General features: G+C 72.8%; 50 protein-coding genes and 2 tRNA genes (2 of these 52 only partly in view). 18 read left to right on the forward strand and 34 right to left on the reverse strand.

Features of this window, described 5'->3' with window-relative positions; genetic code table 11:
* Positions 1-326 carry the 3' portion of a DUF3830 family protein gene (locus tag ORI94_RS17350; RefSeq protein ID WP_266076287.1) on the forward strand. 169 nt of this gene lie to the left of the window's left edge, so only the last 326 of its 495 coding nucleotides appear in the window; its start codon lies beyond the left edge, outside the window; the stop codon is at positions 324-326.
* Here ORI94_RS17350 and ORI94_RS17355 read toward each other — a convergent pair.
* Together ORI94_RS17355 and ORI94_RS17360 are read right to left on the reverse strand one after the other, a co-directional pair.
* On the reverse strand, positions 307-1,725 hold the full coding sequence (locus ORI94_RS17355; protein ID WP_266076289.1) for an amidase: 1,419 nt from the start codon (positions 1,723-1,725) through the stop codon (positions 307-309). The genes ORI94_RS17350 and ORI94_RS17355 overlap by 20 nt on opposite strands.
* A gap of 44 nt (positions 1,726-1,769) precedes the next feature.
* Positions 1,770-2,753 carry a D-2-hydroxyacid dehydrogenase gene (locus ORI94_RS17360; RefSeq protein WP_266076511.1) on the reverse strand — a complete coding sequence of 328 codons (984 nt, stop codon included), beginning with the start codon at positions 2,751-2,753 and terminating at the stop codon, positions 1,770-1,772.
* 219 nt (positions 2,754-2,972) lie between these two features.
* On the opposite strand from ORI94_RS17360, the gene ORI94_RS17365 reads away from it, so the two are divergent.
* From ORI94_RS17365 to ORI94_RS17375, 3 genes are all read left to right on the forward strand, one after another.
* On the forward strand, positions 2,973-3,938 hold the full coding sequence (locus ORI94_RS17365; RefSeq protein WP_266076291.1) for an aspartate/glutamate racemase family protein: 966 nt from the start codon (positions 2,973-2,975) through the stop codon (positions 3,936-3,938).
* Entirely contained in the window at positions 3,935-4,666 is a 732-nt protein-coding gene (locus tag ORI94_RS17370) for a decarboxylase (protein ID WP_266076293.1), read from the forward strand. Before ORI94_RS17365 ends, ORI94_RS17370 begins: the two co-directional genes overlap by 4 nt.
* 116 nt (positions 4,667-4,782) lie before the next feature.
* Entirely contained in the window at positions 4,783-5,922 is a 1,140-nt protein-coding gene (locus ORI94_RS17375; protein WP_266076295.1) for an LLM class flavin-dependent oxidoreductase, read from the forward strand.
* Here the strand turns inward: ORI94_RS17375 and ORI94_RS17380 are convergent.
* The gene (locus tag ORI94_RS17380) at positions 5,865-7,790 is read right to left on the reverse strand and encodes a putative bifunctional diguanylate cyclase/phosphodiesterase (RefSeq protein ID WP_266076297.1); all 1,926 of its coding nucleotides are present in this window, start codon (positions 7,788-7,790) and stop codon (positions 5,865-5,867) included. The genes ORI94_RS17375 and ORI94_RS17380 overlap by 58 nt on opposite strands.
* A gap of 336 nt (positions 7,791-8,126) precedes the next feature.
* On the opposite strand from ORI94_RS17380, the gene ORI94_RS17385 reads away from it, so the two are divergent.
* A complete protein-coding gene (locus ORI94_RS17385) occupies positions 8,127-9,536 on the forward strand; it encodes a M6 family metalloprotease domain-containing protein (protein ID WP_266076513.1) in 1,410 nt (469 codons plus the stop codon).
* A 37-nt stretch (positions 9,537-9,573) separates the two neighbouring features.
* Here the strand turns inward: ORI94_RS17385 and ORI94_RS17390 are convergent.
* From ORI94_RS17390 to ORI94_RS17420, 7 genes are all read right to left on the reverse strand, one after another.
* Positions 9,574-9,647: transfer RNA gene (locus ORI94_RS17390), tRNA-Lys, on the reverse strand.
* A complete protein-coding gene (locus ORI94_RS17395) occupies positions 9,638-10,264 on the reverse strand; it encodes a bifunctional DNA primase/polymerase (protein WP_266076300.1) in 627 nt (208 codons plus the stop codon). The genes ORI94_RS17390 and ORI94_RS17395 overlap by 10 nt, the downstream gene beginning before the upstream one ends.
* A gap of 161 nt (positions 10,265-10,425) precedes the next feature.
* Positions 10,426-10,791 carry a hypothetical protein gene (locus ORI94_RS17400; RefSeq protein ID WP_266076302.1) on the reverse strand — a complete coding sequence of 122 codons (366 nt, stop codon included), beginning with the start codon at positions 10,789-10,791 and terminating at the stop codon, positions 10,426-10,428.
* 176 nt (positions 10,792-10,967) lie between these two features.
* Positions 10,968-12,317: an AAA domain-containing protein gene (locus ORI94_RS17405; RefSeq protein WP_266076304.1), complete on the reverse strand. Its 1,350-nt coding sequence runs from the start codon at positions 12,315-12,317 to the stop codon at positions 10,968-10,970.
* A complete protein-coding gene (locus ORI94_RS17410) occupies positions 12,314-13,912 on the reverse strand; it encodes a hypothetical protein (protein ID WP_266076306.1) in 1,599 nt (532 codons plus the stop codon). The genes ORI94_RS17405 and ORI94_RS17410 overlap by 4 nt, the downstream gene beginning before the upstream one ends.
* Positions 13,903-15,114 (reverse strand): hypothetical protein, encoded by a 1,212-nt coding sequence (locus ORI94_RS17415; protein ID WP_266076308.1) that lies wholly within the window; start codon positions 15,112-15,114, stop codon positions 13,903-13,905. Before ORI94_RS17415 ends, ORI94_RS17410 begins: the two co-directional genes overlap by 10 nt.
* Entirely contained in the window at positions 15,056-16,048 is a 993-nt protein-coding gene (locus tag ORI94_RS17420) for a phosphatase PAP2 family protein (RefSeq protein WP_266076310.1), read from the reverse strand. Before ORI94_RS17420 ends, ORI94_RS17415 begins: the two co-directional genes overlap by 59 nt.
* A 184-nt stretch (positions 16,049-16,232) precedes the next feature.
* Here ORI94_RS17420 and ORI94_RS17425 point away from each other — a divergent pair, with 184 nt between their 5' ends.
* On the forward strand, positions 16,233-16,829 hold the full coding sequence (locus ORI94_RS17425) for a histidine phosphatase family protein (protein ID WP_266076312.1): 597 nt from the start codon (positions 16,233-16,235) through the stop codon (positions 16,827-16,829).
* A 30-nt stretch (positions 16,830-16,859) separates the two neighbouring features.
* Here ORI94_RS17425 and ORI94_RS17430 read toward each other — a convergent pair whose 3' ends face one another.
* A complete protein-coding gene (locus tag ORI94_RS17430; protein ID WP_266076314.1) occupies positions 16,860-18,302 on the reverse strand; it encodes a hypothetical protein in 1,443 nt (480 codons plus the stop codon).
* A gap of 299 nt (positions 18,303-18,601) precedes the next feature.
* Here ORI94_RS17430 and ORI94_RS17435 point away from each other — a divergent pair, with 299 nt between their 5' ends.
* Positions 18,602-18,982 (forward strand): hypothetical protein, encoded by a 381-nt coding sequence (locus ORI94_RS17435; protein ID WP_266076315.1) that lies wholly within the window; start codon positions 18,602-18,604, stop codon positions 18,980-18,982.
* A gap of 82 nt (positions 18,983-19,064) precedes the next feature.
* A complete protein-coding gene (locus ORI94_RS17440; RefSeq protein WP_266076317.1) occupies positions 19,065-19,934 on the forward strand; it encodes a spermidine synthase in 870 nt (289 codons plus the stop codon).
* A gap of 45 nt (positions 19,935-19,979) precedes the next feature.
* On the opposite strand, the gene ORI94_RS17445 is transcribed toward ORI94_RS17440, so the two are convergent.
* A complete protein-coding gene (locus ORI94_RS17445) occupies positions 19,980-20,606 on the reverse strand; it encodes a hypothetical protein (protein ID WP_266076319.1) in 627 nt (208 codons plus the stop codon).
* A gap of 108 nt (positions 20,607-20,714) precedes the next feature.
* Here ORI94_RS17445 and ORI94_RS17450 point away from each other — a divergent pair, with 108 nt between their 5' ends.
* Both ORI94_RS17450 and ORI94_RS17455 read left to right on the forward strand, forming a co-directional pair.
* On the forward strand, positions 20,715-21,434 hold the full coding sequence (locus ORI94_RS17450) for a response regulator transcription factor (protein ID WP_266076321.1): 720 nt from the start codon (positions 20,715-20,717) through the stop codon (positions 21,432-21,434).
* Positions 21,431-22,840, forward strand: coding sequence for a sensor histidine kinase (locus tag ORI94_RS17455; RefSeq protein ID WP_266076323.1), 1,410 nt, complete (start codon positions 21,431-21,433; stop codon positions 22,838-22,840). Before ORI94_RS17450 ends, ORI94_RS17455 begins: the two co-directional genes overlap by 4 nt.
* Before the next feature lie 135 nt (positions 22,841-22,975).
* On the opposite strand, the gene ORI94_RS17460 is transcribed toward ORI94_RS17455, so the two are convergent.
* From ORI94_RS17460 to ORI94_RS17475, 4 genes are all read right to left on the reverse strand, one after another.
* Entirely contained in the window at positions 22,976-24,415 is a 1,440-nt protein-coding gene (locus ORI94_RS17460) for a GH1 family beta-glucosidase (protein ID WP_266076325.1), read from the reverse strand.
* 182 nt (positions 24,416-24,597) lie between these two features.
* A complete protein-coding gene (locus ORI94_RS17465; protein WP_266076327.1) occupies positions 24,598-25,509 on the reverse strand; it encodes a carbohydrate ABC transporter permease in 912 nt (303 codons plus the stop codon).
* A gap of 12 nt (positions 25,510-25,521) precedes the next feature.
* The gene (locus ORI94_RS17470) at positions 25,522-26,532 is read right to left on the reverse strand and encodes a carbohydrate ABC transporter permease (protein ID WP_266076516.1); all 1,011 of its coding nucleotides are present in this window, start codon (positions 26,530-26,532) and stop codon (positions 25,522-25,524) included.
* A gap of 5 nt (positions 26,533-26,537) precedes the next feature.
* Positions 26,538-27,896: an ABC transporter substrate-binding protein gene (locus ORI94_RS17475; RefSeq protein WP_266076329.1), complete on the reverse strand. Its 1,359-nt coding sequence runs from the start codon at positions 27,894-27,896 to the stop codon at positions 26,538-26,540.
* A 342-nt stretch (positions 27,897-28,238) separates the two neighbouring features.
* On the opposite strand from ORI94_RS17475, the gene ORI94_RS17480 reads away from it, so the two are divergent.
* Entirely contained in the window at positions 28,239-29,294 is a 1,056-nt protein-coding gene (locus tag ORI94_RS17480) for a LacI family DNA-binding transcriptional regulator (RefSeq protein WP_266076331.1), read from the forward strand.
* 121 nt (positions 29,295-29,415) lie between these two features.
* Here the strand turns inward: ORI94_RS17480 and ORI94_RS17485 are convergent, their stop codons facing one another.
* Positions 29,416-30,348, reverse strand: coding sequence for a DMT family transporter (locus ORI94_RS17485; RefSeq protein ID WP_266076333.1), 933 nt, complete (start codon positions 30,346-30,348; stop codon positions 29,416-29,418).
* A 70-nt stretch (positions 30,349-30,418) separates the two neighbouring features.
* Here ORI94_RS17485 and ORI94_RS17490 point away from each other — a divergent pair, with 70 nt between their 5' ends.
* A complete protein-coding gene (locus ORI94_RS17490) occupies positions 30,419-31,033 on the forward strand; it encodes a TetR/AcrR family transcriptional regulator (RefSeq protein WP_266076336.1) in 615 nt (204 codons plus the stop codon).
* An 84-nt stretch (positions 31,034-31,117) separates the two neighbouring features.
* Here the strand turns inward: ORI94_RS17490 and ORI94_RS17495 are convergent.
* From ORI94_RS17495 to ORI94_RS17505, 3 genes are all read right to left on the reverse strand, one after another.
* Positions 31,118-31,190: transfer RNA gene (locus tag ORI94_RS17495), tRNA-His, on the reverse strand.
* Between the two features lie 97 nt (positions 31,191-31,287).
* Positions 31,288-31,890 (reverse strand): oligoribonuclease, encoded by a 603-nt coding sequence (orn, locus tag ORI94_RS17500; protein WP_266076338.1) that lies wholly within the window; start codon positions 31,888-31,890, stop codon positions 31,288-31,290.
* A gap of 168 nt (positions 31,891-32,058) precedes the next feature.
* A complete protein-coding gene (locus ORI94_RS17505) occupies positions 32,059-33,360 on the reverse strand; it encodes a helix-turn-helix domain-containing protein (RefSeq protein WP_266076340.1) in 1,302 nt (433 codons plus the stop codon).
* Between the two features lie 844 nt (positions 33,361-34,204).
* Between ORI94_RS17505 and ORI94_RS17510 the strand changes: the two genes are divergently transcribed.
* A complete protein-coding gene (locus ORI94_RS17510; RefSeq protein ID WP_266076342.1) occupies positions 34,205-34,747 on the forward strand; it encodes a universal stress protein in 543 nt (180 codons plus the stop codon).
* 92 nt (positions 34,748-34,839) lie between these two features.
* Here the strand turns inward: ORI94_RS17510 and glmS are convergent, their stop codons facing one another.
* From glmS to ORI94_RS17575, 13 genes are all read right to left on the reverse strand, one after another.
* Entirely contained in the window at positions 34,840-36,657 is a 1,818-nt protein-coding gene (glmS, locus tag ORI94_RS17515; protein ID WP_266076344.1) for a glutamine--fructose-6-phosphate transaminase (isomerizing), read from the reverse strand.
* 13 nt (positions 36,658-36,670) lie between these two features.
* On the reverse strand, positions 36,671-36,928 hold the full coding sequence (locus tag ORI94_RS17520; protein WP_042171016.1) for a hypothetical protein: 258 nt from the start codon (positions 36,926-36,928) through the stop codon (positions 36,671-36,673).
* A 121-nt stretch (positions 36,929-37,049) separates the two neighbouring features.
* Entirely contained in the window at positions 37,050-37,940 is an 891-nt protein-coding gene (locus ORI94_RS17525) for a DUF4429 domain-containing protein (protein WP_266076349.1), read from the reverse strand.
* A 128-nt stretch (positions 37,941-38,068) separates the two neighbouring features.
* Positions 38,069-39,883: an IucA/IucC family protein gene (locus ORI94_RS17530; RefSeq protein WP_266076351.1), complete on the reverse strand. Its 1,815-nt coding sequence runs from the start codon at positions 39,881-39,883 to the stop codon at positions 38,069-38,071.
* Positions 39,880-40,446 carry a GNAT family N-acetyltransferase gene (locus tag ORI94_RS17535; RefSeq protein ID WP_266076353.1) on the reverse strand — a complete coding sequence of 189 codons (567 nt, stop codon included), beginning with the start codon at positions 40,444-40,446 and terminating at the stop codon, positions 39,880-39,882. Before ORI94_RS17535 ends, ORI94_RS17530 begins: the two co-directional genes overlap by 4 nt.
* Positions 40,443-41,765: a lysine N(6)-hydroxylase/L-ornithine N(5)-oxygenase family protein gene (locus ORI94_RS17540; RefSeq protein WP_416237835.1), complete on the reverse strand. Its 1,323-nt coding sequence runs from the start codon at positions 41,763-41,765 to the stop codon at positions 40,443-40,445. Before ORI94_RS17540 ends, ORI94_RS17535 begins: the two co-directional genes overlap by 4 nt.
* Positions 41,719-43,164, reverse strand: a complete 1,446-nt coding sequence (gene desA, locus ORI94_RS17545; RefSeq protein WP_266076357.1) for a lysine decarboxylase DesA — start codon at positions 43,162-43,164, stop codon at positions 41,719-41,721. The genes ORI94_RS17540 and desA overlap by 47 nt, the downstream gene beginning before the upstream one ends.
* Before the next feature lie 132 nt (positions 43,165-43,296).
* Positions 43,297-43,479, reverse strand: a complete 183-nt coding sequence (locus tag ORI94_RS17550) for a hypothetical protein (protein WP_266076359.1) — start codon at positions 43,477-43,479, stop codon at positions 43,297-43,299.
* Positions 43,480-43,734: 255 nt separating this feature from the next.
* Positions 43,735-44,781, reverse strand: coding sequence for an ABC transporter substrate-binding protein (locus ORI94_RS17555; protein ID WP_266076361.1), 1,047 nt, complete (start codon positions 44,779-44,781; stop codon positions 43,735-43,737).
* Positions 44,782-45,092: 311 nt separating this feature from the next.
* Positions 45,093-46,253: an acyl-CoA dehydrogenase family protein gene (locus tag ORI94_RS17560; protein WP_266076363.1), complete on the reverse strand. Its 1,161-nt coding sequence runs from the start codon at positions 46,251-46,253 to the stop codon at positions 45,093-45,095.
* A 6-nt stretch (positions 46,254-46,259) separates the two neighbouring features.
* Positions 46,260-47,207, reverse strand: a complete 948-nt coding sequence (locus ORI94_RS17565; RefSeq protein WP_266076366.1) for a hydroxymethylglutaryl-CoA lyase — start codon at positions 47,205-47,207, stop codon at positions 46,260-46,262.
* Entirely contained in the window at positions 47,204-49,177 is a 1,974-nt protein-coding gene (locus tag ORI94_RS17570; RefSeq protein WP_266076518.1) for a biotin carboxylase N-terminal domain-containing protein, read from the reverse strand. The genes ORI94_RS17565 and ORI94_RS17570 overlap by 4 nt, the downstream gene beginning before the upstream one ends.
* A 28-nt stretch (positions 49,178-49,205) precedes the next feature.
* Positions 49,206-50,822 carry a carboxyl transferase domain-containing protein gene (locus tag ORI94_RS17575; protein WP_266076368.1) on the reverse strand — a complete coding sequence of 539 codons (1,617 nt, stop codon included), beginning with the start codon at positions 50,820-50,822 and terminating at the stop codon, positions 49,206-49,208.
* A gap of 84 nt (positions 50,823-50,906) precedes the next feature.
* Between ORI94_RS17575 and ORI94_RS17580 the strand changes: the two genes are divergently transcribed.
* From ORI94_RS17580 to tesB, 3 genes are all read left to right on the forward strand, one after another.
* Positions 50,907-51,503 carry a TetR/AcrR family transcriptional regulator gene (locus tag ORI94_RS17580; RefSeq protein WP_266076370.1) on the forward strand — a complete coding sequence of 199 codons (597 nt, stop codon included), beginning with the start codon at positions 50,907-50,909 and terminating at the stop codon, positions 51,501-51,503.
* 187 nt (positions 51,504-51,690) lie between these two features.
* Positions 51,691-52,848: an acyl-CoA dehydrogenase family protein gene (locus tag ORI94_RS17585; protein ID WP_266076372.1), complete on the forward strand. Its 1,158-nt coding sequence runs from the start codon at positions 51,691-51,693 to the stop codon at positions 52,846-52,848.
* Positions 52,849-52,895: 47 nt separating this feature from the next.
* Positions 52,896-53,783: an acyl-CoA thioesterase II gene (gene tesB / locus ORI94_RS17590; RefSeq protein WP_266076374.1), complete on the forward strand. Its 888-nt coding sequence runs from the start codon at positions 52,896-52,898 to the stop codon at positions 53,781-53,783.
* Here tesB and ORI94_RS17595 read toward each other — a convergent pair.
* Entirely contained in the window at positions 53,780-54,580 is an 801-nt protein-coding gene (locus ORI94_RS17595; protein WP_266076377.1) for a phosphatase, read from the reverse strand. The two genes, tesB and ORI94_RS17595, sit on opposite strands and share 4 nt — an antisense overlap.
* 313 nt (positions 54,581-54,893) lie before the next feature.
* Here ORI94_RS17595 and speB point away from each other — a divergent pair, with 313 nt between their 5' ends.
* Positions 54,894-55,874 carry an agmatinase gene (gene speB, locus ORI94_RS17600; protein ID WP_042170967.1) on the forward strand — a complete coding sequence of 327 codons (981 nt, stop codon included), beginning with the start codon at positions 54,894-54,896 and terminating at the stop codon, positions 55,872-55,874.
* Positions 55,871-56,288, forward strand: the 5' end (the start) of a protein-coding gene (locus ORI94_RS17605) for a thiamine pyrophosphate-binding protein (protein WP_266076380.1). Its footprint extends 1,295 nt past the window's final position; 418 of the gene's 1,713 nt are visible here — the first part of the coding sequence; its start codon is at positions 55,871-55,873; its stop codon lies off the right edge, out of view. Before speB ends, ORI94_RS17605 begins: the two co-directional genes overlap by 4 nt.

The raw sequence follows: 56,288 nt of genomic DNA on the forward strand, positions 1-56,288 counted from the left end.
TCCCGCCGTTCGCGTCCTCTGAGCCACCGTTGGAGAATCCGACGGTCACGCCCGTCCCGGGGGACCTCTGCTACTTCTCCTTCGCGGGCGCGGAACTGGGCACCAAGGCCTACGGGTACGACCGCGAGGTCGGCCCCGGCGCCACGGTCGTGGACCTGGCCCTGTTCTACGAACGCAACAACCTGCTGCTGAACGGCGACGTGGGCTGGGTGCCCGGCATCGTCTGGGGCCAGGTCGTCGAGGGCCTCGCGGAGATGGCCGAGGGGTGCAACGACCTGTGGCGCACCGGAGCGGCGGGGGAGACCCTCAGCTTCCGGAGGGCGTGACCCCGGACCCGTACAGCGCGTGGGCCGCCCGCAGCACCAGCGCGTCGGCGTGGCGGGCGGCCACGAGCTGGACGCCGATCGGCAGCCCGGCCGCGTCGGTGCCCACGGGGACACTCGCCGCGGGCTGCTGCGTCAGGTTGAACGGGTAGGTGAACGGGGTCCAGCCCGTCCACCGCCGGTGACCGGACCCCTTCGGCACCTCCACACCCGCCTCGAACGCGGTGCGGGGCACGGTCGGGGTGACCAGCAGGTCGTAGGTGTCGTGGAAGCGGCCCATGCGCCGGCCCAGGTCCATCCGGACGTCGACCGCCGCCAGGTAGTCCAGCGCCGACCGGCGCGCCCCGGCCGCGCAGATCTCCTGCAGCCCGGGATCCAGCAGCTCGCGCTGCTCCCGGGTGAGGTGCTGCACCACCCGCGCCGCCCCGCAGAACCACAGGGTGTGGAAGGCGTCCGCCGGGTCGGAGAAGTCCGGGTCGGTCTCCTCCACGTACGCCCCGAGCGCGGCGAGGCGCTCCACCGCCCGGCGTACCGCGGCCGCCACCTCCGGGGCCACCGCCACCTGGCCGCCCAGCGACGGCGAGTACGCCACCCGCAGCCCCCGCACCCCGCCGTCCAGCCCCTCCCGAAACGAGCCGGGCGCCGGTGCCAGCGCCGACCAGTCGCGCGAGTCCGGCCCGCCGATCACGTCCATCAGCAGTGCCGCGTCCGCCGCGTCCCGCGTCATCGGGCCGACGTGCGCCAGCGTGCCGAACGCGCTCGCCGGATACAGCGGCACCCTCCCGTACGTCGGCTTCAGCGCGAAGATCCCGCAGAACGCCGCCGGGATGCGGACGCTGCCGCCGCCGTCCGTCCCCAGCGCCAGCGGCCCCGCGCCCAGCGCCACGGCCGCCGCCGCGCCCCCGCTGGACCCGCCCGCGGTGCGCGCCGGGTCGTACGGGTTGCCGGTGACCCCGCTGAGCGGGGAGTCCGTCACGCCCTTCCAGCCGAACTCGGGGGTCGTCGTCTTGCCCAGGAGGACGGCGCCGTGCTCCCGCAGCCGCGCCACCGACGGCGCGTCCTCCTGCCAGGGGCCCGCCGGGTCGACGGCACACGAGCCGCGCAGGGTCGGGGCGCCGCGCAGCAGCAGGATGTCCTTCACCGTGACCGGCACCCCGTCGAGCAGCCCGCGCGGCTCGCCGCGCCGCCACCTCTCCTCGGACGCGGCGGCCTGCTCCAGCGCCTGGTCGGACAGCAGCCGGACGAACGCGTTCACCTGCGGCTGGATCGCCTCCGCCCGCTCCAGCGCCGCGCGGGTCACCTCCACGGGACCGAACGCGCCGGTGCGGTAGCCGTCGAGGAGCTGCACGGCGGTGCGGGACGTGAGGGCGGCGGGGCCGCTGGGGTCGGTGCCTTGGGTCATCCACGCTCCCGTGAGGTCAGGGGTGCCGGGGTCCGGCGGACGGGTCAGTGTCCGGGTACGTACCCGCGCTGCTTGTCGACCACGTTCGACAACGGCTCGCCCGCGGCCCACAGCTCGTACAACTCCACGAACTGGGCAGCGAGTTCGTCCCGCCACCCGAGGGTGTCCCCGCTCATGTGCGGCGACACGACCAGCCCCGGCACGTCCCACAGCGGGCTGTCCGGGGTGAGCGGCTCGGACGTGAAGACGTCCAGGGCGGCACCCGCGATCCGGTGGCTGCGGAGCGCCTCGGCGAGCGCGTCCTCGACGACCAGCGGGCCGCGGCCGATGTTGACGAAGTGGGCGGACGGCTGCATCAGGGCGAAGCGGCGGGCGTCGAACATGCCCCGGGTCCGCTCGGTCAGGGGCGCGGCGGCGATCACCCAGTCCGCACCGGCGATCAGCCGGTCCAGGTCCTCGGCGCCGTGCACGGCGGCGGCGGGGGCGCCGACGCCGTCACCGCGCGAGGCGGCGCGCGCGCTGCGGCCGACCAGCGCGGTGGTGACCCCGAGCGCCTCGAGCGTGCCGGTGATCGCCCGGCCGATCGGCCCCGACCCGACGACACAGGCACGGGTCCCGGCGACCTGGCGCGACTCGCGGTGGCGCCAGGTCCGCTCCCGCTGGAGCTCCAGCGTCCGCGGCAGATCCTTCGCCATCGCCAGGACGAGCGCGGCGACGTACTCGGCGATCGGCCGGTCGAAGACCCCGCGCGCGTTGGTGACCACCGTGTCGGAGGCGGCGAGTTCCGGACACATCAGATGGTCCACACCCGCGCTCGCCGTGTGCACCCAGCGCGGCCTCGGCCCCCCGCCCGGCCAGGCGGCGCGTACCGCGTGCGAGGCGAAGTCCCAGACCAGCAGCACGTCGGCGGACGGCAGCCGCTCGGCGAGGGTCGAGGCGTCCGCGTGCTCGATCCGGACCCTGCCGGTCAGCCGGCCCAGCCGGGGCGGCGGATCGGCGTCCAGGACGAGCAGCGTGGGGAGGGCCACGGGGCCGGTGCCGGGGCTGGTCACGGCGGTCGCGGGGCCGGCCGTGGGGGGCGTCGCGGGGGTTTTCTGGGGGGAGGTCATGGCCGCCTTTTCCCCGGGAGGGCCGGAAGTCTGAGATGTGCTGATTGACCACGCTGGCACCCCGAACCTACCGTCGTCAACACGGGCGTTTGAACGAACCGTTGCGTGCTCGTCTCTCACCGTGAGGCCGGTGCTGACATGGACGTCACCTTTCTCGGCGGACCAGGCCCGCAGCGCGGTGTCGGTGTGGTCGCCCCCTTCGACTTCGCGCTGGACCGCGAGCTGTGGCGGTGGACGCCTGACGAGGTGTCCCTGCACGTCACCCGGACGCCGTACGTACCGGTCGAGGTGAGCCTGGACCTCGCCCGGATGATCAGCGAGCACGAGACCCTCCGGAACGCCGTGGGCACCCTCACCGAGGTCACCCCCGAGGCCGTCGCGTACGCCTGCACGTCGGGCAGCTTCGTCGGCGGGGTCATGGGCGAACGCGCCATGTGCGAGGCGATGAGCAGGGCCGGCTCCGTCCCCGCGGTCACCACCTCGGGCGCGCTGCTGGAGGCGCTGGTGGAGCTGGACGTGCGGCGGCTGGCACTGGTGACGCCGTACACCGTGTCGGTGACCCGGGCGCTGGAGGAGTACGTGGCGCAGGCCGGGGTCGAGGTCACCGGCTGCGCCTACATGGGCCTGACCCGGCAGATCTGGAAGGTCACCTACCGGCAGGTGGCCGACATGGCCCGGCGGGCGGCGGTGTGCGGCCGGCTCGGCACGGCGGACGCGCTGTTCCTGTCCTGCACCAACCTGCCCACCTACGACGTGATCCCCCAGCTGGAGGCGGAACTGCGCATACCGGTGATCTCGGCCAACCAGGTGACCATGTGGGCGGCGTTGCGCCGACTGGGTACCCGGGCGGTGGGACCGTATCAGGCGCTGATCGACACGTCGGCGCGCACCGGCACCGGGGCCGGGAGCACACTGCCGGGCCCGGCGGCCGGTTCCGTACTGCCGGCCGCCGGGCCGGTGGTGCCGACCGGCTCCGTACTGCCGGAGGGCCAGGAGCCGCCGGGCGTACGGGGCGTGCACGGCGTGTCGGACGCGCAGGGCGTGCCGGGCGCGCAGGGCGTCTCCGGTGCGCCGGACGAGAAGCAGCAGGAAGGCTGGACATGACCGCACTGGGATTCCTCTACCCCGGACACTCCGCCGAGGACGACTACCCGCGCATCGAGCAACTGCTGGGCAGCGACGTCCGGGTGGATCTGGTGCACACCGACATCGGTGAGGACGCGCACCGGGCCGACGCCCTGCTGGAGATGGGCGCGGCGGACCGGCTCGCGGCCGGGGTCCAGGAACTGCGGCTCACCGGCGCCGACGCCGTGGTGTGGGCCTGCACCAGCGGCAGCTTCGTACGCGGCTGGGACGGCGCCCACGAACAGGTGCGCGCCCTCGCCCGTACGGCGGGCACGCCCGCGTCCTCCACGTCCTTCGCCTTCGTGCACGCGGCGCGGGAGATCGGGGCGCGGCGGGTCGCCGTCGGCGCGACCTACCCGGACGACGTGGCCGCGCTCTTCGCGGAGTTCCTGGCGGCCGACGGGGTGGAGGTGACCGGGGTGACCAGCTCCGGGATCATCACGGCGGCGGAGGTCGGCACCTGGGGCGAGGCCGAGCTGTTCGCCCTCGCCCGCGCGGCCGACCGCCCGGACGCCCAGGCCCTCCTGCTCCCCGACACGGCCCTGCACACGGCCGCCCACGTCCCGGCCCTCGAGAAGGAGCTCGGCAAACCGGTCCTCACCGCCAACCAGGTCACCGTCTGGGAGGCCCTGCGTCTGGCGGACCGCCGGGTGAACGCCCCGAGCCTGGGCGCCCTGTTCACGCGGGAGCCGATCGTGCAGGCGTGAGCGGGGCGGGCGGGCGCGAGCCGGGCGGGCGGAGGGGCGGCCCGCCCGGGAATAAGCGGGGACGGCCTCCTGTTACGGGTGCGGCGAACGTCACCCGACACAGGAGGCACCCCACCGTGGCCGCAGACAACACCGCAGGCGCCGGTACACGAGGCGTCACGCACGGCTCGGCGCCCGTTCCGCTCTCCGTGCTGGACCTGGTCACGGTCGGCGCCGGGCACACCGCCTCCGACGCGCTGCGCACCAGCGTGGATCTCGCCCGGCTCGCCGAGACGCGCGGCTTCCACCGCTACTGGGTCGCCGAGCACCACTCCATGCCGGGTGTGGCGTCCTCGTCCCCGGCCGTGATCCTGGCCCACCTCGCCGCGTACACCGAGCGGATCCGGCTCGGTTCGGGCGGGGTGATGCTGCCCAACCACGCACCGCTCGTCATCGCCGAGCAGTTCGGCACGCTGGAGGCCATGGCACCCGGCCGGATCGACCTCGGTCTCGGCCGCGCCCCCGGCACCGACGGCGCCACCGCCGCCGCCCTGCGCCGCACCGACCGGCCGAACGAGGGCGCCGACGACTTCCCCCGGCAACTCGCCGAGCTGACCCGCTTCCTGGACGACGACTTCCCCGACGGCCACCCCTACCGCCGGATCCACGCCGTCCCGGGCCCGGTCCAGGCGACCTCGCCCGGCGGGGTGCAGTCGCCGCACCGCCCGCCCGTCTGGCTGCTCGGCTCCTCCGGGTTCAGCGCCCGGCTGGCCGGCATGCTCGGCCTGCCCTTCGCCTTCGCCCACCACTTCTCGGCGCAGAACACGGTCCCCGCGCTGGACCTCTACCGCGAGTCGTTCAGCCCGAGCGGTGTCCTCGACGAGCCCTACGCCCTGATCGGCGTCTCCGCGCTCGCGGCCGAGGACGAGAGGGAGGCCCGGCGCCAGGTGCTGGCCGCCGCGCTCAGCATGGTCCGGCTGCGCACCGGCCGCCCCGGTCTGGTCCCCACCCCGCAGGAGGCCGAGGCGCACCCGTTCTCGCCGATGGAGCAGGAGTTCGTCGACTCGTGGAACGCCAACGTCGTCCACGGCACCCCGGACGAGGTCCGCGCAGGCCTGGACGGCCTGCAGAAGCGCACCGGCGCCGACGAGCTGATGATCACCGCCAACGCGCACAGCGGTGACGTACGCCTGCGGTCCTACGAACTCATCGCGGACGCCTACGGGTTGCCGACGACCGGATCGCCGACGACCGGATCGCCGACGACGTCCGCCTGAACCTCCGGCGCGCCCAGCAGTTCGGAGATGCGGTCCGGCGGGACCGGCCGGGAGTACAGCCAGCCCTGACCGGTGTCGCACCCTATCCGGCGCAGCCGGGTGGCCTGCGCCGAGGTCTCCACGCACTCCGCGGTGACCGTCAGCCCCAGCCGGTGGGCGAGCTGCACCATCGCCTCGACGATGGCCTCGTCCGCCGGGCTGGGCGCCGCCGCCCGGTCCTCGTACTGGAAGCCGCGGACGAAGGCGCCGTCCAGTTTCAGCACCGACACCGGGAGCCGGCTGAGGTAGGCCAGGTTCGAGTAGCCGGTGCCGAAGTCGTCGATGGCGATGCGTACGCCCATGTCGCTGAGGGCCGTCAGCGCCTGGAGCGGCCGGCCCGAGGAGCCCATCACCGCGGACTCGGTCAGCTCCAGCTGGAGCAGCTGCGGCGCCAGGCCCGTCTCCTTGAGGGTCTCGGCGACGTCCGCCACCAGGTCGGAGTCCCAGACCTGACGGACCGCCACGTTCACGCTGACGAAGATCGGCGGCTCGTCGGGATGCTCGGTCTGCCAGCTGCGGGCCTGCCGGCAGGCGGTGCGCAGCACCCAGCGGCCGAGCTTGACGATCGAGCCGTCCTCCTCGGCGATGGAGATGAACCGATTCGGCGTCAGGGTGCCGAACTGCGGATGGTTCCAGCGGACCAGGGCCTCCACCCCGTGCACCCGGTCGTCCTCCATACCGACCAGCGGCTGGTACTCCAGCGCGAACTCGCCCCGTTCGACGGCGGGACGCAGCGTGGAGGCGAGGGCCTGACGGGTCATGCGGTGCGCGTTGCGCTCCGGGTCGAACAGCGTCCAGCGGGACTTGCCGTCGGCCTTCGCCCAGTACAGGGTCGTGTCGGCGGCCTGCATCAGCGCGGTGGGCGTGGTCCCGGCCGCGTGCCGTTCGACCACGCCGATGGACGCCGACACCGACAGCCGCTGGCCGGCCACGTCGAACGGGTCCTGGATCGCGCCGAGCACCGACTCGGCGAGCTCGGCGAGCTGTTCGGTGCCCGTGGAGTCCTCGACCAGCAGCGCGAACTCGTCCCCGCCGAGCCGGGCCACCAGCGGGGTGCAGCCCCGGGACCGGCCCGCCTCCTCGGCGCACAGCGTCAGCCGTTCGGCGACGGCGGCCAGCAGCCGGTCGCCGACGCGGTGGCCCAGGGCGTCGTTGATGGCCTTGAAACCGTCCAGGTCCAGGGAGCACAGCCCGATCCGGCCCGTGCCGCTCTCCTGGTACGACTCCGCCTCCAGGGCGGCCGTCAGCCGTTCGAAGAACAGGGTGCGGTTGGGCAGCCGGGTCACCGGGTCGTGCATCTGCAAGTGCCTGAGCCGGGCCTGGAGTTCGTGGCGGGCGCTGACGTCGGCGACCGACAGCAGCACGCCGGGAGCGCCGTGCCCGTCGTACTCGCCGTGTTCCCGGTGGGCGGCCCCCTCCTCCGGGGGGAGCGGGGCGACCGACACCTGCACCCACAGGGAGTGCCCCTCGGGGTGCTTGAGCCGGCGGGTGCAGCGCAGCCGGCCCTGCCGGCCGCTCAGCAGGTCGCGGTAGGCGTGCCAGGCACGGGCGTCGGAGGAGAGGTCCACCAGGTCGGCGGCGACCGCGCCGGTCAGGGTGCCCGGCGCGCGGCCCAGCAGGGCGGCGAGCGTGCCGTTGGCGCTGATCACCCGGCCGTCACAGCCGACCACGGCCATGGCGAGCGGAGCGGCCGCGAAGACGGAGCGGTACGACGGGGGCAGGGGGAGGCCGGCGCATCCGGTACGGCACGGCGCGGTGATCTCACTCTCCGTGACGGTCGGCCGGTTGGGATCTGCTGTGGGCGTCGGCCCTTCGGACGTTCCGCTCACCGCTCGCTCCCGCCGTGCACTCGATCGCTGTCCGTGCCGGAAAGCCTCAGGAATGTCTCAGGAAAGTGTGCCGATCATAGAGGTCTCCCTGAAGCCCTTCCAGTCACTCTCCAGTGTCCAGGACGGTCCCGCATCTCTGCCAGATCGTTTCTGCTCGGAGGTGGCTGGCTTCTTCAGGCCTCCGACCGGTTGTGACGTTCCGTGAGTGGTTCGAGGTGTCGCCCGTGAACGGATTCCACGCCTCCTCACCCGTCCGGTGCAGATAAACAGGGCGTATGACTGCAAACCCCCACAGGCTGGGTGCGGTGTCCCGTGAACCGTCTCCCGGAGGTCTCCGTGCCGCGTCAGCTCCCCCTGAGAGGACTCGGTCGTGAGGCTCTGAGGAGGTTGGGCCGTCTGGGGGTCCGGACGGGACTCCGGACGGGGCCGTGGTCCGGCGGTCCACCGGCCCGGCCCCGGCTGCGCGGCACGGCGGCCGTGTGCACCACCATGTCGGCGCTCGCCGCGACCTCCATGATGACCGCTCCCTCCGACGCCGAGCCGTTCTCCGCGGCGCCGTGCGCCCTGATCCGCACCGACGCGCACCACTCGGAGGGCCTCGACACCTGGAACGCCGCCTACCCCCGCCCGGCCGGCCGGCTGAACGCGGTCATGGTCTTCCTGTCGTTCCCGGACTCCCACCCCCTGACCACCCCCGAGGAGCTGACCGCCGACCACTTCCCCGCCACCAGCGACTTCTTCCACCGGGCCTCCTACGGCAGTTTCTCCCTGCACCCGCACGCCCTGCGTCACTGGATCCGTATGCCCCGCCCGTCCACCGCGTACGCCATACAGCGCGACTGGAGCACGCGGCACCGGTCCGCCTATCTGCGCGACGCGCTCGCCGCGGCCGACCCGCGGGTCGACTTCTCGCGGTACGACGTCGTCTACTTCGTCGCCGACCCGGACGCACCCGGCGTGGACTCCGACGCCACGAAGGTCGTCAACCTGGACACCCCGCTGCGGGCGGACGGCACCGACATCCGCCGGGTCGTCACCGTGTTCGAGGAGCACCCCCCGGACCGGCTGGTCCTCGCCCACGAGACCGGCCATGTCTTCGACCTCCCCGACCTCTACCACCGGCCCGCGGACGGCGAGGGCGACTGGGACACCCACGTCGGTGACTGGGACCTGATGGGCAGCCAGTTCGCCCTCGCCCCCGACCTGTTCGGCTGGCACAAGTGGAAGCTGGGCTGGCTGGAGCCCCGGCAGGTGCGGTGCGTACGGGGCGCGGGGCCGGTACGGCTGACGCTGGAACCACTGGCGGCGGGGCCCGGGGTACCCGCGACGGGCGCTGCCGGGGCGCCGGCCTTCGGGCTGGGCGGGGGCACCAAGCTCGCGGTGGTGCGCACCGGCCCGGACAGCGTGCTCGCCTTCGAGGTGCGGGCACCCGTCGGCGACGACGCGGACGCCTGCCGGTCGGGGGTGCTGGTCTACCGGGTGCGCGGCACGACCCGGTCCGGTGAGGGCCCGATCCAGGTGATCGACGCCCACCCGCACACGGAGGCCTGCCGGGGGGAATCGGTCTACCCGGCCCTCGCGGACGCCCCGGTCGCCCTCGGCGAGAGCTTCACGGTGCCGGAGGACGACGTACGGGTGGAGGTGGAGGGGCGTACCGCCTCGGGGGCCTGGACGGTGCAGATCGGCGTGGGCCGGGGCGGGGGCGGCGACGGGGGTGCCGGCGAGGGGGTGGGCGCAGACGCGTAAAAGGCCCCTTGCCGTGGCAAGAGGCCTTTCCGTGTCGTGCGCCGCCAGGGACTCGAACCCCGGACCCGCTGATTAAGAGTCAGCTGCTCTAACCAACTGAGCTAGCGGCGCCTGCTGACGTCGTAGACATTAGCACCCTGGTCGGCGGGAGGAAAAATCGATATCCGCACGGCCGCGCGGGCCGCCCGCACGGCCGCCCGGAGCAGCGCCTCCGGGCCCGGCAGCCAGGGGTGACGTGTGTCCGGGGCCACCAGCCAGCGCGAGCCGGAGCGGGCCGTGCCGGCGCGGGGGGCCGGGGCCGGCACGGTCACCGCGTCACCGGTGCCGTGGCACAGCAGCGGCGGGACCCCGCCCGTACGGCCGGCCTCCCCGGGGCCCCTGCCACGGGCGCCCCACTCCTCCCACTCCAGCAGCGCGGGGAGCCGCTGGGCGGTGCCGGGCGCCGCGAACAGCAGCATCCGGCCGCGGAACCCGGCCACCGGGCCGGGGCCCGGCCCCTCGTCCCACATCCGGTCCAGCATCCGGCGCCCGAAGGCCGAGGGCGTGCTCACCACGTCGAAGACGGAGCCGCAGGGCAGCACGACCGGTGCGTCCGGCCGCTCCTCCCAGAGGGAGAGGGTGCTGCGCGGATACGTTCCTGCGGAGGCGAGCCAGGCGGCACCGTCCGGGGTGACACCCGTGGCACCCGTGACGCCGCCGAGGTCGGGGGCCTTGCGCGTACTGCTCATGCCGTCTGTCTACCGGCGGTGAGGAGACGACCCCCCAGGGTCGCGGAAACCGGGGACAGGGAGGCGGGGAGGGGGTATCGTGCCCGCCTGGCATATGCCGCATCTGTTCGACCGGGCGGACCCGAGGTCCGCTGGGGGGCGTCGCAGGGGGCGCGGCGTCCTCACGAGGGGTCGACGCGGTCCCGGCCCTCGCCCCCGCGCAGCAGGTCCCGGCCGAACTCGACCATCTTCTTCGCGTAGTCCTCGGTCCACTCGGCCCGCTCGGCGATGTCGGCGACCGTCAGCCGGTCGAAGCGCCGGGGGTCGGCCAGCTGGGCCGCCGCCATCGCCTGGAACTCCATCGCCCGGTCCGCCGCCGCACGGAACGCGAGCGTCAGCTCCGTCGCCCGCTCCAGCAGCACCCGCGGATCGTCGATCGACTCCAGGTCGAAGAAGTGCTCCGGGTCGGCCGCCGCTGCCGTGGGCTCGAACAGCAGGGGCGCGGGGCGCAGCCGCGGTTCGTCCCGACGCGGCGTGGGCTCCGCCATGTCTTCTCCTTCGTCCTTGTGCATGCGTGCGTGGTGGCGCTTCTGCCCGCCGGGAGGAGCGGGCCACCTCCCATTCTCGCGCGCCCCGCAAGAGGGCCTCGGGACCGGTGGGGTCAGGACTGCCGCACGGTCCGGTGCCGCGCCGGGCGTGTGCCGGGTGGGCGCCGGGGTGCTGGTCAGGGCTGCCAGGTGACTCGGTGCTGTGCGAGGTGGGCCAGGACGGCGTGGTTGGCCTCCCAGCCGTCCGGGAACTTCACGAGGGTGCCCAGCTGGACCGGTTCCGTCGACGGGTAGGCGTCCAGCAGCTCGCCGACGCCCGCCCGGCACACCACGATGCAGGCGTGCCGGTGCCGGGAGGCCAGCACGCACAGCCGGCCCGTCTCCAGGTGGAAGGCGGTGGCGTCGGGGCGGCCGGACAACGGGTGCAGCACCACCGTGACGTCGAACTCACGTCCCTGGAGCCGGTTCGCCGTGTCCACGGTGACGTCCGCCGCCCCCAGCCCGGCCAGCGCCGCCCGCACCGCCGCCGCCTGGTCGCGGTGCGCGGTGCCCACGGCGATCCGGTCGGCGGTGAGCGGCACCGCGTCCTCGGCCCGCTCCGAGACCGACGCGCCCCGCCGGTCCAGCAGCCGGCGCACGACCAGCGCCACCGCCCGCACCGCCTCCGGGTCCGTGCGCGGGGTGTGCCGGGCGGGCAGCTCCAGCAGGCCCCAGCCGGACCCGGCGGCCTCGTCGATCACCCGGTCGGGCCCCGAACCGTCCGACGGCACCCCGAGCGCGAGCCGCCGGTCGCCGTGGCCGGTGCCGCTGCGGAACGGCGTGTACGGGTAGAACGCGTCCGACACCAGGGGCGCCGCCGAGGCGGGCAGCCGCCACGACACCGGCAGGCGGTGCTGCGGCAGTTCGGGATTGTGCGCGAGCAGCGTGGTCACGGCGGACGCGGACGGGTCGTACGACAGCCCCGCCCACTGCTCGCCGCCCACGATCGAGAACGGGTCCAGCTGCCCCGGATCGCCCACGAACAGCGCCCGCTCGAACAGTCCGGCCACGGCGAGCAGCGCGTCCGAGCGCATCTGGTACGCCTCGTCGACGATCGCGTGCGCCCACGGCTCGACGCCCTTGACGTGCGCCCACTTGGCGGCCGTCGAGACGACCACGTCGAGCCCCGCGAGGTCGGACGCCTTCGCCGACGTGCGGACGTTGTCCAGGCCGTCCAGCGCCTTGTCGTACGGGTCGGTGTCACTGCTGTGCAGCCGGCCGACCGGCAGCCCGGGGTTCTTCTCCGCGAGCCGCAGCACCAGGTCGTCCACCTGGGCGTTGGTCTGCGCCACCACCATCAGCGGGCGTCCCGCGTCGGCCAGCTCCAGCGCCGCGCGGACCACGAGCGTGGACTTGCCGGCGCCGGGCGGGGAGTCGACGACCACACCGCGCGCGGTGCCGTGCAGGGTGTCGTGCAGGATCGCGTCGGTGGCCCGGGTGGCGGCCGCACCGGCGTCGAAGACGGTCTCGGTGGGCGAGTGGGTCACAGCACGTCCTCCTCGGTCACCGGGTCGGCGGGCTCCTGCACACCGGCCTGTGCGCCGGGCGGCCCGCCATGGGTCCACGGGGTCTCCTCCGGGTCGGGCAGCTTCGCCCCGCCGCGCGGTTCGTGCTCGAACAGCGTGAAGAGGACGCGGTCGCCCTTCTCCGGCACCGAGCCCGCCTCCGGCTCCCTGCCGCGGCCCATCTTGTCCATGATCCGCAGAATGAGCAGGGACCCGCCCTCCTCCGCGGCGACGAACTCGGCCGTCTGCGGCTTTCCGCCCAGGGAGCGGTACACGCGGACCCGCTCGCCCAGGTGCGGGCGGTCGTCCGTGCGGACGGTGACCAGCGGGCGGGGGCTCGGCCGCCTGCTCTCGCTGTACGCCATGACGACATCGGTGACCTCTCCGGCGAACGCCTCCCCGGACAGCCGCCGGCCCGCCATCACCAGCGGGTCGTCGAGGGCCTCCTGCGCTTCCAGCCGGGCCTGCTCCCGCTCGCGCGTGGCGAGCTTGTTGGCCGCGGTCACCGCGTCGTCGCGGCGCGGCTGGGGCGGCTCACCGGCCAGCACCCGGTCCCGGTGACCGGTGAACGACCAGCGGTCACGCGTCCACCGCTCCTCGACCCGCGCCCCCCGGGGCAGCGCCCGCAGCAGGTCCAGGCCCCGCCACACCGCGTCCCAGGTGGGCCGCGTACGGCTCTGAACCAGCTTGCGGATCTCCCGCTCCGCCGCCGTCAGCGCGCCGAGCCGCTCGTCGGCCTCCAGGCCGTCCTGCGCGGCGGCGAGCGCCGTACGGGCCCGGTCGTACCGCTCGATCGCCGGGGCGAGCAGCTTGTTGTCGAACGCCGGGTCGGTCGCCGGGCCCGCGGGCGGGCACCGCAACTGCCCGTCGGCGTCCCGTGCCAGCTCCGCCTCCCGCGCGGCCTCGGCGCCGGAGCGCCCCGCGGGCGGGTCGATCCACGCGAGCAGCGCCCCCAGGTGCTGGTCCTCCAGGGTGGACTGCCCGGTCGCCCAGTGCCGGCCCAGCAGGTCGGTCATGGCCGGCAGCAGCGACGACCCGGGCACCCGGGCCCGCTCCCCGAAGTGCGTCAGCCACCGCCCGAGCAACGGCACCCGGGGCGGCGCGGGGAAGGGCGCCTCCGGGTCCTGCTCCGCCGTGCGCCGAAACCGGGTGGAACGGCCGAGGAGCCGTACGAGGTCGGCACCGGCCCGGCTCGGCACGATCAACTGCGGCGCGTCCGCGCACAGTTCGACCTCTACCTTGATCCGCTTGCCGGTCTGGGGGTCGGTCTCGCCGCGCTCTGCGGCCTCCACGGCCTCGGCGCAGCTGTCGATGTAGGGCAGGACCACGTCGGCCAGTTCGGCCAGGAACGCGAACCTGAGGTCGCGGTCGCGCGGCTGCGGTACGGCCAGCAGCCGGGGCGCGTCCCGGTCGGTGCCCACCAGCGCGCCGAGCGGGGCTCCCGCCTCGCCGGCGGTGGTCAGCGGCACGAACACCAGGGGCCGCTCGGACAGATGCCGGTGCCGGACGGTGGCGACGGGCCGGGCCCGGCCGGTGCTGACGGCCTCGAGGCGGGCGAGGGTGGTGATCAGCGACAAGGGTCCTCCTCCGCGCGGACGGACACGCGGACGGATGCCGCCGCGCCGGCGAGGGCCTCCGCGCGCAGGGCCGCCGCCCGGCGCAGGGCGGCGACCGTCGGATCGCCGGGATCACCGAGCTCGCCGCGGGACGCCGCCAGGACGTCCTCGACCGTCGTCAGGCCGCCCAACTCGGCGCGGACCGGGCGGCCCAGGGCGGTCACCGCGTCCTGCGCGCGGGAGCGGTCCCGGCAGTGGAAGGCCAGCTCGCACGCGGACAGGCACTCCGGCGCGTAACTCGCCGGCACGGACTCCACCGAAGCCGCCAGCCGCTCACGGGGCAGCTCGGGGGCGAAGCAGGTGCCCTCGGGGAGCGTGTCCGCGATGTTCTCGATCCGGGTGAGCCGGGCGAGCTGACGGGCGGTCACCGCGCGCTGCTTGCGCACGTCCACGGCGGACGCGGTCGGCAGGTTGGAGAAGTCCTTGGGGCACACCAGCAGAATCCGGTGCCGCACGCGGGGAGCGGCCGTGTCCGGGGTCGTGTCCGGGGCCGTCTCCGGGGCGGCGGCGAGGCGGGCGGCGACCTCCTCCAGCGCGAGCACGTACACCGCGGCCTGCCGGGCGGCCGCGCCGACCTTCGCCGGGTCGGCCGAACCGTCGAGGAGGGGGAAGGACTTGATCTCCACGACCGTCCAACTGCCGTCCGGGTGCACCACCACCGCGTCCGGCTCCAGGAACGCCGGGGAACCCGCGACGTCCAGCGCGAGCAGCGGGTGGTCGAGCAGTGTCCACTCGCCCGGCGCCCGGACGGCCTCGCCCAGCGCCAGCTCCGTACGCGCCCGACGCCCCTCGTGGCCCGCCGCGGACAGGTCCGGGACGCGCGCGGCGGCGGGCGGTTCGGCGGAGCGGTCCAGCTTCTCGTGGACCAGCCGCAGCAGCTCCGTGCCGCCGTCCGCCTTGACCTTGGCCTCGAACGCGTTGCCCCGGACGAACGCGAACTGGGACTGGCCGAAGACCGACGGGGAGCCCAGCGCGCCCGCGAGCGTGGCCTTGTCCACCCCCGCGCCGTCGAGGATCGCGCGCCGCTCGCAGCCCGGGTTGGCGGCCAGGGCGGCCAGGGCGCGCGCGTCCAGTGCCTTGGCCCGTACGCCCGGGCCGCGCAGTTCAGCGAGCCGGTGCCGCAGCCGTCCGGTCGTCTTCTCCCCGGGCTGGAGGGGAGACACCCGGCTCGGTTCCGGAGGCGGGCCGTGACTCGAGCTGCCGCTGCCGTGGAAATCGCTCACCCGCGGAAGTCTGGCATCCGGCACTGACAATCGGGGAACCCGGGACGGACGAGGCCGCCTCGACCGGGGCGGAACGCCGCGCGAACTGCGGGGCGGGACCCGGCAGTACGCCGGCCTTCGCCCGGTCCGCGTTCCGCAGCACGACCGGCGTGAGCAGCAGCCCGGCACCCATCACGGCGGCGCCCGCGACGGCGTCGAGGAAGTAGTGGTTGGCGGTGCCCATCACCACGACGAGCGTCACCAGCGGGTAGACGACGCCCGCCGTCCTCGCCCACCGCGTACCGCCGTGCCGCCACAGCACCACACCGCACCACAGGGCCCAGCCCACGTGCAGGCTGGGCATCGCCGCGTACTGGTTGGTCAGGCCGCCCAGCCCTCTGGGGGCGCTGGCCTCACCGGCCCACCACCCGTACGAGCTGTACTGGGCCATCGTGTCGACGAAGCCGTGGCTCGCCTCGAGCAGCCGGGGCGGGCAGGTGGGCAGCAGGGTGAAGCCGATCAGTCCGATGAACGTCGACGTCATCAGCCAGGTGCGGGCGGCGCGGAAGTGCGCCGCGCGGGAGCGGAACAGCCAGACCAGGAGCGCGGGCGTCACCAGGTAGTGCAGCGACGCGTACCAGAAGTCGGCCGGGATCCCGAGCCACGGCTCGCGCGTGAAGAGCCGGTTCAGCGGTTGCTCGGCGTTGAGATGCAGCGCCTGCTCGATGCGCAGGATCGCCAGACCGTGGTCCACGGCGTCGGCGACGTCGCCCCGGACCAACAACCGCCCCGCCGAGTAGCAGGCGTACACGAGAAGGATCAGCGGCAGTTCGGTCCACCAGCGCAGCCGGGTCGCCGGGGCCCCTTCGGTACCCGGTATCTCGCTGTGCGGCATCCGATCGCCCTCCCCCTCGTCCCTGGGCGGCGCCCACATGGTGGTCGGCCACTCTACGGCGTGCAGGCGCCCCCGCCGAGGCGCCCCGGCCCTGATAGACGCTGCGATCGCCCACCGGGTTGCCCGTGGCCGGGGTGCGCGATGATGGAGGGGTTCCCCTGCGTTTTCTCCCGGAAGGTCTCCCATGGCACCGCGCATGCTGCTGGCCCGGCACGGACAGACCGCGTGGTCGCTGTCCGGCAAGCACACCGGCAGGACCGACGTGCCGCTGCTGGAGGAGGGCCGGCGGGGCGCCAAGCTGCTCGGGGAACGCCTGCACCGCCCGCCGTACGACGGCATACCGGACGTCGAGGTGCGCACCAGCCCGCTCTCCCGCGCGCGCGATACCTGCGAGATCGCCGGGTTCGGCGAGCGCGCGCAGCCCTGGGACACCCTCATGGAGTGGCACTACGGTGCCTACGAGGGCCTGACCCCCGCGGAGATACAGGCGGACCGCCCCGGCTGGCTGATCTGGCGGGACGGTGTCCCCGAGGGGGAGAGCCTCGACGAGGTGACGGCCCGCGCGGACGAGGCGGTGGCCTGGGCCCGCTCCGCCGACCGGGACGTCCTGGTCTTCGCCCACGGGCACATCCTGCGCTCCATCGGGGCCCGCTGGCTGGGGCTGCCGCTCGGCTTCGCGGCCCGCATCCGCCTCAACCCGACCTCCCTGTCGGTCCTGGGCTGGGCGTACGGGGAACCGGCCGTCGAGAGCTGGAACGACCTGGGGCACCTGGCGGGCTGACCCCGGGCCCCGGGGTGCCGCCCCTGCCGGTCACTCCGCGCGGGGGAGTGAGGCGTGGCGGTCCAGGAAGGCCGAGACGTCCGAGGCGCGGCGGTGCGGGAGCAGGACGCGGGCGGTGCCCGCCAGTATCGTCCGGACCCGGCACGACTGGACCTCCGGCAGCAGGTCCAGGACCCGCATCCCGGCCGCGGCCGCCTCGTCCGGGAGTCCGCCGCGCGCCAGGTCGTCCGCCAGCTCCGCCGTGTACAGCGCGATGTTGCGGGTGAAGTGCGGGTCCTGGAGCTCCGCCGCCCGCCGCGCGTGCCGGGCCGCCCGTGGCCAGTCGCCGAGCGTGGACCAGCACTGCGCCTCCAGGCCCTCCAGTTCGGCCTCCCCGTAGAAGGTCATCCACTCGGGGTCGGCCGGCGTGGGCCCGCGGTCGAAGTAGGCCTGCGCGCGGGCCAGCGCCTGTTCGCAGCCCGCCCGGTCGGCGAGCCCGGCCCAGCCGCCCGCCTCGCGCAGCGCCAGCAGCGACATCAGCCGGGGGGAGCCGAGCGGGCGCGCGGCCCGCTGCGCGGCCTGCGCCGCCCGCACCGCCTCCCGCGGCCGGCCCGCGTCGCGGGCGAGGAACGCCGTGTTGCAGAAGGCGTGCGCCTCGAGCCCGGGGTCCCCCGTCACCCGCGCGGTCGCCAGCGCCTCCGCGTAGTGCGAGCGGGCGTCGTCGAAGCGGCCCGAGTCGTGCGCCAGCCAGCCCACAGAGATGGCGAGTTCACCGGCGCCCGCGTACAGCCGGTCCGCCGTCCGCTGCCGGGTCGCGCCGGCGTCGAGCAGGGCGTAGGCGGCGCGCAGCGGTGCGGCGGCCCGCCGGTAGAGGCCGTCGGCCCCGTGCCGGTCGTCGAGCAGCCGGATACGGCGGACGGCGTCTTCCAGGACTCCGGCGTCGCTCGCGCCCGGTCGGCGCACGGCACGCTGTGCCGCCGAGGCGTCCGGGGCGAGGGCGGTCGGACCCAGCGAGGCGGCGGCCACCGTGGCGCCCCCGCCGGTCATGAATGCGCGACGCAGCACGTCGCTCTCCTCGTAGTTGTGGTGCGTGTGGTACGGGTTCCGCGTTTCATACGGTTCAGGGGCTCCGCCGGTCCCGCTCGTGACGAGTGGCGGGTCCCCGGCAGGCGACGGGGGGGTGTCCCCGTCGGCCCGCGCCCGGCGTCCGCGGACCGAGGAACGGGGCGCGAACCCCAGGTCGGTCAGCGTCCGGCCGGGGAACATGTGCAGGAACACCCGCTCGTAGGCGTAGTTGGGGCAGCGGATCTCGCCTGCCTCCACCCGGTGCACGTACCGTGCGTCACAGCTGACCCGCTCGCCGATCTCGCGAGCGGCCCGGCGGACCGACGCGGCGAACTCGGCCGGCGAGCGCGGTCCGCGCAGTTGCCGGAAGACGGGGTTCGGCCGCGGGGGCCGGTCGGGCTGGGACGAGGGCACCGTTGACGACGCCATGGCCGGGTCCTCTCTGCGAACCGTCGAACCATGCCGGACGACAGGGCGGTTCCCCGCGGTTCGTCATGGTGCGTCCATGCGCCGCGCGGGCACCGTCCTGGTACCGGCGGGCAAGAACGTACCTGCTGTGACCGGGCCGCCACGCAAAGTTCGGCCGCAAAGCGGATATCTCGTCCGTGATCCGCCATGAACTGCCATTCTGTGCTATTGGGTTTCGCCGTAGCCGTCGGCCGTCCGACGCGTTGGACCCGGGTGTGTGGTGGAGGTGGAGATGCGGAGGACGACATGCGGAGGCCGGGATGGTGACCAGCCGAAGCGGTGAACCCCGGACGCGGCGCGGCGGGCCGCCGGGCTGCTGCGACGTGGTGACGGTTCCGGCCCGCCAGGGCCTGGAGGCGGTCGACATCCTCCGGCGCCAGGCGGAGGGCGACGCGGTGGGTCCCGTCCTGCACGACGAGGGAGGCCGCACGCTCGGCTTCCTGGTGCCGCCGGGGACGGCCGCGGAGTGGGACGTGCCGGGCAGCACCTGCACCCGGACCGACGGTCACGGGCCGCCGGTGGAGGGCTCGGAGTGGCTGCTGCCGCCCGAGGACGCCCACCTCGCCACCGACCCCGCGGCCCTGCGGGAGGCTCTGGGCGAGGCGCAGCGGCTGATCGACGCGGCGGACAACTGCCGGTGACGACCGCCGCGGGGGCCCGGGCGGAAGGCCCGCGCGGGGCCGGGTGCCGGGGGCCGGGTGCCGGTCAGGGGACAATGGCCCCATGGGAAGGTCCAGGAACTCCGGGCGCGGGCAGGCCGCCGCCGACGCCGTCGTCGAGAGCGTCGACGGGGGGGCAGCCCGGCTCGTCCCCGACCGGGAGCGGCCGAGGGCGTGGACGCTGCTGATCGACGACGCCCCGCAGTCGCACGTCGACCTGGACGACCCCGCGTACCTCTCCTTCGCGTACCAGCGGCGGTTCGGACACGTCGTCGACTCCGTCGCGCCGGCCGGCCGGCCGCTGCAGGCCGTGCATCTCGGCGGCGGCGCGTTCACCCTCGCCCGGTACGTCGCCGCCACCCGGCCCCGGTCCACCCAGCAGGTCGTCGAGCGGGACGCCAAGCTGGTGCAACTGGTCCGCCGGGAGCTGCCGCTGGACCCCAGGTCGCGGATCAGGGTGCGCTCGGTGGACGCCCGGGAAGGGCTCGCGAAGGTACCCGACGGATGGGCCGGCCTCGTCGTCGCCGACGTGTTCAGCGGCGCCCGCACCCCCGCCCACCTGACCTCGACCGAGTTCCTGGACGACGTCCGCAGGGCCCTCGCCCCCGGCGGGGTCTACGCCGCCAATCTGGCCGACGGGCCGCCGCTGGCCCATCTGCGCGGTCAGATCGCGACCGCCGCCGCCCGGTTCGCCGAACTCGCGCTGATCGCCGACCCGGCGGTGCTGCGCGGCAAGCGCTTCGGCAACGCCGTGCTGGTCGCCTCCGACGCGCCTCTCCCGGTCGCCGAGCTGACCCGCCGCGCCGCCGGTGATCCGCACCCCGGCCGTGTCCAGCACGGCCCGGAACTCAGGGACTTCACCGGCGGAGCCACCCCGGTCACCGACCTGGCGGCGGTCGCCTCGCCGGCGCCACCGGCGTCGGTGTTCCGCTGAGTCCGGTGCCGGCCGACCGGCAGGCGCGAACCGGCCAGGCGCCGATCAGTAGGTGCCGACCTCCACGCGCGGCGGGCCGTCGTGCCAGGTGCAGAAGACCGACACCCGGTCCGTGCCCGCCGTGAACTCCACCCGGATCCACGACTCCGTCTTCCACACCTGCATCGACCAGCCCGCCCCGGGCGTCGCCGACACCAGCGAGGCGGACGTCCCGCCGAGGTCGAAGACCGCCCGGCCGCCGGCGGTGTCGTAGGCCCTGACCCCGCCGGAGGCGGCCGGCGCGGGGTCGCCGCCGGCCGGTGCGGGATCGGCCGGTTCCGGATCGGGTGCGGCGGACGCCCCGCCGGGCTCCCGCGCCGACTGCCGAGACGGGCCGGGGGCCTGCGCGCCGGCGTCCCGAGTGCCCTCGCTGTCGCCCTTGTCCTTCGCACCGCCTTCGCCGCCCCGGTCGTCCTCGGCGTTCTTCGACGCCTCCTCGCCGGACGGGCGCCGGGTCGAGGACGACACCGGCTTCGCCTCCCGCGTCGTCGCGTCCCCGGCCGGGACGGGCAGCGCGCGCGGAGGGTCGTAGGCGGTGCCCTCCATCACGGTGTGCACACCCCACCACGACAGCGTGACCGCCGCGCCCGTGGCGAGCAGCCAGGCCAGCAGGTGTACGAGTCCTCTGCGCATCGCCGGCCATACTGCCTCACCCGTCCCGGGAGTGTCGCCCTCCCTCCGGGATCCGGAGTCGTCCACAGGCCGGCACCGGCCCGCCCGGCATGGCGTACGGTGCCGCCCATGGCAAGTGTTCTCGTGGTCGAGGACGACCAGTTCGTCCGCTCGGCGCTCATCCGGCAGCTGACCGACGCCGCGCACACCGTGCGCAGTGTGGGGACGGCGCTCGAGGCGCTGCGCGAGGTCGCCCATGTCCGGTTCGACGTCGTCGTCCTGGACCTCGGGCTGCCCGACCTCGACGGCTCCGAGGCGCTGAAGATGCTGCGCGGCATCACGGACGTACCGGTGATCATCGCCACCGCGCGGGACGACGAGGCGGAGATCGTACGGCTGTTGAACGCCGGCGCGGACGACTACCTGACCAAGCCCTTCTCGGTGGAACACCTCTCGGCCCGCATGGCGGCCGTCCTGCGCCGGGTGCGTTCCCCCGCGGGGGAGGCCGCGCCGTCCCCGGTGATCCGGGTGGGCGGACTGACCGTCGACCCGCTGCGCCGCCAGGCCCAACTCGACGGCGTGCGGCTCGACCTGACCCGGCGCGAGTTCGACCTCCTCGCCTTCCTCGCCGGGCGGCCCGGGGTCGTCGTCGCCCGCAGGGAACTCCTCGCCGAGGTGTGGCAGCAGTCGTACGGCGACGACCAGACCATCGACGTCCATCTGTCCTGGCTGCGCCGGAAACTGGGGGAGACGGCCGCCCGGCCGCGCTATCTGCACACCCTGCGGGGCGTCGGCGTGAAACTGGAGCCGCCCGCCGACCGGACACCCGGAGCGGAGCAGCCGCGATGAGGTGGGCCCTGGTGAAGGTGTCCGTGGCGGTGACCGCGATGGTCGTGGTCGCCTTCGCGGTACCGCTCGGCCTGGTCATCCGCGAGATGGCCCGCGACCGCGCCTTCTCCAACGCCGAACGGGAGGCCGCCGCGTTCGCCCCCGCGCTGTCCATCACCACCGACCGCGACCAGCTCGAACGCGTCGTCGCCTCCGCGGGTTCCGGCGGGGCCGACGCGGGGATGGCCGTGCACCTCCCCGCCGCGGACGGCGGCGAGCCCCTCGACATCGGCCGCCGGCGCGCCACCGCGGAGGACATCGAGGCGGTGCGGAACCTGGGCCGTGTCTCCACCTCCCGGGTGTCCGGCGGCTCCGCGCTGCTCCAGCCGGTCGCGCTCAGCAGCGGCGAGATCGCCGTGGTCGAGGTGTACGTCCCGGAGGCCGAGGTCACCAACGGGGTGGGCACGGCCTGGGCGGTCCTGGCGGCGGTCGGCGCCGCCCTGATCCTCGGCTCGGTCGCGGTCGCCGACCGGCTGGGCGTACGGATGGTGCGGCCCGCGCAGCGCCTGGTCGAGGGCGCGCACGAGCTGGGGGAGGGCAAACTGGGGGCGCGGGTGCCCGAGAAGGGTCCCACCGAACTGCGGCTGGCGGCGGTGGCGTTCAACTCCATGGCCGACCAGGTCGTGCAACTCCTCGCCAACGAGCGGGAACTGGCCGCCGACCTGTCCCACCGGCTGCGTACCCCGCTGACCGTGCTGCGGCTCAACGCCGCCTCGCTGGGCGACGGTCCGGCCGCCGACCAGACCCGCGCGGCGGTGGAACAGCTGGAGCGCGAGGTCGACACCATCATCCGCACCGCGCGGGACGCCAGACCGCAGACGGCCGCCGCGGGGCCCGGCGCCGGCTGCGACGCCGCCGAAGTGGTCCGCGAGCGGATGGTGTTCTGGTCGGCGCTCGCCGAGGACGAGGGCCGCAAGTGGCGGGTGGCCGGCGCCGACACCCCCGTACGCATCCCCGTGGCCCGCGCCGAGCTGGCCGCCGCCCTCGACGCCCTGCTCGGCAACGTGTTCCGGCACACCGCCGAGGGCACCGCCTTCGCGGTCGACGTGCACAACGGCGAGGACGCGGTGATCGTGCTCGTCTCCGACGCGGGCCCCGGCATACCCGACCCCGAGGGGGCGATGGCCCGCGGCCGGGGCTCCGGCAGCGACGGCTCCACCGGACTCGGACTGGACATCGTGCGCCGCCTCGCGGAGGCCACCGGCGGGGACGTCCGCATCGGCTCGTCGGTGCTCGGCGGGACCGAGGTACGGATCTGGATCCAGGTGGACGGCCGTGAGGGAGCGCCTCGCGGCCGGTCCCGCGGCCACCGCGGTACCGTACGCCGCCGTCGCCCGGGGCGCCCGGTGCCGACGCTCCGGCGCTGACACCGGCCGGGAGGGAACACACCGGCGCGCGCCGCGGGCGGGGTGCGGACACCCGCGTGGGGCGCGGTGCTCCCCCTGAGACACCGCGCCCCGTCCCCCGCCCCCGGTCCCCCCGTGCCCCCGTTCCCGGGAGGGTCAGATGCCGTCCGGCTCCGGGAGGGCGCCCGCCCGGGCCGCCCGGCCGTACCACAGGGCGCTGGACTTCGGGGTCCGGACCTGGGTCGCGTAGTCGACGTAGACCGCGCCGAACCGCTTCTCGTAGCCGTACGCCCACTCGAAGTTGTCCATCAGGGACCACAGGTAGTAGCCGCGCACGTCCGCGCCGTCGGTGATGGCCCGGCGGACCGCGGAGAGGTGGCCGTGCAGGTAGGCGACACGCTCCGGGTCGTGCACCGCGCCGTCGGCGCCGGGCTTGTCGTCGTAGGCGGCGCCGTTCTCGGTGACGTAGAGCGGCAGGCCGGGCGCCTCGCGGGTGTAGCGCATGATCAGGTCGTACAGCCCCGTCGGGTCGACGGACCAGCCCATCTCGGTCTGCTCGCCCGGGGACTGGTGGAAGGCGACGTCGTCCGTGGCGGGCCACGGCGAGTGCTCGCTCTCCCCGTGACCGTCGGCCCGCGGTCCCTTCGCGTCCGGGTCCGCCGCCGACACCAGGGTGGGCGTGTAGTAGTTGAGTCCCAGCGCGTCCAGCGGCTGGTGGATCAGCTCCAGGTCGCCGTCCTGGACGAACGGCCAGTCGGTGAGCGACGCGGTCGCCTCCAGCAGCGTCTTCGGGTAGGCGCCGTGCAGGATCGGGCCGTGGAAGATGCCGCCGGACAGGTCGTCGATCTTGCGCGCCGCGGCCAGGTCCGCCGGGTCGTTCGGGGAGAGGGGCCGCACCACCGAGGTGTTGAGGCTGAGCGCGACCGAGTTGCGGGCCGGCATCACCGACCGCAGCGCCTTGGCGCCCAGGCCGTGTGCCAGGTTCAGGTGGTGGGCGGCCCGCAGCGAGGCCACCGGGTCGGTGCGGCCGGGCGCGTGCACGCCGGACGCGTAGCCCAGGAAGGCGCTGCACCACGGCTCGTTGAGCGTGATCCACTGCTCCACCCGGTCGCCGAGCGCCTCGCCGACGATCTGCGCGTACTCGGCGAAGCGGTAGGCGGTGTCGCGCTCCGGCCAGCCGCCCGCGTCCTCCAGCTCCTGCGGCAGGTCCCAGTGGTAGAGGGTGACGGCGGGCTTGATGCCGTGCTCGAGCAGTTCGTCGACCAGCTTGCGGTAGAAGTCCAGGCCGCGCTGCACGGCCGGGCCGCGGCCGGTCGGCTGCACCCGGGGCCAGGAGATGGAGAAGCGGTAGCCGCCCAGGCCCAGGTCCGCCATCATCGCCACGTCGTCGCGGTAGCGGTGGTAGTGGTCGTTGGCGATGTCACCGGTGTCGCCGCCGGCGGTCTTGCCCGGGGTGTGGCTGAAGGTGTCCCAGATGGACGGGGTGCGTCCGTCCTCCTGCACGGCGCCCTCGATCTGGTAGGCAGAGGTCGCGGAGCCCCAGAGGAAGGAGGGGGGGAAGGTCGCCGGGGTCACCGGCGTTGCGGAGTCAGACATGGAAGCGCTCCCATAGGAGGTCGTGGCGGACCTGCGAGTCGGAGTGAGCAAGGGGGGAGGGGGAGACGGGAAAGAGAGGACGAGCAGGGGCCGAGGCGTCGGTGACCCGGCCCCCTGGGAAGGGACGTACGGACAAGGGACGTGCGCGGAAGGAACCTACCGGGGCGGGGAGGTTCGCGGCGTCAGCCCTTGACCGCACCCTGCATGATGCCGCCCACGATCTGCTTGCCGAAGAGCGCGAAGACCAGCAGCAGCGGCAGCGTGCCGAGCAGCGCGCCCGCCATGATCAGGGACTGGTCCGGGGTGAAACCGCGGCCGAGGCCCGCGACCGCGACCTGCACGGTCGGGTTTCCGGACTGGGTCAGGACGAGGAACGGCCACAGGAAGTCGTTCCAGGTCTGTACGAAGATCAGCATGCCCAGCACGGCCATCGCCGGCCGTGCCGCCGGGAACACCACGTGCCAGACCACGCGCCAGCTGCTCGCGCCGTCGACCCGGGCGGCCTCGATGATCTCGTCCGGCAGCGCCTGGAGCAGGTACTGCCGCATGAAGAACACACCGAACGCGCTCACCAGCGACGGGAAGATCACGGCCTGCAGCTGGTCGGTCCAGTCCAGCTTGGCGACCATCATGTACAGCGGGATCACGCTCAGCTGCGGCGGCACCATCATCGTGCCGATCACGATGAGCATCATCGCGTTGCGGCCCTTGAAGCGCAGTTTGGCGAAGGCGAACCCGGCGATCGTCGACAGGGTCACCACGGTGGCCGCCGAAATGCCCGACACGATCGTGGTGTTGAGGAACGCCTCACCGAGGTTGGCGTCGGTCCAGGCGATCTCCAGGTTCTTGAACAGGTTCGAGCCGAACCAGAACGGCGGCGGCGTCTCGGCCAGGCGCTGGTTGTCCCGGGAGGCGGCGATCGCGGTCCACACCAGCGGGAACAGCGAGACGATCGTGAACACGATCAGGATCGCGTACGCGACCGGGCCGCCGTGCAGGGTGCCGCCGGCCCGCGCGGACTTCGGCAGACGGGAGCGCTTGCGCTCCTTGGCGGGCACGGTCTCGGGGGGCGGGGGCGTCACAGTCGTCGTCACGGCCACAACTCCTTAACTACTGGCGCGCAGCCGGCGCGAGATGACGTAGTTGACGATGCCGATGACGATCAGGATCAGGAACATCATCCACGCGATCGCCGAGGCACGGCCCAGGTGCTGGTTGATCCAGCCCTGCTCGTACAGGTACAGGCCGAGCGTCTGGAACTGGTGCTCCGCGCCGCCGGACGCGCCCTTGTTGGCGTCGAACAGCAGCGGCTCGCCGAAGACCTGGCTCGCTCCGATCGTGGACACCACGACCGTGAACAGGATGGTCGGGCGCAGCGACGGCAGCGTCACGTTCAGGAACTGCTGCCAGCGGTTGGCGCCGTCCAGCGCCGCCGACTCGTACAGGTCCTGCGGGATCGCCTGCATCGCGGCCAGGTAGATCAGCGCGTTGTAGCCGGTCCAGCGCCAGATGATGATGGTCGAGACGGCGAACTGCGAGGGCCACTTGTCGCCCTGCCAGTCGACCGGGTCGATCCCGACGAAGTCCAGCGCCCAGTTGATCATGCCGTAGTCACGCCCGAAGAGCAGCACGAACACCAGGGAGGCGGCGGCGATCGAGGTGGCGTACGGCGCGAGCATCGCGACGCGGTAGAAGGTCGAGGCGCGCAGCTTGTAGTTGAGGATGTGGGCGATGCCCATCGCCATCAGCAACTGCGGAACGGTCGCGATGACGCCGATGGTCAGCGTGTTCTGTGCCGCGTTCCAGAAGAACTCGTCGTCGAAGATCCGGGTGAAGTTGCGCAGCCCCACCCATTCCATCTCGGTCGGGGCGGTCAGCTCGACCTGGTGCAGCGAGGCCCAGCCGGTGTACACCAGCGGGAACAGGCCGAAGGCGAGGAACAGCAGGAAGAACGGCGAGACGAAGGCGTACGGGCTCCAGCGCATGTCGCGCTGCCAGCGCCGGGACAGCTTTCGCCGGTGCCGCTCCTCCTTGTTCTCGGACGCGGTGCCCCCGGGCGGGCGGCCCGGGGCCGCGCCCCCCTTGACGGGGGGCGCGGCGGTGTCGTTGCGGGACATCCGGGTCACTTGTCCAGGTTGTTGTCGATGGTCTTGGTGGCCGTCTCCCAGGCTTCCTCGGCGGACTTGCCCTTGGTGACGAGGATGACGCCGTTGTCCGTCAGACCCTGCTGGATGATCTGGTCCTTCGGGCCGATCGGCTGGACGGGGATCTGCCGGGCGGCCTCGGAGAAGATCTCACCGATCGGGGCGTCACCGGTCATGTCGTTCTTCGCGCCGGTCACCTCGGGGCTGTCGAAGGCGGCCTGGGCGCTCGGGAAGCTGCCCTGCACCTTGAACAGCTTGGCCTGCTGCTCGGGAGCGGTCAGCCAGGCGACGAGCTTCTTGGCCTCGTCGACGTTCTTGGCGCTCTTGGGCACGGTCAGGAAGGAGCCGCCCCAGTTGCCGGACCTGGGGGGCAGGGCGACGTCCCACTTGCCGGCGGCGTCGGGCTGCGACTTGCCCTTGATGTAGCCGAGCATCCACGGCGGGCAGGCCATCGCGGCGAACTTGTTGTTGGAGATGGTCTGGTCCCAGGACGGCTGGAACTGCGTCTGGGCGCCGATCATGCCCTTCTCCGCGGCCTCGGCGGTCAGGTCGAAGGCGTCCTTGACGGCCGGGTTGGTCTTGTAGACGACCTCGCCGGAGGCGTCGTAGAACCTCTCCTCCTCACTGCTCAGGATCGCGTTGATCAGGCCGCCGGGGGAGTCCAGGAAGGTGGTGCCCTTGGGCGCCTTCTTCTGGTAGTCCTCACCGACGTCGACGAGCTTCGCCCAGTCGCCCTCCCACAGCTTGGCGACCTCCGCGCGGTCGGACGGCAGTCCGGCCTTCTCGAACAGGTCCTTGCGGTAGCAGATCGCCATCGGGCCGATGTCGGTGCCCAGGCCTATGGTCTGGCCGTCCTTGGTGGTGGCCTGCTCCCACTTCCACTCGAGCCAGTCGCTCTTGTTCACGCCCTCGGCCTTGGAGAGGTCCTCGAGCTTGTCGCCCTGGGTGGCGACGATCTCCGCGATGTTGCCGACCTCGACGGCCTGGACGTCCTGCAGGCCGCTGTTGGTGGTGAGGTGGTTGAGCAGCGCCGGGTAGTAGTTCTCGTTGCGCTCGACGACGTTCTCGGCGATCTTGATGTCCGGGTTCAGCTTCTCGTACTCGGCGTAGAGACCGGCTTCCTTGAAGCCCATGGTGCCGAACAGGCCCAGCGTGACCGTCGTCTTGCCCTCGCCGCCCGACGAGGAGTCGGAGTCGCCGTCCCCACCGTCGTCGGCGCAGCCGGCCAGCAGCCCTGTGCCCATCGACACCACGGCCGCGATGGCCAGTGCCTTACGGGTGAAGAGCTTCCCCCCGTTCGTACGCTGCCGAGAGAAGGGGAGGGTACGTGCTCGCATTGCGTCCTCCTGTTGCCCTGACGTGCCGACCCCCCGGCCAACGGCGTTGTTGGGCCCGTTTTCGTGCTGCGGCTCGGGCGGGGAACGTGCGGGTTGTGTATGTGTCAGGTACCGTGGGAGCGCTCCCACAAGTGATGTGTTGAAGGGTTGCGGGTCCGGGCGGGGGTGTCAAGGGAGCGGACGCGGTGAGATGCGTTCAGTTATCGGGCTGTTAACTGGAGGCCCGAAGCTCGCCGACGGACGGGCCCGGGGGCCGGGACGGTACTCCTGACGGGATGGCCGCCGCCCACGGGGCTGTTAGATTCCAGGCCAGCGTGACACACGACGGAAGGCGGGGCGTACATGGCAAGCCGCGGAGCGCGGAGCCGCAGTGGCGGCCGCCCCACCCTCGAAGAGGTGGCGGTGCGCGCCGGTGTCGGCCGGGGCACCGTCTCCCGGGTGATCAACGGTTCCCCCCGGGTGAGCGACGCCACCCGCGCCGCCGTGGAGGCCGCCGTGGCGGAGCTCGGCTACGTCCCGAACACGGCGGCCCGCGCCCTGGCGGCCAACCGCACCGACGCGATAGCGCTGGTCGTGCCCGAGCCGGAGACCCGGTTCTTCGCCGAACCGTACTTCTCGGACATGCTGCGCGGCGTGGGGGCGGCGCTCTCCGACACCCGGATGCAGCTGCTGCTGATCTTCGCGGGCAGCGACCGGGAGCGGCAGCGCCTCGCCGACTACCTGGCCGCGCACCGGGTGGACGGCGTGCTGCTGGTCTCCGTGCACGCCCACGACCCGCTGCCCGACATGCTCGCCCAGCTGGAGATCCCGGCGGTGATCAGCGGCCCGAGGTCCGCCGCGGAGACGCTGACCTCGGTCGACTCCGACAACTACGGCGGTGCCCGGCAGGCCGTCGAGCACCTCATCGGCCGGGGCCGGCACCGCATCGCCCACGTCACCGGCCGCCTCGACGTGTACGGCGCGCAGCGGCGCACCGACGGTTACCGCGACGCCCTGCGCGACGCGGGCCACCCCGAGGACGACCTGCTGATCGAGGCGGGCGACTTCTCCGAGGAGGGGGGCCGGCGCGCGATGGCGGCGCTGCTGGAGCGCCGCCCGGACCTGGACGCGGTCTTCGCCGCCTCCGACGTCACCGCCGCCGGCGCCCGGCACGCCCTGCGGGAGGCGGGCCGCCGCATCCCCGACGACGTGGCCCTGGTCGGCTACGACGACTCCGCCATCGCCCGCCACATGGACCCGCCGCTGACCAGCGTGCGCCAGCCCATCGAGGAGATGGGCCGCAGGATGATCGACCTCCTCCTCGCCGAGGTCGCCGACCGCCGCCCGCCCGCCTCCCGGGAACTGGACCGGCGCCAGGTGGTCCTGGCCACGGAGCTGGTGGCGCGCGCGTCGTCGTAGCGCCGGGCGGGGTGTCCGCGGCGGGGAGGGTGCGCCGGCGGGCGGGTGCCACGCTCGTCGGCATGCCCAGGAGCGCGCACCGGCCCCGGTGAGGGCCGCCTCCGTCCACCGGACGGAGGCGTCAGGTGCCGTACCCGGCCGGCCGCGTGGTCCCGCCCGTTTCCGTGTCCCGCGCGCACGCCCTGGTGGACGAGGCGTCGCCGCGATGGACGACGACGACTGCCGCGAGGCCGGCGGCCAGGCCGAGAGCGGTCTGCGGACCGAACGGCTCGCCGAACACGAGGGCTCCCCAGACTGCCGTGACCGGGGCCATGAGGAACATGAGCGTGTTGACCCTGGTGACCCCGGAGCGCCTCAGGATCAGCCAGTACAGCCCGTACCCGCCGAAGGTCGGCAGGACCACGAGCCAGGTGATCGCGGTCCAGAACGAGAGTTCCGCGGGCGGCTTCGCGGCTCCGGCGCCCACGGCGAGTGCCGTGAAGACGACGGCACTGGTGGCGCAGTGGACGGTCAGCGACACCGTGGGCGCGACCCGCGCACGGGATCTGCTTTCGAGGAACGTGGCCGCCACCAGGGAGAGCATGCCGAGGAAGGGGACGAGGTGGGCCCACCAGGCCGCACCGGTGCCGGCCGTGGCGTCGGCCGTGGTGACGACGGCGACGCCGCCGGCCCCCAGGCACAGACCGAGCCACTGCCCGCGTGAGACGTACTGGCGCAACAACGGTCCGGCGAGCGCTCCGGCGACGAGGGGCTGGACGCCGTCGATCAGGGCTGTGGTGCCGGTGGAGACCCCGAGCTGGATCGCGTAGTAGACGGTGAGGAGGTACCCGCTCTGCGACAGCACGCCGATCGCGGCCTGCCGGGCCACGTCCCGCACCGTGAGGCCCCGCCACGACGCTCCGGAGACGGTGGCGACGACGACCAGGAGGACGGCCAGCGGCAGGAACCGCCACATCAGGATCGTGACCGCGGAGGCGCTGCCCGCGCCGAGCTTGGCTCCGATGAACCCGGAACTCCAGCAGAGCACGAAGGCGGTCGAGAGCAGGAAGTTCACGCTTCACCCCTCCACTAGACAGATCGGTATACCCATCACGCCACTATACAGATCGGTATAGTGTTGGGGTATGGGAACTGCTGAGAGGCCGCGACGGATCACGATGACGCCTGCCGCGCGGCGCGTCCTGGAGGCCGCCGCGAGGTTGTTCTACGAGCGCGGCATCCATGCCGTCGGGGTGGACCTGATCGCCGCCGAGGCCGGGGTGACGAAGAAGACCCTCTACGACCGGTTCGGCTCCAAGGAGCAGATCGTCGTGGAGTACCTCGCGGACCGCGACGAACGCTGGCGGGCCTTCCTCGCCCCGTACCTCGACGCCGCACGGCCGGGGCCGCCGGCGCGCGTCCTGGCCGTCTTCGACGCCTCACGCGCGTGGGCGGCGGAGAACAGCCCCAGGGGGTGCAGCATGGTCAACGCGCACGTCGAGATCGGCGATCCGGCCCACCCGGCCTACACGATCATCACCGGGCAGAAGCAGTGGATGCTCGCCCTGTTCACCGACCTCGCGGGGGACATCACCCCGGACGGGGCCGGTGAGCTGGGCCGGACACTCATGCTGCTGCACGAAGGGGCGCTCGTCGCCCACGGCCTGGGCATCCTCGCGGACCCCGTCGGCCATGCCCGCGAACAGGCGCGGGCCCTCCTCGCCGCCGCCGTGCGGGACGCGGACGGCGGCGCGCGGTGAGGAGGGCTCCGACGAGGACCGGCAGGGCGTGTGGGTATGAAGAAGGGCTGACCTGTGTTCTCAGGTCAGCCCTTGATCGTTCAGGGTGAGTGACGGGACTTGAACCCGCGGCATCCTGGACCACAACCAGGTGCTCTACCAGCTGAGCTACACCCACCATGGCCGCTATCGGTGGAGACTTGGTCTTTCCCGACCGGCCGAGAAAAAGTGTACAGGGTCCGAAGGGGTGCTCGCGCCAGGGTTTCGCGGCGTGCCTACGGTGCGGGCAGGACGTGCTTCGCGGCGAGCTTCTTCGCGGTGTCCGAGTCGGGGCCCGGCTGGGGGACGAAGACGGCCTCGCGGTAGTAGCGCAGCTCCGCGATGGACTCGCGGATGTCGGCCAGCGCGCGGTGGTTGCCGTTCTTCTCGGGGCTGTTGAAGTACGCCCTCGGGTACCAGCGGCGCGACAGTTCCTTGATGCTGGACACGTCGACGATGCGGTAGTGCAGGTAGTTCTCGAGGGCCGGCATGTCCCGCAGCAGGAATCCGCGGTCCGTGCCGACGGAGTTGCCGCACAGGGGGGCTCTGCCGGGCTCCTTGACGTGCTCCTTCACGTACGCGAGGACGCGCTCCTCGGCGTCCTCGAGCGTCGTGCCGTCCGCCAGCTCGTCGAGCAGTCCGGACGCGGTGTGCATCTGACGCACCACCTCCGGCATCGTCTCCAGCGCCCCGTCCGGCGGGCGGATGACGATGTCGACACCGTCGCCGAGCACGTTCAGCTCGGAGTCGGTGACGAGGGCGGCCACTTCGATGAGCGCGTCGTCGGACAGCGAGAGGCCGGTCATCTCGCAGTCGATCCACACCATGCGATCGTTCATATGCCTAACCTTACGGCGTGAGAGAGCGCAGGGGCCCCGGCGGGGGCGGGACGGCCGGGGCAGCAGCACGGGCCGGAGACTTCCGCCTCCGGCCCGTGGCGCGGACTGCCGCCTGCCGCGGGTCCTGCTCCGGGCCCGCCCGCCTCTCACGCTCGGCTCAGCTCCGCCTCACGGCGCGCTGCGCTGGCCCGGCACGCTCGCCCGGGCCTGGGCGTAGGCCTCGCGGGGCTCACGGGCCGGGTCTCCCGAGGAGGCCGACGCCGCCAGTGGCGGACCGCCCAGGGCGTTCGCGGCCGCCGTGCGCCGCGACTGGTGCGGCACCGGGGTGTCCGGATGCAGGGCGGCGGGCGCCTGGCCGGGATGGCCCGGGTGCCCGTGCTGGTGCGCCGGCCCGGACGGGACGGCGCCCGGGGTGTTCGGGAGGCCGTCGGAGCCCTGGTGCCGTTCCGCCTGGGGGCGCCGCGCGCGGTACGCGGCCCGGTAGGCGGCCGGGGACGAACCCAGCTGACGCCGGAAGTGGCCCCGCAGCGCGACCGGTGAGCGGAAGCCGCAGCGGCCCGCGACCTCGTCCACCGAGTAGTCCGACGTCTCCAGCAGGCGCTGGGCCTGCAGCACCCGCTGCGTGATCAGCCACTGCAGCGGCGCGCTGCCGGTCAGTGAGCGGAAGCGGCGGTCGAACGTGCGCCGGCTCATGTACGCGCGTGCCGCCAGCGTCTCCACGTCGAACTGTTCGTGGAGGTGCTCCAGCGCCCAGGCGACGACCTCGGCGAGCGGGTCGGCGCCGATCTCCTCGGGTAAAGACCTGTCCAGATAGCGTTCCTGACCACCCGTCCGGCGCGGTGGGACGACCAGACGCCGGGCGAGCGCGCCCGCCGCCTCGTTGCCGTGATCCGTGCGCACGATGTGCAGGCACAGATCGATTCCGGCCGCCGTACCGGCGGAGGTCAGCACGTCGCCGTCGTCCACGAAGAGTTCCCGCGGGTCGACGTGCACCGACGGATAGCGTTTCGCCAGCGTCGGCGCGTACATCCAGTGGGTGGTCGCCGGACGGCCGTCCAGCAGGCCTGCCGCCGCGAGCACGAAGGCGCCGGTGCACAGCCCGACGATGCGGGCGCCTTCCTCGTGGGCCCGGCGCAGCGCCTCGAGCGCCTCCTGGGGCGGCGGCGAGGTGATCGAACGCCAGGCGGGCACGACGACGGTGCCCGCCCGCGCAATCGCCTCCAGGCCGTGCGGCGCGGTGAGTTCGAGACCCCCCGTGGTCCGCAGCGGGCCCTCCTCACCGGCACTCACCAGCAGGCGGTAGCGCGGTACGCCGGCGTCCTGGCGGTCAATCCCGAACACCGACAGCGGTATGGAACTCTCGAAGATGGGACCGCCGCTGAACAGCAGCACCGCGACGATCTCCTTGCGGCGTCGCCCGGCGAGTTTCCGGGCCGCGGTTTCCGGCGCGGCAGTGGAGTCGTGGCTCATACTGCTAAGCCCCCCTCGGTGGTCGCGGCTCCTCGGTTGTGTCGCACCTGCACGTTTCCCCTCGGTCCTGCACGAGTCCCCCGCCGTAAGACAGTCAAGATCGAATCTACTGTGTCCCGTCGTGCCCGGGTGGCCAGTTCGGCCCCCGACGGATTGTCGACTTGGCAACTTGGCGTGAAGCATTCGATCACGAAGGGTTGCACTCGTGGGCCGTGCGGGGAAGTGCGCCTTGTCGCAGTGGCCAATCCCCATAGGGTGCCCGGGGTCCCCCGGACCCTTTCCGTGCAGGTCGAACGGGGGTTGGGGGGTGGTCGCACCCGTTGATGCACAGGTTGGGGAAGTTGGCTGAAAACATGCGTCCGCGTGCGCGGAAACCGGTCAGGCGACCGGTGTCTCTCCGCCGGGTCGCGGACGGTCCGGCGGGGTCGCCGCGAGGCTCCCTCGGCGCGGGGAGGGGAGGCGCGGCGAACGGGCGGGGACGTCCGGTGCGGTGGGCCGGCTCCGCGGCCGGACGCGGGGGGCGCTCCGCGCGGCGCGGTGCACGGGGTCCAACGCGCGGATGGCGCCTCGGTCACCGCGCCGCCGGGGCCGGCGCCCCGGCGCGCCCCACTCTCGCGGCTGGGCCCGCCCTGCGCAAACCGCCTGTACAGCGCAGCAACCATTGCGTGACGGGTACCCGCTCGGGCATGCTCCGGGATACCCGTCGGCCCGTGCGGACGGAATCTGCGCGCAGGAGGCGTACCGCCGTACCCTTGGGGGTATGGGGTTGGGAAGATGATTCCCGGACACAGCTCCGACGCAGCCTGTCGTCCCTCCTGACAAGGATCACCACGCCGAGACAGCCATGGCCGGTCACGAATTCTTCGAACCCGCGGACCGCAAGCGACCCCTCGCCGACCCCACGGCCGCCGAGCCGGTGGGGGCCGAGCCCCTGGGCGCCGCCCAGTCGCGCCAGCCGTGCGATCCGGCGTTCCGGCACGGTGTCGTCGTCGGTTTCGACGGCTCCACCTCCAGTGAGCGCGCCCTCGCGTACGCGGTCGGCATGGCCCGGCGCTCCGGTGCCGCGCTGATCATCGTCCACGTCGCCAACCGGCTCCCGACCACGGTGTGGGCGGGCTGCGAACCCCCGGTCTTCGTCGACGTCCCCGACCATCGCACCGAGGTCCTCGGTCTCGAGCTCGCCTGCGCGGACTACCTCACCGAGGTGCCCTGGATCCTGGTCGAGCGCGGCGGTGACATCTGCCACGAACTCGAGGAGGTCGGCCGGGAGTACGAGGCCGACGCGATCGTCGTCGGCTCCACCCACGGCCTCGTCGGCCGGCTCTTCGGCTCCGTCGCCGGCCGCCTCGCCAAGCGGGCCCAGCGGCCGGTCGTGGTCATTCCCTGACGCGGGGGGCGGGGCAGGTGCCTGCCCCGCCCCCCGCGGGTGTGCCTGCCGTCAGGAGCCGTCCGGCCGCGCGACCGCCCGGCGGTGACCGACTACTCGACGGTGACCGACTTGGCGAGGTTGCGGGGCTTGTCGATGTCCCGGCCCAGGGCCAACGCCGTGTGGTAGGCGAGGAGCTGGAGCGGGATGCCCATGAGGATGGGGTCCAGCTCGTCCTCGTTCTTCGGGACGACGACCGTGTGGTCGGCCTTCTCCTGCTCCCGGTGGGCGACGGCCATGATCCGGCCGCTGCGGGCCTTGATCTCCTCCAGGGCCGCGCGGTTCTTCTCCAGGAGATCGTCGTCGGGGACGATCGCGACGGTCGGCAGCGCGGGCTCGATCAGGGCCAGCGGACCGTGCTTGAGCTCGGACGCCGGGTAGGCCTCCGCGTGGATGTAGGAGACCTCCTTCAGCTTCAGGGACGCCTCGCGGGCCACCGGGTAGCCCCGCACGCGGCCGATGAAGAGCATCGAGCGGGCCTCGGCGTACTGCAGGGCCAGCTTCCTGATGTCCTCCTCCTGTTCCAGGATCTCGGAGATCTGTCCCGGGAGCCTGCGCAGCCCCTCGATGATCCGCTTGCCGTCGCTCACCGACAGGTCGCGGGTACGGCCCAGGTGCAGGGCGAGGAGGGCGAAGGCGACCGTGGTGTTGGTGAAGCACTTGGTGGACACCACGCACACCTCGGGCCCGGCGTGCACGTACATGCCGCCGTCCGCCTCACGGGCGATCGCCGAACCGACGACGTTCACCACGCCCAGCACCCGCGCGCCCTTGCGCTTCAGCTCCTGCACCGCCGCCAGCACGTCGTACGTCTCACCGGACTGGGACACCGCGACGTACAGCGTGTCGGGGTCGACGACCGCGTTGCGGTAGCGGAACTCGGAGGCCGGCTCGGCGTCGGCCGGGATGCGGGCCAGCTCCTCGATCATCTGGGCGCCGATCATGCCCGCGTGGTACGAGGTGCCGCAGCCGAGGATCTTCACCCGGCGGATCTGGCGGGCCTCCCGCGCGTCCAGGTTCAGGCCGCCGAGGCGCACGGTGGAGAAGCGGTCGTCGATCCGGCCCCGCAGCACCCGGTCCACGGCCTCGGCCTGCTCGTGGATCTCCTTGTGCATGTACGTGTCGTGGCCGCCCATGTCGTACGAGGCCGCCTCCCACTCCACGGTGGTCGGCTCGGCCGTGGTGCGGGTGCCCTCGGTGGTGTACGTGCGGAAGTCGTCGGCCTTGAGGGTGGCCATCTCGCCGTCGTCGAGGGTGACGATCTGCCGGGTGTGCGCGACCAGGGCGGCTATGTCCGAGGCGACGAACATCTCCTTCTCGCCGATGCCGAGCACCACGGGGGAGCCGTTGCGGGCCACCACGATGCGGTCCGGGAAGTCGGCGTGCAGCACGGCGATGCCGTAGGTGCCCTCGATGATCCGCACCGTCTCGCGGACCTTGTCCTCCAGCTTGACGGCCTGGGAGCGGGCGATCAGGTGGGTGAGGACCTCGGTGTCCGTCTCGGAGAGGAACTCGACGCCGTCCGCCTCCAGCTTGCGGCGCAGTTCACCGGCGTTGTCGATGATGCCGTTGTGGACGACGGCGACCTTGCCCTCGGCGTCCAGGTGCGGGTGCGCGTTCACGTCGGACGGGGCGCCGTGGGTGGCCCAGCGGGTGTGGGCGATGCCCGTGGTGCCCTTGAAGCGCGCCGGGACCTTCGCCTCCAGGTCGCGCACCCGGCCCTTGGCCTTGACCGTCTTCAGGCCGGCCGCCTTCGGGGACGTGACGGCGATGCCCGCCGAGTCGTAGCCCCGGTACTCCAGGCGCTGCAGGCCCTCGAGCAGCAGAGGGGCGACCTCACGCCTGCCGATGTATCCGACGATTCCGCACATGTGTGGTGTTTTCCTAGCCGTAGACGATGCGCCGCAGCTGCCGGAGCGAGAGCTCGGGCGGGGCCACGGCGCGGTATCTGAGGTCCGCCTCGATCCGTTCGAAGATCGTCGCGTTCACCAGGCCCTGGGCCTGGAGCTCGCGGTGGCGGCGACGGACGAAGTCCTCGGTCGTCTCGTCGAAGTAGGCGAGCACGTCCTGGATCACCCGCAGCGCCTCGCCCCGGCTGAGGGGGGAGGACCGCGTCAGATGATCAACGAGTTCGTCGTGCACTCGATGATCCTGGGGCAAGGGAGGGGCTCACGCAAGAATCCTGCCCGATTTCGGGCAGGGAAGCGAGGCGGGGCGAAGGCCGGTGTGACGGCCGGGCGCGCGACTTGGTTGTGCGGCCGGGCTACATGCGCTTGAGGACCGCCTGTTTGGCCCGGGTGAACTCCTCGTCCGTCAGGATCCCGGCGCGGTGCAGTTCGCCCAGTTCGCGCAGCCGGCGCAGCAGCGCGTCGTGGTCGTCCTCGCGGGCGGCCGGGGCGCCCGCGGCCGGGGTCTTCGGTTCCGCCGGGCGTTCGCTCCCGGCGAGGGCCGAGGCGGCGGGGTGCGGCAGGCGGGCCTGGACGGCGGCGGCGACGAGCGCCATCAGGGGGTCCTTCTTGAAGCCCCACAGCTCCACCGCGTTGGGGTCGTACTTCGCCGGGGCCTTGGTGGGCGCGTGGCGCACGACGAACCGCAGGTGGCCGTTCTCCAGCCCGGCCGCCGGCTGCCACTCCACGGCGGTGATGTCGGCCAGCGCGAGGGTGCGGGTGCCGGCGGCGGACTTGGCGTCCTCCGTCTTCCAGTTCCACTCCAGACGGATCTGCTCCCCGTCGAAGCTCGCCGAGCCGTCCCCGGCGGCGACCGACAGCGGCACGGACGGGCCGGGCAGCAGATAGCCGGAGACCGGGTCGGACGGCACCTGGTCGAGCAGCAGGGCGTTGCGGACCTCGTCCGTGAAGTACTCGGCGACGCCGTACCGGTCGGAGTCCACGGCCAGCTGGTACGGGTCGTGCGGCTCGGTGAGCCGGCCGCCGGTCGCCTGGAGCAGGGGGTCGGCGCCCTCGCGCAGCCGCAGCCTGAGCCGCCCCGCCTTTCTGCCCTGTTCGAAGGAGATGCCCGCCAACGCCTGCAGGGGGACCGTCAGTTCGCCCAGGGTCCGGCGGAGCAGCCCGACGTTCTTGTCCCGGCCGGGCGTCAGCCGCAGGGTGTTCCCGTCGTGGACCCAGGTTCCGTCCTTCTGGATGATTTCCGCCATGGGGCGATTGTTCCACCGGATCCGCGGACGGGTGGTCTGTACATGATGAGCGGGGCGGGCCGGCCGAGGGCGGGCCCGCGACGGGCATCCCGCAGGACCGTACTCCGGGATGCCCGCCCGTTCGTGGGTCAGAAGCCGGCGAGGGGGTTCTTCAGGGTGCCGACCAGCTGGAGCGCGCCGGACGGGTCCGTGAGGTCCACCATCTGCCGGTTGTCGCGCAGTTGGAGCCGGTTGAGGCAGGACAGCGCGAACTCGGGGGCGAACATGTCGTACTGGGCGAACTTGTCGACGAGTTCGGGCACCGACGCCTGGTACTCGCGGGTGATCTCCGCGACCGTCCGCCAGAAGTCGTCCTCGGTGAGGACGCCCTCGGTGGCGAGGTCGGCGGCCAGGAAGCGGAAGAAGCAGTCGAAGACGTCCGTGAGGATCGACAGCAGCTTCTTGTCCTCCGGCACCTCCACGCGGATGCGGGAGACCTCCGGCGGCAGTACCGCGTCCGGGTCCATCACCGCGATCTCCTCGGCGATGTCCTTGTAGACCGCGCGCCGCACCACCCCGTCCTCGAGCACGAGGATCACGTTCTCACCGTGCGGCATGTACACCAGGTCGTAGGCGTAGAAGCTGTGCAGCAACGGCGTGTAGTAGGCGCGCAGGTAGTGCCGCAGCCACTGGACGGGGGTGAGTCCGGACCGCTCGATCAGCGCGCCCGCGAAGGACGCCCCCTCGTGGTCCACGTGGAGCAGGGAGGCCATCGTGGCGAGGGACTCGCCCCGGCGCAGCGACGGCACCGGGCTCTCCCGCCACAGCGCGGCCAGCATCTTGCGGTACGGCGAGTAGCGGTCGGTGGCCTTCTCGTACTCCAGGTGCCGGTAGCCGACCGCCGCCCGCTCCCGGATGATCGTCAGCCCGGTCGACCGCAGCACCGGGTCGTCCTCGATCAGCTGGGCCAGCCAGTCGTTGATCGCCGGTGTGGCCTCCATGTACGCGGCCGAAAGTCCGCGCATGAAGCCCATGTTGAGGACGGACAGGGCCGTCTTCACATAGTGCTTCCGAGGGTTCGACCGGTTGAAGAAGGTGCGGATGGACTGCTGGGCCAGGTACTCGTCGTCGCCCTCGCCCAGGCACACCAGGTGGCGGCGGGCGACCTCGGCGGCGAAGGTGACGGCGAGCTTGTTCCACCACTGCCAGGGGTGGACGGGGATGAGGAGGTAGTCGGCCGGGTCGAGCCCCTGCTCCGTGAGCGTGCGGTGGAAGCGCCCGACGGTGTCCTCGCCCAGCTCCTGCCGCAGGAACGACTCGTACTCGACGCCGACGCCGGCGGTGAACGCCGCCCGTGAGCGGTGCGCGGCCAGCCACACCAGCCGCACCGGGTTCGCCGTCTCCGGCGCGTAGGCCCGGTACTCGTGGATGCCGAAGCCGAGCCGCCCGTTGTTGGCGACGAAGCAGGGGTGGCCCTCGGTCATGCCGGTCTCGACGGCCTGGAAACCGGCGTCCACCAGCTCGGCCGAGGTGACGGCGGGCTTGGTGAGCTTGTAGCAGGTGCCGGAGAGGGTGGAGGAGATCTCCTCCAGGTACACCGGCAGGACCGCGTCGCTCAGCCCCAGCGACTTCTGCAGTTCGACGAAGAAGTCCAGTGCGGCGAGCGGGAGTTCGGTTCCGCCACGGTGCCGGGTGATCGAGCCGGCGGCGACCTGCCAGTGGTCCAGGGCGCGGCGGACGGCGGTGAAGCGGTACTCGGTCAGCCCGTCGTCACTGCGGACGACGTACGCGTCCGTTCCCGTGTCCGGGCCCGCGGGCTCCGGGGTGAGCAGCCGCTCGTGGGAGAACTCCGCGAGCGCCTTGCGGACCAGCAGGCGGTTGGCCGTCTCCCAGCGCTCGGGGGTCAGATGGTCCACGGCGCCGGCGAGGCTCGTGCCGTTGCGGCTCGTGCCGGCGGGGCTCATACGCCCACCCCCGTGGCCGCGGCGAACTGTTGACGGGTGCAGAAGCTCAGCAACGCCTTCTTCTCCGGCTTGTCGATCTCGCGTACGGGAACGAAGCCGACGGCCTCGTTCAGGGCCTGGACCGCCTTGTTGGACACGTCCGGTTCGACGACGACCCGCAGGGCCGCCGGGTCGTCGAAGATGTGCGCGAGGACGGCGGTGATCACGGCCCGGGTGAAGCCGTGCAGCGGGGTGCCGGCCGGCGCGACCAGGAAGTGCATGCCGACGTCGCCGGGCTCCGGCTCGTACAGCCCGGTCAGCTCGCGGTGCGCGGGGTCGTACGTCTCCATCAGGAAGGCGGGGACGCCGTCGTGCAGGCCCAGCAGGGCGTGGTGGTGCCCGTCGGCCGCGATCCGCAGGTACTCGCGCTCGACGTCCTCCGGTGTCGCGTCCTGCATCATCCAGAAGGCCGCCTTGGGGTGGGTGACCCACGCGTGCAGCAGCCCGGCGTCCTTCGGCGGGTCCAGCGGACGGACCCCGAAGGTGCCCAGCGCGGTCCGCAGGCCGGTCTCGGTGATGCTCATGCCGTGAACTCCTGGAAGGCGACGGACTTCTCGACGGGGTAGTACTCGGTGCCGAGCAGCTCCCGGATGATGCAGCTGTTGCGGTAGGGGCCCATGCCCAGGTCGGGGCTGGTGACGCTGTGCGTGTGGACGCCCGCGTTCTGCAGGAAGACGCCCCGGCCGGTGACGTCGACGGCGTAGTCGCGGGTCACGTCGAACCGGCCGTGGGCGTCGAAGCGGAGACGTGCGCGGACCGGGTCGAGGAAGGCCGGCGGTTCGTAGTGGTAGCCGGTGGCCAGCACCAGGCCCTCGGTGCGGATCTCGTAGTCCTTGTCCTGCTCGTCCTGGTGGAAGCCGAGCGTGTACCCGCCGTTCTCGTGACGCGCGCCGGTCAGCGTGGAGTTGGTGAGCAGCCGGGTGGGGACGGGACGGCCGCCGCCGCTGACGTTCTTCTGGTACAGCAGGTCGAAGATCGCGTCGATCAGCTCCGAGTTGATGCCCTTGAACAGGCCCTTCTGCTGCTTCTCCAGCCGGTAGCGGGTCTCCTCGGGCAGCGCGCGGAAGTAGTCGATGTAGTCCGGGGACGTCATCTCCAGGGTCAGCTTGGTGTACTCCAGCGGGAAGAACCGCGGGGAGCGCGTGACCCAGTTGAGCCGGTAGCCGTGGGCGTCGATCTCGGAGAGGAGTTCGTAGTAGATCTCGGCGGCGCTCTGCCCGCTGCCGACGATCGTGATCGACTCCTTCTCCTGCAGCTCCGCCTTGCGGTGCATGTACTGCGAGGTGTGGAACAGGCCGCCGTCCAGGTCCCGGCACACCTCGGGCACGAACGGCACGGTTCCGGTGCCGAGCACCAGCCGCCGGGCGCGGTAGGTGTCGCCCGCCGAAGTCCGTACGGCGTACAGCCCGGCCGCCTCGTCGTACGTCACCTCGGTGACGGTGGTGGAGAAGCGGATGCTGCTCAGCTGCGAGGCGGCCCAGCGGCAGTAGTCGTCGTACTCGACGCGCAGCGGGTAGAAGTTCTCGCGGATGTAGAACGGGTACAGCCGGCCCTTCTCCTTCAGGTAGTTGAGGAAGGAGTACGGGGACGTCGGGTCGGCGAGGGTGACCAGGTCCGACATGAACGGCGTCTGGAGGTGGGCGCCGTCGAGGAACATCCCGGCGTGCCACTCGAAGTCCGGCTTGGACTCCAGGAAGACGCCGTCGAGTTCGTCGATGGGTTCGGTGAGGCAGGCGAGGCCGAGGTTGAAGGGGCCGAGACCGATTCCCACGAAGTCGTAGGCGGTGTCCGGGGCTTCAGGATGCGACGCGGTCAAGGGACTCTCCCAGGTACTGCTCGGCATGGCCGGCGATCAGGTCGAGGACGGCGGTGATGTCGGCCGTCGTGGTCTCGGGGTTCAGCAGGGTGAACTTCAGGTAGTGGCGCCCCGCGACCTTGGTGCCCGCGACGACCGCGTCACCGGAGGCGAACAGGGCCTTGCGGGCGTGGAGGTTGGCCCGGTCGATGCTCGAGGGGTCGGTGACGGCGGCCGGTACGTACCGGAAGACGAGCGTGGACAGCGACGGCTCGACGACCACGTCGAAGCGCGGGTCGGCGGCGAGCAGCCGCCAGCCGTCCCGGGCCAGGTCGCAGACCTCGTCGAAGAGCCGGCCGATGCCGTCGGCACCCATCACGCGCAGCGTCATCCACAGCTTCAGCGCGTCGAAACGGCGGGTGGTCTGCAGGGACTTGTCGACCTGGTTGGGGATGCGCTCGGTCACCATGCGGCGCGGGTTGAGGTATTCCGCGTGGTAGGTGGCGTGCCGCAGCGTCGCCCCGTCACGTACCAGCACGGCGGACGAACTCACCGGCTGGAAGAAGGACTTGTGGTAGTCGACGGTGACCGAGTCCGCGTGCTCGATGCCGTCGATGCGGTCCCGGTGCTTCAGCGAGGCGAGCAGCCCGCAGCCGTACGCGGCGTCCACGTGCATCCAGACGCCGTACTGCGCGCACAGTCCGGCGATCTCGGGCAGCGGGTCGATGGAGCCGAAGTCGGTGCTGCCGGCGGTGGCGACGACGGCCATGGGGACCTGCCCGTCCTCGGCGCAGCGCGCCAGTTCGCGGGCGAGGGCCACGGTCTGCATCCGCTTGTCGTGGTCGACGGGGATCGACACCACGGCGTCCGGTCCGAGGCCGAGCAGTTTCGCGGACTTCTGCACGCTGAAGTGGCTGACCTCGGAGCTGAAGACGCGCAGTTTCCCGAGGTCCCGGGTCTTCGCCTCCTCGCGGGCCAGCAGCAGGGCCTGGAGGTTGGACTGGGTGCCGCCGGAGGTGAACACCCCGTCGGCGGCGGCGCCGAGGCCGATCCGGGCGGCGGTCCAGTCGATCAGTTTCCGCTCGATGAGGGTGCCGCCGGCCGACTGGTCCCAGGTGTCCAGGGAGGAGTTGACGGCGGAGAGCACGGCCTCGCCGAGCACGGCCGGGATGACGACCGGGCAGTTGAGGTGGGCGAGGTAGCGGGGGTGGTGGAAGTAGATCGCGTCCCGGAGGTAGACGTCCTCCAGTTCGTCCAGTGCCGCGGTGGTGTCGTGCAGCGGCCGGTCGAGATCGATCCGCTCGACGGCGGGTGCGAGGGCGTCGACCGTGATGCCGGTGAACGGGCGTTCTGTGGTGGCGAGTTTGGCTGCCACCCGCTCGACTCCTTCGGTCACGGAGCGGCGATAGTGCTCCGCGGTGGTGTCGTTGAGCAGGTGCGAGCGCATGTGAGGGCCTCCGGTGGGGACGGTCCGGTGCGGGGAGGGAGCGGGCGCCGCGGTGCGGCCCTTTTTCTTAGGTGAGCCTAACCTAACTGTCTGCGTTTCATTCCTGTGACCACCGTGACCGTCGTCACTGCGTCACGAGGTGTGGGACGGGGGCCGGCCGGACACGCCGCCGACGCTCTTCGCGCGGCTGTTCCAGCGTCGGGCCGCGGCACCGGCCCCCGGGCCGGCGCCGTGCGGCACGGAGCCGGTGCCGGCCCCGGTGGTGCCGCCCGCGGCGTCCGTGCGCAGCTCCCGCGGGGTGTGCGACCGCGTCACCGCGCCGGCGTCGGCGGGCAGTTCACGCCGGCCCTGTCGCCGCGACCGGTTCCTCCTGCCCCGGATGCGGCGGGAAGGGCCTCGAGGGCCGGTCCGGCGGGCCGGAACGCGGGCGGACCGGCCCCGGTGGAGGCGACCCGGGCCGGGGGCGGACCGAGCCGCCCCGTTCCGGCGACCTGGAGGAAGGAGGGACGGAACGGGGCGGCTGCGGCAGTGGTCACGTACGGCTCCGGTGGCGGAGGAGGACGGAAGGGGTCAGCTGACCTTCTTGGCCTTCTCGATGGCCTCGGCGAGGTTGACGAGCAGCGGGGTGCACTTGTCGTAGGACAGGATCGGCTCGGGGGAGCGGGAGATGACCTGGCCGGCCTCGACCGCGGGGAGCTTCTTCCAGGTGCCCTCGGTGATGTCGGCGGGCTGGATGGTCGAGGCGCGGTCGTCCATGATGATGACGTCGGCCGGGTACTTGTCGACGTTTTCCCAGCTCAGGGTTTCGAACCAGCCGCCGGTCGCCTTCTTGGCCTCCTCCGGGGGCTCCACGATGTTCACGCCGAGGGCCTTGAAGTACTCCAGGTCGACGGAGTAGTTCGAGCCGGAGACGTAGAAGACGTCCGGCGCGGCGGAACCGGCCAGCACCTTGATCTCCGGACGGGCCTTGGCCGCCTTGCGCAGCCGCTCGGCGGCGGCCTCGAAGTCCTTCTTCGCCCCGACGACCTTCGCGGCCTTCATGTCGGCGCCCAGCGACTCGGCCAGTTCGGCCATCCGCTGCAGCGGCTCGGGCAGCTGGCGGTCGTAGACGGAGACGGCCACGCTCGGGGCAAGCTTGGCGATCTTGTCCTTGGAGGCTTCGGGGACGTACCAGAGGGAGCCGGCGTCGTCGAACGTCGTGCTGATGAGCACCTCGGGCCGGAAGGCCGCGTACTGCTCGACGTTGAAGCTGTCGAACTTGTTGCCGAAGATCGTCAGCTTGCTGACGTCCATGTCCCCGGCCTGGACGTCGGCCTTGCCGGCCGTCGTCCTGGTCGGACCGAAGACGCCCTTGACCTCGATGCCGTAGTCGTACAGGGCGGCCGCCACGCCGGTGAACGCGACGATGTTCGCAGGGACCTTGTCGAGTTTCACGGTGGTGCCGCGGTCGTCCTCGAAGGACCAGGGGCCGGACCCCTTGTCCGCCGCCGACGAGTCCGAGTCGCCGTTCCTCGTCTCCTCGCCCCCGCAGGCGACGAGTGCGGCACCGAGTCCGAGGGCGCCACCGGCGGCGAGGATGCCGCGACGGGAGAAGCGGGCGGTTCTGGCGTTCGACATGGGTGGGTCTGCTTTCGTGCGTACGGAGGCGGCCTTGATGGCAGGCGTGATTAGGTTAGCCTAACCTGATGATCTGTCCAGAGGGCGGCCCGTACCGGGCTCCGACCTGGCCCTGGCTCCGGTCCCCGCCGTGGCGGCGGAACGCGGAGGTGCCCACCGTCCAGGGCCCGAACGGGGCCTTGTCTCCGAGGGCGTACGGGGCCTTGTCGCCGTAGCGGTTCCCGTACGGGGCCGGGTGCACCCGGATCGTGCCGGTGCGAGGACCGACGGTCGGGCAGTGCGGGATGCCCGTCGCGGGCCGCCCTCTTCGCTCAGCCCGGCAGCCCCAGCTCCCGGGCGATCAGCATCCGCTGGACCTCGCTCGTGCCCTCGCCGATCTCCAGGATCTTGGAGTCGCGCCACATACGGGCCACCGGGTACTCGTTCATGAAGCCGTAGCCGCCGTGGATCTGGGTGGCGTCACGGGCGTTGTCCACCGCGACCGTGGACGAGTACAGCTTGGCCAGCGCCGCCTCCTTCTTGAAGGGCTCGCCGGCCACCAGGCGGCTCGCCGCGTCGCGCCAGGCCAGGCGGGAGGTGTGGGCCTTCATCTCCATGTCCGCGATCTTGAACTGGATGGCCTGGTTGGCGCCGATCGGACGGCCGAACGCGTGCCGCTGACCGGCGTACTTCACCGACTCGTCCACACAGCCCTGCGCCAGGCCCGTGCCCAGCGCGGCGATGGCGATCCGTCCCTCGTCGAGGATGCGCAGGAACTGGGCGTAGCCCCGGCCCTGTTCGCCCAGCAGGTTCGCCGCCGGGACGCGGACGTCCTGGAAGGACAGCTCCCGCGTGTCCGAGGCGTTCCAGCCGACCTTCGAGTACGGGGCCGCCACCGTGAGGCCAGGGGTGCCCGACGGGACGACGATCGCCGAGATCAGCGGCCTGCCGTCCGGCTTCCGGCCGGTGACCGCCGTCACCGTGACCAGGCCCGTGATGTCCGTGCCCGAGTTGGTGATGAAGCACTTCGTGCCGTTGACCACCCATTCGTCCGTCGTCTCGTCCAGGCGGGCCGTGGTGCGGGTCGCGCCCGCGTCGCTGCCGCCGTCCGGCTCCGTCAGGCCGAACGCGCCCAGGATCTCGCCGGAGCACAGACGGGGCAGCCACTCGCGCTTCTGCTCCTCGGTGCCGAAGAGGTGCAGCGGCATCGCGCCCAGCGAGACACCGGCCTCCAGGGTGATCGCCACCGACGAGTCCACCCGGGCCAGTTCCTCCAGCGCCACCCCCAGGGCGAAGTAGTCGCCGCCCATTCCGCCGTACTCCTCCGGGAACGGCAGGCCGAACAGGCCCATGCGGCCCATCTCGCGGACGATCTCGTACGGGAACTCGTGCCGCTCGTAGAAGTCACCTATCTTCGGCGCCACGACGTCGTGCGCGAACTCCTCGACCGTACGGCGGAGTTCTTCCAGTTCGGGGGAGAGCCTGTGGTCCATGGTCGTTCACTGCTCCTGGTGGGAGAGGGCGCGGACGGTGCGGGACGGGCTGGGTCGGCCCAGGTGGGCGGCCATCCAGACGCTCGTGGCGACGAGACGGCCGAGGTCGACCCCGGTGTCGATGCCGAGTCCGCGCAGCATCCACACGAGGTCCTCGGTGGCGAGGTTGCCGGTGGCGGACTTCGCGTACGGGCAGCCGCCCAGTCCGCCGGCGGAGGCGTCGACCGTGGTGACGCCCCGCTGGAGCGCGGCCAGTGTGTTGGACAGGGCCTGGCCGTAGGTGTCGTGGAAGTGCACGCCCAGCGCGCTCACGGGCACGCCCGCGTCGGCGAGCGCGGTGAGCAGGGCGGTCACATGGCCCGGGGTCGCCACCCCGATGGTGTCGCCCAGGCTGAGTTCGTCGCAGCCCATGTCCAGCAGGGCCCGGCACACCTCCACCACGCGGGGGACCGGGACCGCTCCCTCCCACGGGTCGCCGAAGCACATCGACAGGTAGCCGCGGACGTGGACGTCCTCGCGCTTGGCCCGGGCCACCACCGGCTCGAACATCGCCAGCGCCCCGCCCACCGTGCGGTTGAGGTTGGCCCTGGCGAAGGACTCCGTGGCGCTGGCGAACACCGCCACCCGCCGGGCGCCGAGCGCCAGCGCGCGCTCCAGGCCCCGTTCGTTGGGCACCAGGACCGGAAGCGCCACCGGCAGGCCGGCCACCGCCCGGTACAGGTCCTCCGCGTCCGCCAGCTGGGGCACCCACCCGGGGTGGACGAAGCTCGTCGCCTCGATCGTGGTCAGGCCCGTGCCGGCCAGACGGCGGACGAACTCCGCCTTGACGGCCGTCGGGACGGTCGCCCTCTCGTTCTGCAGACCGTCGCGCGCGCCGACCTCGTGGATCCGCACCCGCGCCGGCAGGCCCTTCGCCGGCACGGTCATGGGCAGGCCCGGTTCCACGGGGTTCACGGCGCCTCCTCCTCCGCGGCCGCGGGGGCGATGACCGCCAGCACCTGGTCCATGGCGACCGTCGTACCCGGAGCCACGTCCAGTTCGGTGACCGTGCCGGCGTGCGGGGCGGAGACGACGTGCTCCATCTTCATCGCCTCCACCACCAGCAGGCTCTGGCCCGCACCCACCTCGTCGCCGACGGCGACCTTCACCACCGTCACCGTGCCGGGCATCGGCGCGGTCAGCGAGTCGGCGCCCGCCCGGCCCGCGCCGGTCAGGGAGGCGGCGACCGGGTCGTGGTCGCGCACCTGCCAGGCGTCGCCGTCCCGGCCGAGCCAGTCGGCGGCGCGGTGGAAGGTGTGGCGGACGCCGTCCACCGTCACCGACACCCGGTCGTCGGTGACGGTGTGGGTGCCGCGGGCTCTGTGCGTCACGGGTTCACCTCCCGGCACGCGCAGGTGGAACGCGACCGGCTTCGGCGTACCCCCCAGACGCCAGCCGTCCGGCACCGAGAACGGGTCCGTCCAGCCCCCGGTACGCGGCCGCAGCGCGTCCAGGCGTACGGCCGCCGCGGCCTCGTACACCTCCTCCGGTACGCCGGCGGAGACCAGACCCTCCGCCTCCCGCTCCACCAGCCCCGTGTCCAGGTCGCCGCTCACCACCGCCGGGTGCGCGAGCAGCCGCCGCAGGAAGCCGGCGTTGGTCTGCACGCCCAGCGTCACCGTCTCCGCGAGTGCCGCCCGGAGCCTGCGCAGCGCACTCGCGCGGTCGGGGCCGTACGCGATCACCTTGGACAGCATCGGGTCGTACAGGCTGCCGACCTCCGTGCCCTCGCTCAGCCCGGAGTCGGTGCGGACGCCTCCCCCAGGCGCTTCGCGCAGGGGGGACCCCCAGCCCTGCGGCTCGCGCAGCCTGAGCACCGTGCCGCCCGAGGGGAGGAAACCGCGCGCCGGGTCCTCGGCGCAGATCCGGGCCTCGACGGCGTGGCCGGTGAGCCGGACGTCGCCCTGCGTGAAGCCGAGCCGCTCGTCCGCCGCCACCCGCAGCTGCCACTCCACCAGGTCGAGTCCCGTGACCAGCTCGGTGACCGGGTGCTCCACCTGGAGACGGGTGTTCATCTCCATGAAGCAGTACGAGGCGGGGTCGTCGCCCGGCACGATGAACTCCACCGTGCCCGCGCCCCGGTAGCCGCAGGAGCGGGCCGCCTGGACCGCCGCCTCGCCCATCGCGGCCCGGGTCTCCTCGTCGAGCAGGACGCTGGGCGCCTCCTCGATGATCTTCTGGTGCCGGCGCTGCAGGGAGCACTCGCGCTCGCCCAGGTGCACCACGTTCCCGTGGCCGTCGGCCAGCACCTGGATCTCGATGTGCCGGGGGCGGTCGATCCACCGTTCGACCAGGAGCGTGTCGTCGCCGAAGGAGGCGCGGGCCTCGCGCCGCGCGGCGGCGATCTCGTCGGGCAGCGCCGCCGCGTCCCGCACCAGGCGCATGCCCTTGCCGCCGCCGCCCGCCGACGGCTTCAGCAGCACCGGCACGCCGATCTCGCGTGCGGCGTCGGCGAGCTGCCGGTCCGTCAGGCCGCTGCCGCTGGAGCCGGGGACGACCGGGACCCCGGCCGCCTTCACCGTCTCCTTCGCGCGGATCTTGTCACCCATCAGCGCGATCGCGTCGGCCGGCGGACCGACGAACACCAGCCCCGCCTCCTCGCACGCCCGCGCGAACCCCGCGTTCTCGGCGAGGAAGCCGTACCCGGGGTGCACCGCCCGGGCGCCGGTACGGGCGGCGGCCTCCAGCAACCGCTCCACCGACAGGTAGCTCTCCGCGGCCGGCGCGGGCCCGATCCGTACCGCCGTGTCCGCCTCGCGGACGTGCCGGGCGTCGGCGTCCGCGTCGGAGAAGACGGCCACCGAACGCACGCCCATCGACCGCAGGGTGCGGATGACCCGGACGGCGATCTCGCCCCGGTTGGCCACCAGGACCGTCTCGAACATCGCTCGATCTGTCACAGTCGTCCGTCCCTCACATCCGGAAGACGCCGAACTGGGGTTCGCCCAGTGGCGCGTTGGCGCACGCGGTCAGGGCCAGGCCCAGGACCTGCCGGGTCTCCAGCGGGTCGATCACCCCGTCGTCCCACAGGCGGGCCGTCGCGTAGTAGGCGTTCCCCTGCCGCTCGTACTGGGCGCGGACCGGCGCCTTGAACGCGTCCTCGTCCTCGGCCGGCCACTCCTCGCCGCGCGCCCGGAGCTGGTCCCGCTTGACCGTCGCCAGCACCGAGGCGGCCTGCTCGCCGCCCATGACCGAGATCTTGGCGCCCGGCCACATCCACAGGAAACGGGGCGAGTACGCCCTGCCGCACATCGAGTAGTTGCCCGCGCCGTAGGAACCGCCGACCACCACCGTCAGCTTCGGCACCCGCGTGCACGCCACCGCCGTCACCATCTTGGCGCCGTGCTTGGCGATGCCGCCGGCCTCGTAGTCCTTGCCGACCATGAAGCCGGAGATGTTCTGCAGGAACACCAGCGGAATGCCGCGCTGGTCGCACAGCTCGACGAAGTGGGCGCCCTTCTGGGCCGACTCGGAGAACAGGATGCCGTTGTTGGCGACGATCCCCACCGGATGGCCGTGGATCCGGGCGAAGCCGGTCACCAGGGTCTGCCCGAACTCCGCCTTGAACTCGGCGAACCGCGAACCGTCGACCACGCGCGCGACGACCTCCCGCACGTCGTACGGCGTACGGGAGTCGACCGGGACCGCGCCGTACAGCGACCCGGGGTCGACCTTGGGCTCGACGGACTGCTCGACCCGCCAGGGCAGCGGACCGCGCGCGGGCAGCGTCGCGGCGATGTTCCGCACGATCCTGAGCGCGTGCGCGTCGTCCTGGGCGAGATGGTCGGTGACGCCCGACACCCGCGCGTGGACCTCGCCGCCGCCCAGCTCCTCCGCCGTGACCACCTCGCCGGTGGCCGCCTTCACCAGGGGCGGGCCGCCGAGGAAGATCGTGCCCTGGCCGCGGACGATCACCGCCTCGTCGCTCATCGCCGGGACGTACGCCCCGCCCGCCGTGCACGAGCCCAGCACCGCCGCGATCTGCGGGATGCCGGCACCGGACATCCGGGCCTGGTTGTAGAAGATCCGCCCGAAGTGGTCCCGGTCCGGGAAGACCTCGTCCTGCATCGGCAGGAAGGCGCCGCCGGAGTCCACCAGGTAGACGCAGGGCAGCCGGTTGTCCAGGGCCACCTCCTGGGCGCGCAGGTGCTTCTTCACCGTCATCGGGTAGTACGTGCCGCCCTTGACGGTCGCGTCGTTGGCGACCACCACGCACTCGCGCCCCGCCACCCGCCCGATCCCGGCGATCACCCCGGCCGCCGGGGCCTGGCCCTCGTACATCCCGTCGGCCGCCAGCGGGGCCAGCTCCAGGAACGGCGAACCGGGGTCGAGGAGGGTGTCCACCCGCTCGCGCGGCAGCAGCTTGCCCCGCGCGGTGTGCCGGGCCCGGGCCCGCTCACCGCCGCCGAGCGCGGCCGCCGCCAGCTTGGCGCGCAGCTCCTCGACGAGTGCGCGGTGCGCCTCCTCGTTGGCCCGAAAGGACTCCGACGCGGGATCGGCCGCGCTGTGGAGCTCCGGTGCCTCGTCCATCTGCCGGTCCCCTCACTGGTTAATGAGCGTTAACGGTTTCACTCAGGTTAACGACCGCTAACCCCGCTGTCTAGAATCGTTCCCATGGCCACCAGAACCGACGCCCCGACCCGCCGCGAGCAGATCCTCAGGGAGGCCGCGAGGCTGTTCGCCGAGCGCGGCTTCCACGGAGTCGGGGTCGACGAGATAGGCGCCGCCGTCGGCATCAGCGGGCCCGGCCTGTACCGGCACTTCGCGGGCAAGGACGCGATGCTCTCGGAGCTGCTCGTGGGCATCAGCGGGCAGCTGCTCACCGGTGCGAGACGACGGCTGAAGGAGGTCGACGGGGCGGCTCCCGAGGGGGTCCTGGACTCGCTGATCGAGGGCCACATCGACTTCGCGCTCGACGACCGGCCCCTCATCACCCTGCACGACCGTGAGCTGGACCGCCTCCGGGACACCGACCGCAAGCTGGTGCGGCAGCTGCAGCGGCAGTACGTCGAGCTGTGGGTCGAGGTGGTGCGCGCGCTCTACCCGGACCTGACCGAAGCTGCCGCGCGCTCGGCCGTGCACTCCGTGTTCGGGCTGCTCAACTCCACCCCGCACCTCACCCGGCCCGGTTCCCTGCCGGGCCGCGCCACGACGGCGGCCCTCCTGCACCGGATGGCCCGCGGCGCCTTCGCCGCGGCGGGCACGGCCTGACGCCGGCGCACGTGACGAGCGTTACGCGGACGGCGGTCTGGACGGCTTTGGCTACCCACCGGTACGGTTGAGACCCTGAGCAAGCGCTTAGCCGCACGGGGCCGCAACCATCCGTTGAGGAACCCCCACGGCGGGCAACCACGTACGCGAGAGCGGCGCCGGTTCAGGCGCAAGGAAAGGTGGAGGCGTGCGCCGTACGGTTTTCAACGAGGACCACGAGGCTTTCCGGGAGACCATCCGCGACTTCATCGAGGCCGAGGTCGTCCCGGTCTACGACGAGTGGTTCGCGGCGGGCCAGGCGCCCCGTGACTTCTACTACAAGCTCGGCGAGCTGGGCATCTTCGGGATCAACGTGCCCGAGGAGTTCGGCGGCGCGGGCCTGGACAGCCACAAGTTCGAGGCGGTCCTCTACGAGGAGACCGCTCGCGCGGGCGTGCAGTTCGGCGGCTCCGGCGTGCACGTGCTGCTCGCCCTGCCCTACATCAAGATGCTCGCCACCGACGAGCAGAAGAAGCGCTACCTGCCCAAGTTCGCCACCGGCGAGGAGATGTGGGCCATCGCGATGACCGAGCCGGGCACCGGCTCCGACCTCGCGGGCATGAAGACCACCGCCAAGCCGAGCGCGGACGGCACGCACTACGTCCTCAACGGGGCCAAGACCTTCATCACCGGCGGCGTCCACGCCGACAAGGTGATCGTCTGCGCCCGCACCGCCGCGCCGACCGCGGAGGACCGCCGCCACGGCATCTCCCTGTTCGCCGTCGACACCAGGTCCGAGGGCTACTCCGTCGGCCGCAAGCTCGACAAGCTCGGTCTGAGGACCTCCGACACCGCCGAGCTGGCGTTCGTCGACGTCCAGGTCCCCGTCGAGGACCTCCTCGGCGAGGAGAACAAGGGCTTCTCCTACCTCGGCCACAACCTGGCCTCCGAGCGCTGGGGCATCGCCTTCGGCGCCTACGCGCAGGCCAAGGCCGCCGTCCGGTTCGCCAAGCAGTACGTGCAGGAGCGCACCGTCTTCGGCAAGCCGGTCGCCCACTTCCAGAACACCAAGTTCGAGCTGGCCGCCTGCCAGGCCGAGGTGGACGCCGCCGAGGCCGTCGCCGACCGCGCCACCGAGGCCCTCGACGCGGGCGAACTCACCCCCGCCGAGGCCGCCTCCGCCAAGCTGTTCTGCACCGAGGTCGCGCACCGCGTCATCGACCGCTGTCTCCAGCTGCACGGCGGCTACGGCTACATGAACGAGTACCCGATAGCCCGCCTGTACGCGGACAACCGCGTCAACCGCATCTACGGCGGCACCAGCGAGATCATGAAGACGATCATCGCCAAGGACATGGGCCTGTAAGGCCACCGACATCCCTGGCCTCTACAAGTACCGGTACAACTGACCCCATGAGCCAGGCACTTCAGGAACTCCTCGATCTGCTCGACCTCGAGCAGATCGAGGAGAACATCTTCCGCGGCCAGTCCCGCTTCGCCGTCGTCCCCCGCGTCTTCGGCGGGCAGGTCGCCGCGCAGGCGCTGGTCGCCGCCGGGCGGACCGTCCCCGCGGACCGGCCCGCCCACTCCCTGCACGCGTACTTCCTGCGCCCCGGCGACGCCGGCGCGCCGATCGTCTACACCGTCGACCGGATCCGCGACGGCCGTTCCTTCACCACCCGCCGCGTCGTCGCGGTCCAGCACGGCAAGCCGGTCTTCCACCTCTCGGCGTCCTTCCAGACGCACGAGGAAGGCCTGGAACACCAGGAGCCGATGCCGTCCGCACCCGACCCGGCCACCCTGCCCACCTCCGAGGCACGGCTGCGCGACTACGGGCATCTCGCCCCCGACGTCGTCGAGCGCTTCCTGGAGGCCCGCAGGGCCGTGGACCTGCGCTACGTCGACGAGCCGCCCTACGGCCGCTTCGGCGAGCCCCGCGCCCCCCACTCCCAGGTGTGGTTCCGCACCAACGGCAAGCTGGCCGACGACCCCCTGCTGCACGTCGTCCTCGCCACCTACGTCTCCGACATGACGCTGCTGGACTCGGTCCTGCTCGCCCACGGCCGCGGCGGCTGGGCGGTGGGGGACGTGGTCGGGGCCTCCCTCGACCACGCGATGTGGTTCCACCGCCCGTTCCGCGCGGACGAATGGCTGCTGTACGACCAGCAGTCCCCGTCCGCGCACGGCGGCCGGGGCCTCGGCCAGGCCCGCATCTACACCCAGGACGGACGCCTCGCGGTCTCGGTCATCCAGGAGGGCCTGGTCCGCGTCCCCCGCGAGGAGCCCGCACCGGCGTCCTAGCGGGCGCCCTGCTCCAGCCCCGCCTCCGCCAGCAGGTACGCCGTCATCGGGTCGTAGTGGCGGGGGCTGACCACGTGGTCGTCGAGGGGGACCGTCACCTGGACGGTGCCCTCCGCCTCGGCCAGGAACAGCGCCGGGTCGTTGCAGTCCGCGTAGCCGACGGAGTCGACTCCGTGCTGCCCGGCGTAGCCCGCCCAGCCGTGGTCGGCGACCACCAGGTCCGGCAGCGGGCGGCCCTCGCGCTCCAGGGCGGTGAGAACGGCCTTCATCGGCTCACCGGAGTGCGTGTGCCACAACGTGGCACCGTGCTCCAGCACCGCCACGTCCGCGAACTGCATCACATAGCCCTCGTCCGTGGCCAGCCCGTCCGGGATCACCACGATCTCGCAGCCGGCGGCGCGCAGCGCGGCGGCCGTGGCCCGGTGCACGTCGAGCAGCCCGCCGGGGTGACCGGTGGCCAGCAGCACCCGCTGCTGCCCGTCCGCCGCCTTGCGCAGCCGCCCCGCCATCCGCTCCAGGCCGGCCACGGTCAGCTCGGGATCGATGGTGTCCTGGCCGTACCGGTGCTCGGCGTCGTCGCTGACGCCGACCCGCTCCGCCATCACCGCGAGCACGTCCTGCTCGTCGCTCCAGCGGTCGCCGAGCTCCAGGCCGAGCCAGTAGTGGCGGTCGCCGTTCGCCAGCTTGCGGTAGTGGGAGAGGTTGTTCTCGCGCGGGGTGGCGACGTCGCCCGCGATACGGGTGGCGGCGAGGTGGAGGAGGAGTTCGGCGCGGCTGGGCGTCCCGGATATCGGCATGCCTCCCATTGTGGAGCAGCCGGGGCCGGGCGTACCCGGCGTATTACCCGCTGGGACGTGCGTCACGTACTCGGACGGCCTCCGTACGCGTACTCACCGTGGCCGTGTCCCCGGAGGGACGGCCCCGGGGGCCGGCGGGATGGACGTTTCCTCCATGTCCGTCGTCCGAAGTGGATGAAACGTACACTTTGCAGCCCGCTTTCCGGCCGCCTAACGTCGCTGGCAGTGAGGCCGGGCCAGGGCCCCGGCGTCAGTGGAGTCATGCGAGCAGGCCATGGCCACGCGACGAAGCGCAGGAAAGAAGGCAGTACCCATGAGCAGCAACGAGACGCCCCGCGGGCCCGTCGACTCGTCCCGCGTCCCCCGGTACGCGGGCCCCGCGACCTTCGCCCGGCTGCCCCGGCTCGACGAGGTCGGCCGCACCGACATCGCCGTGGTGGGCGTGCCGTTCGACTCGGGCGTCTCCTACCGGCCGGGCGCCCGGTTCGGCGGCAACGCCATCCGGGAGGCGTCCCGGCTGCTGCGCCCCTACAACCCCGCGCAGGACGCCTCCCCCTTCGCCCTCGCCCAGGTCGCGGACGGCGGCGACATCGCCGTCAACCCGTTCGACATCAACGAGGCCGTCGAGACCGTCGAGGCCGCCGCCGACGACCTGCTCGGCACCGGAGCCCGCCTGATGACCCTCGGCGGCGACCACACCATCGCGCTGCCGCTGCTGCGCTCGGTCGCGAAGAGGCACGGCCCGGTCGCCCTGCTCCACTTCGACGCCCACCTGGACACCTGGGACACCTACTTCGGCGCCGAGTACACGCACGGCACCCCGTTCCGCCGGGCCGTGGAGGAGGGCGTCCTCGACACCGAGGCCCTCTCCCACGTCGGCATCCGCGGCCCGCTCTACGGCCGGCAGGACCTCACCGACGACGAGAAGATGGGCTTCGGCATCGTCACCTCGGCGGACGTCTACCGCCGGGGCGCCGACGAGGTCGCCGACCAGCTGCGGCAGCGCATCGGCGACCGCCCGCTGTACATCTCCATCGACATCGACTGCCTGGACCCGGCGCACGCCCCCGGCACCGGAACCCCCGAGGCCGGCGGCCTGACCTCCCGCGAACTGCTCGAGATCCTGCGCGGGCTGTCCTCCTGCCGCCTGGTCTCGGCCGACCTCGTCGAGGTGGCCCCCGCGTACGATCACGCGGAGATCACCTCGGTCGCCGCCTCCCACACGGCGTACGAGCTGACCACGATCATGGCCCGCCAGATCGCCGGGGCCCGCGAGGAGAACGAGAGCAAGTGACCCACGACCACGACCTGGTGCTCCGCCCGACCGCAGGACAGACAAAGGCCGCGCTGAACCCTCCCGGCGGCCGCACCGGCGGCGACCTGGTCGTGGAAACCCTGGCCGGCCTCGGCGCGACCACCGTCTTCGGGCTGCCCGGCCAGCACGCGCTCGGCGTCTTCGACGCCCTGCGCCGTTCGGACCTCCGGTACGTCGGGCTGCGGGTGGAGAACAACGCCGCCTTCGCGGCGGACGCGTACGGCCGCGTCACCGGCGAGGCGGCCCCGCTGCTGCTGTCGACCGGACCGGGCGCGCTGACCGCGCTGCCCGCGCTCCAGGAGGCCGCCGCCGCCTCCGCCCCCGTACTGGCGATCGGCAGCCAGGTGCCGACGGCGGGACTGGGCGGCGGCCGCCACGGCTACCTGCACGAAC

It is taken from the genome of Streptomyces sp. NEAU-W12 (assembly GCF_026242095.1).
Taxonomy (GTDB): domain Bacteria; phylum Actinomycetota; class Actinomycetes; order Streptomycetales; family Streptomycetaceae; genus Streptomyces.

Excerpts from the sequence above, each read along its gene's own strand:
- ORI94_RS17595 (WP_266076377.1), bottom strand. The coding sequence starts at position 54,580 with ATGCCGATATCCGGGACGCCCAGCCGCGCCGAACTCCTCCTCCACCTC.
- ORI94_RS17475 (WP_266076329.1), bottom strand. The coding sequence starts at position 27,896 with ATGCGAGCACGTACCCTCCCCTTCTCTCGGCAGCGTACGAACGGGGGG.
- ORI94_RS17430 (WP_266076314.1), bottom strand. The coding sequence starts at position 18,302 with ATGGCGTCGTCAACGGTGCCCTCGTCCCAGCCCGACCGGCCCCCGCGG.
- glmS (WP_266076344.1), bottom strand. The coding sequence starts at position 36,657 with ATGTGCGGAATCGTCGGATACATCGGCAGGCGTGAGGTCGCCCCTCTG.
- ORI94_RS17570 (WP_266076518.1), bottom strand. The coding sequence starts at position 49,177 with ATGTTCGAGACGGTCCTGGTGGCCAACCGGGGCGAGATCGCCGTCCGG.
- ORI94_RS17540 (WP_416237835.1), bottom strand. The coding sequence starts at position 41,765 with ATGCCGAGCAGTACCTGGGAGAGTCCCTTGACCGCGTCGCATCCTGAA.
- ORI94_RS17560 (WP_266076363.1), bottom strand. The coding sequence starts at position 46,253 with ATGGACCACAGGCTCTCCCCCGAACTGGAAGAACTCCGCCGTACGGTC.
- ORI94_RS17470 (WP_266076516.1), bottom strand. The coding sequence starts at position 26,532 with ATGTCCCGCAACGACACCGCCGCGCCCCCCGTCAAGGGGGGCGCGGCC.
- ORI94_RS17530 (WP_266076351.1), bottom strand. The coding sequence starts at position 39,883 with ATGAGCCCCGCCGGCACGAGCCGCAACGGCACGAGCCTCGCCGGCGCC.
- ORI94_RS17480 (WP_266076331.1), top strand. The coding sequence starts at position 28,239 with ATGGCAAGCCGCGGAGCGCGGAGCCGCAGTGGCGGCCGCCCCACCCTC.
- speB (WP_042170967.1), top strand. The coding sequence starts at position 54,894 with ATGAGCAGCAACGAGACGCCCCGCGGGCCCGTCGACTCGTCCCGCGTC.
- ORI94_RS17400 (WP_266076302.1), bottom strand. The coding sequence starts at position 10,791 with ATGGCGGAGCCCACGCCGCGTCGGGACGAACCGCGGCTGCGCCCCGCG.
- desA (WP_266076357.1), bottom strand. The coding sequence starts at position 43,164 with ATGCGCTCGCACCTGCTCAACGACACCACCGCGGAGCACTATCGCCGC.
- ORI94_RS17505 (WP_266076340.1), bottom strand. The coding sequence starts at position 33,360 with ATGAGCCACGACTCCACTGCCGCGCCGGAAACCGCGGCCCGGAAACTC.
- ORI94_RS17580 (WP_266076370.1), top strand. The coding sequence starts at position 50,907 with ATGGCCACCAGAACCGACGCCCCGACCCGCCGCGAGCAGATCCTCAGG.
- orn (WP_266076338.1), bottom strand. The coding sequence starts at position 31,890 with ATGAACGATCGCATGGTGTGGATCGACTGCGAGATGACCGGCCTCTCG.
- ORI94_RS17425 (WP_266076312.1), top strand. The coding sequence starts at position 16,233 with ATGGCACCGCGCATGCTGCTGGCCCGGCACGGACAGACCGCGTGGTCG.
- ORI94_RS17555 (WP_266076361.1), bottom strand. The coding sequence starts at position 44,781 with ATGTCGAACGCCAGAACCGCCCGCTTCTCCCGTCGCGGCATCCTCGCC.
- ORI94_RS17460 (WP_266076325.1), bottom strand. The coding sequence starts at position 24,415 with ATGTCTGACTCCGCAACGCCGGTGACCCCGGCGACCTTCCCCCCCTCC.
- ORI94_RS17575 (WP_266076368.1), bottom strand. The coding sequence starts at position 50,822 with ATGGACGAGGCACCGGAGCTCCACAGCGCGGCCGATCCCGCGTCGGAG.
- ORI94_RS17445 (WP_266076319.1), bottom strand. The coding sequence starts at position 20,606 with ATGCGCAGAGGACTCGTACACCTGCTGGCCTGGCTGCTCGCCACGGGC.
- ORI94_RS17370 (WP_266076293.1), top strand. The coding sequence starts at position 3,935 with ATGACCGCACTGGGATTCCTCTACCCCGGACACTCCGCCGAGGACGAC.
- tesB (WP_266076374.1), top strand. The coding sequence starts at position 52,896 with ATGAGCCAGGCACTTCAGGAACTCCTCGATCTGCTCGACCTCGAGCAG.
- ORI94_RS17420 (WP_266076310.1), bottom strand. The coding sequence starts at position 16,048 with ATGCCGCACAGCGAGATACCGGGTACCGAAGGGGCCCCGGCGACCCGG.
- ORI94_RS17490 (WP_266076336.1), top strand. The coding sequence starts at position 30,419 with ATGGGAACTGCTGAGAGGCCGCGACGGATCACGATGACGCCTGCCGCG.
- ORI94_RS17440 (WP_266076317.1), top strand. The coding sequence starts at position 19,065 with ATGGGAAGGTCCAGGAACTCCGGGCGCGGGCAGGCCGCCGCCGACGCC.
- ORI94_RS17395 (WP_266076300.1), bottom strand. The coding sequence starts at position 10,264 with ATGAGCAGTACGCGCAAGGCCCCCGACCTCGGCGGCGTCACGGGTGCC.
- ORI94_RS17535 (WP_266076353.1), bottom strand. The coding sequence starts at position 40,446 with ATGAGCATCACCGAGACCGGCCTGCGGACCGCGCTGGGCACCTTCGGG.
- ORI94_RS17365 (WP_266076291.1), top strand. The coding sequence starts at position 2,973 with ATGGACGTCACCTTTCTCGGCGGACCAGGCCCGCAGCGCGGTGTCGGT.
- ORI94_RS17450 (WP_266076321.1), top strand. The coding sequence starts at position 20,715 with ATGGCAAGTGTTCTCGTGGTCGAGGACGACCAGTTCGTCCGCTCGGCG.
- ORI94_RS17525 (WP_266076349.1), bottom strand. The coding sequence starts at position 37,940 with ATGGCGGAAATCATCCAGAAGGACGGAACCTGGGTCCACGACGGGAAC.
- ORI94_RS17510 (WP_266076342.1), top strand. The coding sequence starts at position 34,205 with ATGGCCGGTCACGAATTCTTCGAACCCGCGGACCGCAAGCGACCCCTC.
- ORI94_RS17355 (WP_266076289.1), bottom strand. The coding sequence starts at position 1,725 with ATGACCCAAGGCACCGACCCCAGCGGCCCCGCCGCCCTCACGTCCCGC.
- ORI94_RS17435 (WP_266076315.1), top strand. The coding sequence starts at position 18,602 with ATGGTGACCAGCCGAAGCGGTGAACCCCGGACGCGGCGCGGCGGGCCG.
- ORI94_RS17455 (WP_266076323.1), top strand. The coding sequence starts at position 21,431 with ATGAGGTGGGCCCTGGTGAAGGTGTCCGTGGCGGTGACCGCGATGGTC.